Genomic DNA, 57,671 nt, shown 5'->3' with positions numbered 1-57,671 from the left:
GGAGCATCAAAACCGCATCCCTGATCTGAAATGATCCACCAATACTCATCAGCGACCATTGAAAACTGAATTAGAACTTTTTTGCCAGGATCAAGGCAATTCCCGTGTTTTGCGGCATTGACAAGAGCTTCTTGGAGTCCTAACCGCACCTCAGCCCGCCAGCGGCTAGGAACTTTTGAGAGGAGAAGATCCAAAATCGGAATCAGATACAGCGTCGATGGGAAGCTGACTGTGTTCCAATTGCGCCCAACCGGACGAGGAGACATCGCAATCACTCAGAAAACCCCGTTGCTTTCAAATGGATCAACATACCGATCATTCAGCAATCGCACCTGGGAACGTTTGGTTACTTCTAAAAACCGAGTCAGAAATGATTGAAGAACCGTGAAGTTTTTATCTACCTTTACTGCCAATCTGTTAAATGTGAAAGTCTTGGCAACGAGTTATATAAAGTCGAAAATTTATATGAAACTACGCAGAGCAAGCTTGCTCAATGTAGCCTTCTACATTCATCCTATACCAAAATACGCGCCTCGGAGTACGTTTTTTGGCTGAATTGCAGCTAGCGCCGTCGATAAATTTTTTCTTCAAGACGACGAAAGTCTTGTTCGATTTCTGCCCAAAGTCTGCGATTGTGGGGATCAGTACGGAGCGCCTTTTTCAAATAATTCCGGGCTTTTTCATAATCGCGATCTTGAATCAGATGTTGTCCCCAACGGTGATAAGTGATCGCTTGCCATTGTCGAACATCGGGGTGATCAGGAAAGCGTTGCGCTAATCCTTCTGCTAAAGCAATTGCGCGCGGGAATTTCTTTTGTTTGAATAAGTCTTGCAGTTGCTCATAGGACGACTGTAGAAGATGGCGATCGACCAATGAGAGTTCTGGCGCATCGGGATTCTGTGCGACTTTATGAACTTTGACTTTGATTTCTGCGGGTTCTGCTGCAACAGGGGGATCTTGGGATGACACTTCAGCAGGCAGAATGCTCAGCAAAAATTGATATGCCTCAGTGATGCGGATGAAGCGTTCTTTTGCGCGATCGTCATTTGGATTCAGATCAGGATGCAGTTGACGGGCGAGCCGACGATAAGCAGTTTTGATGTCTTCGTAGGTCGCTCCTGCCCTCAATCCTAAGAGTCGATAAGAATCAGCAATGTTCATGAATACAAAAAAGGGCAGAACTATTTGCATTCTGCCACTTGTTTTTGAATTTGGTGTATCGCAGATTTGACGAATCGTGCTGAATCATTCACTCTAGCGAACAAAATTTGCTAGAGCACACTGCAAATCATCATTAAACGGTTTCGATCACGCGATCGATTAATCCATATTCTTTTGCTTCAGCAGCAGACATGAAATAATCGCGATCGGTATCCCGCTCAATCTTCTCCAGCGGTTGACCTGTACGCTCAGCCAGCATTTCATTCAGTTGCCGACGCATCCGAATGATTTCTCTCGCTTCGATTTCGATGTCGGTTGCCTGCTGACGACCGGTTCCCCCTAACGGCTGGTGAATCATGATCCGGGTGTGCGGCAATGCAACCCGTTTGCCTTTGCTGCCAGCGGCAAGTAAGAATGCACCCATTGAGGCTGCTAGACCCACACAAATGGTGATCACTTCAGATTTGATGTGCTGCATGGTGTCGTAGATCGCCATCCCTGCTGTGACAGAGCCACCGGGGGAATTGATATACAACTGAATCGGTTTCGTCGGATCTTCAGAGTCGAGGTAGAGCATGATCGCCACGATTTGGTTAGCGATATTGTCATCTACGTCTTGGCTCAAGAAAATGATGCGCTCTAAGCTTAAGCGCTGATAGATATCGATCCATTGCTCATAGGAGCTACCTGGCAAACGATACGGGACTTTGGGAGTTCCAATTGGCATAGGACAGTCTCTTTTGTTAATTAAACTAAAGCGGGAATTTGCTTGGGTAACTCTTTGGGGCTTTCCAGAACTCGATCGATGAGTCCGTAGTCTTTTGCTTCTTGAGCAGTGAGATAGAATCTGCGATCGAGATCTTTGGTCAGTTTCTCAACTGATTGCCCCGTATTCATCGAGAGAATTTCGAGGAACGTTGCGCGATCGGCAAGTACCTTTTTCGCATCCACTTGAATGTCTGTGGCTTGACCGCGCGATCGCCCGTATTGCGGAGACAGCACAATTTCAGCGTTCGGCAAACTCAGCCTTGAGCCTTTTGTACCGGACGACAATAACAAGACGGCGCTACTCGCTGCCATTCCCATACAAATCGTATGAACGGGTGCTTTGATGTATTGCATCGTGTCGTAGATTGCCATACTCGCCGCGAGCGACGAGACTCCTCCAAAGGCTTCACCAGGAGAGTTGATGTAGAGATAAATGGGTTTGGTTGCGTCTTCTGAATTGAGATACAGCAAGAGTGCAACGATCCCATTGGCGTTGTTGTCGTCGATTTCGTCATCGAGGAAAATGATTCGCTCGAATGCCATGCGGGTGTAAATGTCCACCCACTGCACCATTTGACTGCCGGGGAGGCGGTAAGGAACTTGCATAGGGCAAAAGAAGTAGAAGGTGGGAGTGGGGAGTGGGGGAGTGGGGAATCCGTTTAAATTCTCCCCATTCCCCTATTCCTCGAATTATGTCAAGGCAGCAACAGGTTTGGGTAATTCCTTGGTGCTTTCGAGAACCCGATCGATTAGCCCATATCCTTTTGCTTCTTGCGGAGTTAGATAGAAGGTGCGATCGGTGTCTTTGATGATTTTCTCGATCGACTGTCCGGTGTTCTTAGAAAGAATGTCCAGGATTGCCGCGCGGTTGTCGAGGACTTCTTTTGCTCGAATTTGAATATCTGTCGCTTGTCCGCGTGTGCCCGATTTGGGTTGATTGAGCACGATCGTGGCATGAGGAAGACTAGCTCGGAAGCCTTTGGTTCCGGCAGAGAGAATCATTGCCGCCGTTCCGACTGCTTGACCGATGCAGATCGTGTGAACGGGAGGTTTGATGTAATTAATCGTGTCACAGACTGCAAACGCTTCGGTTTCAAACCCAATCGTTTCTCCTTGCCACGAGGTTCCGGTGGAATTGATATAGAAGAAGATCGGTTTTTCGGGATCGTCGAATTGCAGATATAAGAGCTGTGCGATGATCAGACGAGTGTAGTCTTGGTTGGGGTTTCTGCGATATTCATCGATCGAGTGCAGAGGTCCACCGAGATATACAATGCGCTCTTTCAGCATCAAAGATGCGAGGTCTGGAGGGGGCGTGCGATAAGACGCATCGCCATAGTAAGTCGAGGACTGAACAGCCTTAATCGGTGATTCCATAGCAGCTTGCCTGAAACAATTGCCTAAAGTGGCGGTTTATTCATGGTAGCGCGTGAGACGAGGAATAATGCAGTCACCGGAGGATGGGAATCCCGAAATCGCTGAAAGTTCCCGAAATTGCTGAAAGTTAACGAGACGAAGAGACGCTAAGTGTAAAACAGGTTTGCGCCCGTAGTTTGTTCGAGCATAGAAGATTCAGAATCATTCTGCAAAAAATTCCCTCTACTTTTTCTGGCAAATTCTGCGACAGAGAAAGTAGAGGGAATGCCATTAGATTTCTAACATTAGATTTCTAAGGAGTCTAAGCTGAGAGAAGCAGTTTTCTCTTGATACAGGCTGACGATCGTATTCAGCACATCCGCTACACTCATTGCATCGGATTGAATCTCGATCGCATCTGATGCCTTTCTCAAAGGTGAAATTGTGCGAGTGCTATCTTTGCGATCGCGCTCAAAAATCGCCTGCTCTAAATCTGCGAGATTCGCCGCAGGTTGACCCATACTTTTGAGATCAAGCTGTCTGCGTCGCGCCCGTTCCTGAATTGAAGCTGTCAGATAAATTTTGACTTCTGCATCTGGAAAAACATGCGTTCCGATGTCACGCCCATCTACTACGATGCCGCCGCGCCGACCATAACTTTGCTGCTGTTTGACCAACGCCTCACGCACGGCTGCCTGCGCCGCGATCGTCGAAACATGCGCCGTCACTTCCGGAGTCCGAATTGCTTGGGTTACATCCTGTCCATTCACCAATACAACTGGAATTGCCGTATCGGTTTGAAAATCGATCTCACACTGATGCGCCAACTCAGCAACGGCTGGCTCATCGCGCAAATCGACTCCAGCTTCGAGTACAAACCAGGTTAACGCCCGATACATTGCGCCTGTATCGAGATAAAACAGTCCCAATTGTTTCGCTACGCTGCGTGCTACGGTCGATTTGCCTGCACCTGCTGGTCCATCGATCGCAATAATAGGACGACGATCGCGCAAGATTGTGTTGTCGATCAGGCGGGTCGAACCCAGGCGCGCCGCCAATGCAAGCAAGCCCTCATCAGTTACGGTGTCTAAAGATTTCAGCGTCATCGGATCTACAAGTTCGATATACTCCGGTTGCAGTGACGGGACTTTTTCGAGTTCCTGTTTAACTGCCTGCACTAAGGTAGCACTTACACGCTCCCCAGATCGAAATAGTTTTTCAGCTTGTGACAATCCTCGATAAAGCGCGCTTGCCTTTATTCTTTCTTCATCACTAAGATATTGGTTCCGGGAACTCAGCGCTAAACCGCTTGGTTCGCGGACAATCGGGCAAGGCACGATCGTAACGGGCAGATTCAAATCTCGAACGACTTGTTGAAGAATGGCAAGCTGTTGGGCATCTTTCTGACCAAAATAAGCGCGATCGGGTTGGACTAAATTAAAGAATTTTGTCACAATTGTCGCTACCCCTTCAAAGTGTCCAGGACGCACGACCCCACATAAACCGGACATCATTTCAGCGGGAGGTTGAACCCGAGTTTGGATCGGGGGAACTGTCGCCATTTCAGCGACGGTGGGCGCAAATATGACATCGACTCCGGCTTGTTCGCACAAGGCACGATCTCGCTCCAGAGTTCGAGGATACCGTCCAAAGTCTTCGTTCACGCCAAACTGCAATGGATTGACGAAAATGCTGACAACAACGATTTGATTTTCTTGACGTGCGCGCTCAATTAAGCTCAGATGCCCGGTGTGGAGTGCACCCATTGTGGGGACGAACCCGATCGTCGATTCTGCTGAATCCGTCGCCACGGGCTGTTTTTTCTGTACCGATTTTAGATAGCACCGCAATCCCGCAACGGTCGTGAACAAGCGCACAAGTCCTCCTGAACTCTGTCGATGACAAATCTATTTAAGTTTAGTGAATCTCCGCACTTTTTCGCGAGCTTCTAAAAGTTTGCAAACACAAGGAGGAGAGCGACTTAAAATTTGCTAAAGTGTAAACCTTTCTTAGAATAGACCCCTCTATGTTATTGAACGAGAAGCAACAGCGAATCTTGTCGATTATTGATGCCGGACATACAACAGGCGAGGGGATTGCAGATGAGATCGGGTCTTCGATGCAGATGATTCGCTATTACTTGGATACGCTGGCTGAAGATGGCTATCTCAAGGTGGCGAAGGTTTACGATAATGCGACACGCGAGTTTCAAGTGGTACGCGCGTATTTGACCGACAAAGGCAAGGCGGCACTGGTCAAGGTGGCTCCAGATGCAGTAGTGCAGACGATCGAGCAGACCGTAGCTCCGACCGCATCGAATGAGATGGAGTTGATTATTCAGGCGTTAGACCGAGTTCAGCCGATTGTGGAGGCGTTGCCGAGCGATCGTGCGGAGATTGCTTGTGTGTATCTAGAAGATTTGCAGAATGAGATGAAAGTGGCATACCGTCGAAAGCCACAGCGGATTAAGGCGTATTTTTTAGCGTTGTTGGGGACGGCATTGCCTGCGATTCAGCAAACGGGAAGGGCTGATGCCTTTGTTGAGGATGCACGATTTTTAGCAGATAAGTTCGGGGTAACGGTGAAGTTACCAGAGAATGTTGGAGATTTGAGTTGAGCGCGTTACGGTTGGCGATTGCAGCGAATTTCTAACATAAATCCATCGGGATCGTAAAAATAAATTCCGCGTCCGGTTGGGCGAGAAACAGGTCCGTGATCGATGAGCACGTTGTAATGATGGAGCACTTCAACGGCTCGATCGAATAATTCGGGCGCAATATCAAATGCAAAATGATTCATTCGAGTAAATTGCTGTTTCGGGTCAGAATCGGGTGGCGATAGTTCTGGCTCCCAAAATAAATCGATAATCGTTCCGTCGGGGGTTTTGAAATTGGCAATTTTTCCTGCTTCCACTTCCGCCTTTAACGTCTCAGGCACTTCTGCCCCGGTCAGTTCGTGCAGTCCTAAAACCGTGCCATAAAAATGCCGCGCGACTTGTAAATCTTTGACGTTCAACGCGAGATGATGCACTTCCCGCAGACAGCCCGCGAGTGAAACAGTGGAAGGTTGAGGAGTAGAGAGCATAGTGAATTCCATTGCTTTTACTTTCGCTCTGATTCTATCAAACTCACATTAAGGGCGCTTTTTCGCTTGCAGCCATAAAGTGCTGCTTTTCCACTTCACCGTTTGATTGAGCAAGCGAGTTGAGAAAAGCTGTTGAATCTGCGCTACTTCCGCAGGCTTCAAGGATTGCGCTAAGTGTTCAGCATAGGTGAGTTGATCAGAACCGGATGTGAACCAGCGATCGAAAAGCGATCGCGATAAATACACTTCAGTTTGGGTCTGCTCAGTCTGCACTTTAACCTCAAACCCTGCTTGCTCAAAATTAGCTTGCAACGTTTCAATTGACCAATTCAGTTTTGGATCGTCTGGATTCAGATAAATTGCTTCTTCGGCTTGTTGCCAGCGATCGTATAGTTTCGGCTTCAACCAGAGTGGATCAGCAAGTTGATACAACCGTTGGGCAGCCCTTGGCATCGATTCTGCTAAAACAATTTGACCATGAGATTCAAGTAATGCAGACAAAGCTGCAATCGCGCTAACTTTATCCGATTCCGCATAGAGTACATTGCGCCCGATGATGCGATCGAACTTCAGAGGTTGAGGTAACGCTTGAACAAGAATCGGGCGAGAGAGTTCGGGTAAGGATTGTATTTGTTCATTAAGAGCTGCGAACTCTTTTTCGGTTCCTACATGGCCATATACTCCTCCTTCAGGAACTTGGCGAACTGCTTCCCAAAGTAATAATCCACTGCCTGCATTCAAATCGAGAACGAGATGATGACGTTGAAGATGTGCTAGTGCAAAAATGCGATCGCGTACAGTTCCCAATCTTTCTCCAACTTGGCTCAGCGATCGAGCTAGCCATCGATCTAAGCTCGAATTCTTCGGACTCGTCGTCAGTCTTTCCCCAATTCCTTCGACAAAAGCTGCCAGTTGTGCTTCGCGATCGCGCTGGACTTTATCTCGAATCGTTGCTTCAAAGCCTTGATCTGAAGGTTGATAAAAGACTTGCCCTTGCAGGCTACTGGGTAAGTATTGCTGTGCGACCCAATGTTCGCGATATGAGTGTGGGTAGAGATAGTTCGCACCATGTCCAAAGCCTTCTTTATCTCGATTCGGATCTCTCAAATGCAGAGGGACATCTGATTCGCGTTCTCGTTCTACTGCTGACAGTGCATCAAAGAAACCCATGACGCTATTCGATTTTGGCGCGTTTGCTAGATAGAGCGCTGCTTGAGCTAGGGGATAACGTCCTTCGGGCATTCCCACTCGATCGAATGCCTCTGCACAAGCATTGACTGTGACAACTGCATTCGGATCTGCTAAGCCCACATCTTCACTCGCTAAAATCAACATACGGCGCAAGATAAATCGCGGATCTTCTCCGGCATAAATCATTCGAGCTAACCAATACAGCGCAGCATCCGGATCAGAACCGCGCAAGCTTTTAATGAAAGCACTAATCGTATCGAAATGGGCATCGCCTTCTTTGTCGTAAAGCACGGCTCGTTGCTGAATGGATTCTTCAGCAATGGCAACCGTGATGTGAATGATACCTTGCTGATTCGGTGGGGTAGTTTCAACTGCAAGCTCTAAAGCATTGAGCAATGATCGAGCATCGCCATTCGCAATGTTAACCAGATGAGCGATCGCATCGGCATCTATCTGAATCTTCAAGTTTCCATATCCTCGCTCGGAATCGTGAAGAGTCTGTTCAACGACTTGCTTTAGATCTTCTGAAGCAAGCGGTTTCAGTTGAAAAAGACGCGATCGACTAACTAAAGCTTTATTCACCTCAAAATAGGGATTTTCGGTTGTTGCACCGATGAGGATAACTGTTCCATTTTCAACCCAAGGCAGCAATGCATCTTGCTGAGCTTTGTTGAATCGATGAACTTCATCAACGAATAAAATTGTGCGTTGATTGAAGGTTTTGCGCCGTTCTTGCGCAGTTGCGATCGCATCGCGAATATCTTTAATCCCGGCAAGAACAGCATTAATCGCAATAAAGTAAGCTTGCGTTGTGTTCGCAATAATTTGAGCAAGCGTCGTCTTTCCAGTGCCAGGAGGCCCGTAGAAAATCAGAGATGACAATTGATCAGCTTGAATCGCGCGACGGAGTAGGCGTCCTTGACCGACGATCGCAGTTTGTCCAACAAATTCATCGATCGTTCTTGGACGCATTCTTGCAGCAAGCGGTGCGGCGGAATCACGCTGATCAAATAAGTTCACGAGTTCAAAGCCCTCACTACATTTTTTAACCAATGCAAACACAGGTTCTCTCAAGATTCAGTCTTGCAAACCCTGATCATAACGACATCAAGAGCGTTTGAAGTCGAAAACACAACATCAGCGAACAAATTCAAATTGTTCCCTGAGATACAATTAAACCCTTTAAAAGCAGATTTACTTTAGTAGGGTTTATATTCAAGGAAAATATACTTGTACTAAGTTCCTAAGCTCGACTTTATCCATTAGTCGCCAGGCTTTCGTGCGTAGTGATTGAGTTTTGCCTATTCTCTTAGACTTTTTGCCAGATCACTTTCGGCAATTCCAGAACCAGCAATCCGGCTTCATTCAACAGATAGTACGAAAGCATTGCTGTTTGATGATCCCGAGAATCAGCCCAGCAGTGAGACTTGCAATCACAGGTGTACCCTTGGCTTCCTGTTTTGAAGACGAAAGCATTGTTTGACCTCTTTCGCATTGGGCTAGAAATCGAGCAGTTGACAACTGACTAAGTTCAAGTTAGCCGATCGATTCCGTAGTAAATTGGAGGAAATAATGATGTTATGATCCTTCCACGACAACCAAATTGTAGAGTAGAGAGCAGTTGAAGACTAGATTCATGGCTCAAACCCTTATAGATTGTGACGCTCAACAGTCTATTCGTCAGGAAGGCTTGACGAGCCTATCAAGTTCAGATCCTTCTCTCAGTTTGTCGTGAACTTTCAAGACAAAGCTTCTCTGATGATTTCTAAATACTTTAACCGCTCCGTCCAGTCGCCTGTTTTTCCGAACATTCTGGCAGGGCTAATTTCTGGGTTAGTGTGTGTTACGTATAGTCTATCCTTCGCAGCGCTGATTTTCTCTGGTAGTCTGAGCACTCATCTGTCTGCTGGCATTTATAGTGCTCTGATTAGTGCCACGATCGTTGGGATTGCGGTTGCGCTGAAGAGTTCTTTTACCTGCGCGATCGCAGGTCCAGATTCTAATACCTCTGCCATTCTCGCCCTGATGGCAAGCGCAATTGCATCTCAGTTAAGCAATGCACCCAGTCTTTTACCAACTGTCTGGACAATGCTGGTGATCAGTTCTATTGTGTCTGGTATTTTCTTAATCGGACTGAACTATTTACAGCTAGGACAATTTGTTCGCTTTATTCCTTACCCTGTGATTGGGGGATTCCTCGCTGGAGCGGGTTGGCTGATCATTCGCGGTGGATTTGTTGTCACGACTGGGATAGCTTTAGAATTTGAAAATTTTAGCGCCTTATTTCACTTGAGCCATTTGCTTCATTGGCTATCTGCTGCGGGATTTGCGCTGCTGCTCAAACTCGTTCTTAGTCGGTATAACCACTATCTTGTCGTTCCTGCATTTTTGCTTGCAGGGTTTGTGCTGACCTATCTCGTGCTGGGAAGTATGGGAATTTCTTTAGAACAAGCAAGAGCTGAAGATTGGTTATTTTCAGCGTCCAGCATCAACCAGCAGGAGTCTTTTACTGGATTGCCAAGTGTGTTGCAGATTGATTGGCGGGTTTTGTGGAAGGAGATTCCCAGCCTGCTCGCAATGATGTGCGTCCTGGCACTTTCAACACTGCTGAATGCTACAGGATTAGAACTCATCAGCCAACAAGACATTGATATCAATCGAGAACTGAAAACCTGTGGCGTTGCGAACTTAGCAGCCGGAATTGGAGGCGGAATGGTCGGCTTTCTGTCTTTTAATCGCAGTGTTTTGAATCGTTCTGCCGGGGCGACTGGTCGATTATCAGGCATCGTTGCTAGCCTGTTTTGCGCTGCATTTCTGTTTTTAGGAACTGAGGTGATTGCCTTTGTTCCGAAGCCACTGTTGGGAGGACTCCTGTTCTATATTGGTCTCAACTCCTTGATTGAATGGCTCTACAACGCTCGGAAGAGATTACCGACGATCGAGTACACGCTGATTATCTTGATTTTGGTGATTATTGCTGGATCAGGTTTTCTGCAAGGAGTCGGGGCTGGACTTGTGATTGCTTGTCTCATCTTTGCTGTGAACTATAGCCGTACGCCTTTAATCCATTCTGAGATGTTTGGCAACAATCGCCCTAGTAATTTTGAGAGATCGTTTCAACAACAGCGAATTCTGCGTCAGCAAGGGCAGCAAATTTATATCTTATGTCTTCGCGGATATATCTTTTTTGGCACATCGAATACATTCCTCAACCACGTGCGAGATGTCTTGGCACGCGCGAAAACGCCCATTCGTTATCTCGTCTTTGATTTTCACCTGATTAATGGATTGGATTCATCTGCTGTTTCTAGCTTTGTCAAACTCCGCCGCTTTGCCCAGCAACAAGATTTACATTTAGTCTTTACGCATCTTCCGCCTGAACTTGAGCGGCAATTCATTCAGAATGATTGTTTGAAAGTCGAAGATGATCCGATCTGTCGTCGATTTCCTGACCTCGATCGAGGAATTGAGTGGTGCGAAGAACAGATTCTCAAAGCAATTCAATTGAGAAGAAGGCGATTTCTGCCTCTGACTCTGCAAATCCCAGAGCTTTTGATGCTTTCAAAGGAAGAGACTCGGCAATTTATGAGCTATCTTGAGCCACTTCAGATCCCAGAAAATCACATCTTATTTACCCCAGGAGCAGCAGCAGACACGCTGTATTTTTTAGAGAATGGTCAGATGAGCCTCTTGAGCCAGTCTACCTCTGGAGAACCTAAACGGGTGCGGACTTTGAGTTCTGGTACGGTGCTAGGAGAAGTTGAGTTTTATCAAGATAGTGTTCGCTTGGTGAGCGCGATCGCAGATAAAGGAAGCAGTCTATATTGTCTTTCCAAACAAAACTTACAAGCGATGCAGAAAAATCATCCTCAGCTAGCGGCTGCATTCCACCAATTCATTGCTCATCTTTTGGCAGAGCGTCTATTTTCATCGACCCATTCCAATGTTGAGCAACAGTAGCGATTCAATCTTACCCATGGACTCTTCACCATCACAATCAATGCTTTCCTCGCTTCAATCCTTTCTCACAACTCCGCTGAGCGATCGGCTTCGCTCGACTCCAGGCGAAGCAGAAACAGAGGTTATTCGGCTGTTTCAGACGGTTGCAGCTCATGTCCCGGCTTATCGATCGTTTTTGCAAGAACACAACATCGATCCAGCATCGATTCAAACTTTTGCTGATTTTCAGACCCTTCCACTCACAACTAAATCTTCTTACCTCAAACGTTATTCACTGGCTCAACTTTGCCGCAATGGCAAGTTAGAAGCTTGTGATATGATTGCAGTCTCTTCTGGCTCAACTGGACAGCCGAGCTTTTTTCCTCGATCGCTCTCAGATGAATTTCAAATTGCTACTCGATTTGAACAGATTTTTCACGATAGCTTTCAAGCCGATCAGAAACGTACACTCGCGATCGTATGTTTTGCGCTAGGAACTTGGGTCGGAGGAATGTTTACTGCAAGCTGCTGTCGGCATGTTGCAAGTAAAGGCTATCCAATCACCGTGATTACTCCTGGCAATCAAAAGGCTGAGATTTTTCGAGTGCTAGAAGCATTAGCACCAGAATTTGAGCAAGTTGTTTTACTCGGATATCCGCCCTTTCTCAAAGATGTGATTGATAGTGGCATTGCTCAGGGAGTTCCCTGGCAGAACTATCACATCAAATGGGTATCGGCGGGAGAAGTGTTTAGTGAAGCTTGGCGATCGCTGGTTGGGCAACGGATTGGCTCGACGAATATTAACTATGATTCTGCGAGCTTGTATGGAACTGCGGATGCAGGTGTGCTAGGAAATGAAACGCCTTTGAGTATTTGTATTCGTCGCTGGCTAGCAGAGCATCCCGATGCTGCTCGTGAATTGTTTGGGGAATCTCGTTTACCGACTTTAGTTCAGTATGATCCGTTGAGCCGATTCTTTGAAGTCCAAGATGGAACATTGTTGTTTTCTGGCGATAGTGGACTGCCGCTGATTCGCTACCACATTGCAGATAATGGAGGAGTGCTCACATACGAGCAAATGATCGGGTTTCTCGCAGCACAAGGATTTGATCCGATTCAGGAACTTCAAGGCGATCGAGGCATACATCCCCTGCCATTTGTCTATGTTTTTGGTCGATCGGCATTTACTGTGTCTTACTTTGGAGCAAATGTCTATCCGGAAAATGTCAGTGTCGGACTCGAACAATCTCCGATTTGTGATTGGGTCACCGGTAAGTTTGTCATGCAAGTGAAAGAGGATGACGATCGTAATTCTATTTTCTCGATCGTCGTAGAGCTAGCACCGAATGTCACGGCAAGTGAAGAGAAACAGCAAGCGATCGCGATCGCAATTTTGCAGCAGTTACAACGGCTGAATAGTGAATTTGCGAACTATGTTCCTCAAGCCTATCAACTTCCTCAAATCACCCTAAAAACAACAGGTGATCCAGAGTATTTTCCTCCCGGTGTGAAGCATCGTTATACACGCCCATCGAATGCTTGAACCACGGTTTCTTGAATGCGTTGATCGTTCATCATAAACGTGTGATACACCGGGAAAGTAATCACGCGATCGCGGCTCGACAGATAGGTTTCATTCAATGCCACAATGCCATCGTTCACATCTGTTCCAAAGGGACTCCATGCTCCTCTAAGACCGCTGGTTCCGGCAATGATGGTATAGGACGACGTGAGCGGAGGCAATTTGTCAAAAAAGGCTGGATCTGCGAGATTTGCGCCACACTGACCTGTCCACCATTGAAACAGAGGAATCTGATTCGCGAAGGTTGCAAGCCGAGGCTGACGATTGGGAGTTCCGAGCATCACAATCTGTTTGGGCAAGGCTGAGCGGATTTTTCCCAATGCCGATCGCGTTAACAATCCACCGAGCGAGTGCGCGACAATTCCGTAAGGTTCTCGATCTGCGATCGCATCTAACCGCGATCTCAGACGTTCAACGATTTGATCATAGGATTCTAGAACAGCCGCGTAAGCAAACTGTTCTGTTGTCCATCCCGCTTGTTGTAACCGCCGTTCCAAAGTGAGTAGAGAAAACGGACTGCGAGACAGCCCATGAATCAAAAGTAGTTTCATCCCAATTGAGGTTTCAATTTCTTACAAGCGACCTAATGGTTTATCCTGCTCTCTAGGATTATATTTGCTTCTCAACCCGTCGTAATCAGCAACATGGTTTTACAGTCCCATTCGTCTAGGGAACCCGGATGGTCATTAGATCTCCGCAATCCACAAGTCATTCAATCGCTCGTCCCGATATTTGGATGGTTCTACGAGCATTACTTTCGGGTGCAGACGAGCGGCTGGGAACAGATTCCTACTGAAGAACCTGTTTTGATTGTCGGTTCACACAATGGCGGCATGGCAGCACCGGACATGATCATGATGATGTATGACTGGTTTCACCGATTTGGCTACGATCGCCGAATTTATGGATTGATGCACCCGCAAATGTGGAACGTATTACCGCCACCTTTGACAAAATTAGCGGCTGAAGTGGGTGCGGTTCAGGCTCATCCTAAGATGGCGATCGCGGCTTTGCGGAGTGGTGCGAATGTGTTGGTCTATCCGGGTGGCCCGTATGATGTTTTTCGTCCACATCGATTACGCGATCGCATTTGTTTAGAGGAGAACCGAGCATTTATTAAGCTTGCTTTGCGGGAGAAGGTGGCGATCGTTCCTGCGATTTCTTGGGGTGCTCACGATACGCTAATTGTTCTCGAAGATTACTATGCGCTTGTGAAGCAACTGCATCGTTGGGGAATGCCTTGGCTGTTTGGGATTGATCCGATCGTGTTTCCGATTTATCTGGGATTGCCTTGGGGTTTAGCGATCGGCCCACTGCCGAACATTCCTTTTCCAATACAGATTCATACTCAAGTTTGCGCTCCGATTCGATTTGAACGATATGGACGAGATGCTGCAAACGATCACGCTTATGTGGAAGCGTGTTATCAGCAGGTGCGTCTGCAAATGCAAAAGGATCTCGATCGTTTAATCGAATCGACGACTTCAACACATCGTTGAGGCAACTTATCTATTGGTTACTTTCCTCTTGCTCATCATTGATCAGCAATCTTAGGGGGGAATTACTTGCGATCGCTTGATGATGAGGTTCACGATCGCGCTGTTTCGATCCTAAGTTGAATGATTCTCTGTTTTGGTGGCTTCGTTCAGTCAAAATGATGCACCATTCTGTCTCAGAGATGGAATGTTTTGATTTTGAGGCGGAACGTTTTATGTTTTTGGATGAACGATCGCACTTCTTGTAAGAGTGTTCTATCTTTTTCTAACAATATTCACCAGTAAAGATAGAACGATCACACTTTAAGATGAAATTTTTAGCAAAAAAGATAGAACTTCCACACTTTTTGGATGACAATTCATTACGCAAGATAGAACGATCACACTTTAAGATGAAATTTTCATACTTTTTGGTAGAACGATCGTAGTTCAGATAGGAATGTTCTTACTTGAAAGCGAAATCAAGGAGAGTCGGAAGAGTTCAATCGCATTTTCTGCTGCAACAATTCAAGATTTCGGATGTAAATTTGCGTGTCGGGGTGGTCGATTCCTAAAGCTTTCTTGGCAATTTCTACTGCTTGTACCAACAGCGATTCTGCTTCATCAAATCGTGCTTGAACTTTATAGATTTCTGCCAGATTACTTAGAGTGTTAGCTGTATAAGGATGCTCTTTTCCTAACAATTGCATCCGAACCTTTAGGGAATGCGTTAAGAGCGCCTCTGCTTCATCAAATCGTCCGTGAACTTTATAGATAGTTGCTAAATTATTCAGACTCTGTGCTGTGTCGGGATGGTGCTTACCTAATTGTTGTTCTCGAATTGCCAGTGCTCTTAGATAAAGTGGTTCTGCTTCGCTATATCGCTTTTGTGATTCATAGAGTAATGCCAAATTATTTAAAGTAATGGCTGTATCAAGATGGTGCTTACCTAGTTGCTGCTCTCGAATCGAAAGCGCTCTTAGATAGAGTGGTTCTGCTTCGCTGTATCGCTTTTGTGATTCATAGAGTAATGCCAAATTATTCAAACTATTTGCTGTATCAGGATGCTGTTCTCCCAGATATTGTTCTCGAACTGCCAGCGCCTTCAGAGAAAGCGGTTCTGCTTCGCTGTATCGTCCTTGCTCTTTGTACAGTACTGCTAGATTATTCAAACTGATTGCTGTATCAGGATGCGTCTTCCCTAATTGTTGCTCTCGAATCGAAAGCGATCTCACCCAGAGCGGTTCCACTTTGCCATATTCACCCTTCTGATAAAGGATAAGCCCAATCTCATTTAACCGAAAAGCTCTTGCAACTGTATTTTCAAATTCTCCAGCCTGAATACTCATATTGTGGCGCTGTGCGAACCTCTCTGCCGCATCATACTTTCCTGCCTTCCGACAAACCGCCCCCAAAAATCGCAAGAAGTTCAGCACTTGCGGATGATCCATTCCCAAAACTTCCTCACCCAACTCCAACGCAGCACTCAATTCTTCATAAGCCGCCTGAAGCTTCCGCTCACCCATCCGCAAATACACAAACCCCAACATCCCCCGACTGACAATCACCTCCGGGTGTCGTTCTCCCAATGCCTCTATTCCCAGTTTGATCGTCTCCTGACACAACCGCAACGCCTCATCCAACCGATCCTGACGCAACATCAAATTCGCCTGCGTCTGCATCAGCTTGATTAACCGCAACGTCGATCGCTCCTCCAACCCCGAATAGAGCCACAACGCCTGCCGATTCAGTTCGATCGCTTTCGGTAACTCATTTCGTCGATCGAATACCTGCGCCAACAGATCCAACGTCTCCACAACCTCCAACGATTCCTCACCAAACAGCGCCATTCTCAATCGTTTCGATCGTTCTGCCGCATTCCCCGCATCAAACACCCGCTCACTCTGCAAATACGCCCGTCCCAGATAAAACTCTACCGTCGCACTCTCAGCAGATTCCGCTTTTTGCAACAATGCCCAACTCGATCGCGCCTGTTCCAAAGTCTCGATCGCTTTCTCAGTCTGTCCCAATTCCACCTGAGACATTCCCAACCGCATCAATGCGATCGCGCCCAACTCTGCCGATAATTGCGACCCCATCTGTGCTATTTGCTGAATCAAAGCGATCGCTTCCGTATGCCGAGACTCCGCCTGTAATACAACAATTTGCTCCAGCGTCCAAGCTGCTACAACTTCAGGATCAATCCCTCGCAAGCCGTGATAAACCCCCTCAACCAATCGCCCTAAATCTGCTTGTTTAGAGTGTTGCGATCGCCCAAATTCATACAACCACTGATGAATCAATTTCTGCTCTGGCAATGTCGATCGCGCCTGTAAATGTTGGCTCATCAAAGGATACAATCGCCAAAGCTGATCTTCTAGCTCCTCGACAAACGGCAATGCCAAAATCTGCTTCAACCTCGTTTCAACCTCACCCAACTGCCGATTCTGCACGATCGCACTCACCAATTCCACATCCCAAGTCCGCGCAAACGCCAACACTTTAAGAATTTCTGCCTCCCCTGCATCCCACCCCTGCGCCAACTGCTGCAACACTTCTTCTCGCGATCTCGCCTGACTCTGCGGAAACTGCCGATACATCTCAACCCGCAATTTGAGATCCGCTGGAATTCCTTTTGATGTAATCGCAATCTGCCCTGCAATCACCTCATCTTCGATTCCAAATTCTTCCAGCCATTTCAAACTCTCTTCATACGTCAACGGCTCGATTTTTACCTGTTGAGCAGCCATGAATCCTGAGATCTCCTGCTTCGCAAATAGCACCCAAAGCACCGCAGGATTCTCAACTGCCAGCATTTCCTCCAACCACAGACAGCGTCCATTCTGATCCAGCAAATCCTCATAGCCATCGATCAGAATTGCAACTTTTCGCCCCTGATCTTCAAGCTGCGATCGCAACGTCTGCATCAAAAACTTAGGCAACAGTTCCAAAAATTCGTAAGGTTCTGCACAATCATTCAACTGCTGCAAAATTTCCTTCTGCCGCCCCGGATTTTCCATAAACCGCAGCGCAAACCAAGCCAACTTACTCATCGTTCCAGCGAATGGAACCTGTTTCTCTAAATCTTGTGCAACTGCTCCAAACAAATCTCCGAGCGTGCTGATAATATCTCCGGCATCTCCTCGCCCTTGTCGATCGCTGGGATCATACGCCTGTCCCGGATGCGCCCAATTCAAGTAATAGGCATACGACCATCCAAAATCTCTCAACTCAAGTCCATCTCGCGCCAACTCGCAAAACAGCAACTCTAGCGATCGTTCCATACTCAAATCATTGTGTCGCTTCATTGCACTGCCATTCAGTACAACACACTGATCCCGATTCGCTTTTTCCAGCGATTTCATCAACTCGGTCTTGCCAAGTCCATCTTCGCCATGAAACACTAAAATATTTTGTGCCGCTGCTCCTAGCTGCTCAAACGATCGTGCAAACTGCTGCTCATACTTTTTTCGAGCGAATCTCACAGCCAAACCTGTCTGCATCTCCAACTCCCCCAAAACCGCAATCAATCCATGCCGTACCAACTTCCTTCTTCGAGGGTATAAAATCTTTTTCCTGATTAATCCAATGCTTTCTTAAAATTTGTTATCGATCGCTCAAACTCACTCTTCCAATTGTCCAAAAATTGCCTCAATATCCCGCCGCCCATCAATTACTCTGGCAATCTCAATCCCATCCGGCAGTGGGTAATAAAACACACAATAGCTATCTACAACAAATCCTCGAAGGTCTGGCGCAAGCTCCTCATAACGCTTTCCCATATTTGGAAAACCTGCCACCAACTTACATTTTTGTCGAATGCGATCAAAAAGCCGAGAAGCCACAGCAGCATTAACCAGAGTCAGCCCATCACAAATCTCTTCAAGATCTCGAATTGCATCAGGTGAAAACGTATAGTGACTCATGATTCCGAAGAGGACTGTTGCTGGATTCTAGCTTGCAGTCGCTCAAAAACCGCTTCCCCATCAACTCCCTCACCATTTCTCAATTGCTCAGTTCCAGATTGAATCTTCTGACGCAGATCAGTCAATCGCTTTTCTCGTTCAGCAAAAACTTCCAGGGCAGCGTTGATGACCTCTTCAGCACTCGCAAACCTGCCTGTTTGAATTTGCGTCTGAATAAATCTTTCATTATCAGGGTTGAGAGTCATATTCATGGCTTGAATTCTCACGATAGTCTAATGATAAGTTCTCGATGATCATTGAACTCTTCGCACCATTGAACAACATCTATTTCATGCTGGATCTCTTTGACTTAATCCACAATATCGAAAAACGTCCCGCCATGTATCTCGGACAGCTGGACATTACCCATCTCAGCGCCTTTCTTTCAGGCTATTTCTTCGCCCGTCGCCAATCTGGAATCCCCGAAACTCTGCAAGAACAGCAGTTTGCCGAATTCCAAGCCTGGGTCGAACAAAAATTTAACGTTACTTACAGCCAGCCCTGGGAAAAAATCATTCGCTTCTTCTCCCCAGACGAAACCGCTTCGCTCCAACAATTCTTTATCCTATTCAACGAATTCACCGAATCTCAAACCGCAAAGTCGATCGCTTCCTAAAGTCGTTCTATGCTGGATTGAAGCGTTTAATACAATCCAGGTGAATCACATGGATACTTCAGAGCGAATCGAATGGCTAAAATCGAGAACAGAATTCGCAAGATTGAGTGAAAAAGCGCTTTTAGCGATCGCACAATCGATCCAAGAACAAGAAATCCAAGAAAATCGCCGCATCGGACTTGAAGACACTCAGCCCGCCGCCCTTTACATTCTTTACAACGGGCATCTAGAGAGCTATCGCACTAGTAAAACCAGTGCTGCCAAAGCAACTAGCCTGCTTCCAGGCGCGATCGTCTATCTCAAAGAATTACTCTTAGATGAAGTCGCAGAAGAAACCGTCATTACACTGGACGATTGCACGATTTGGACAATTCCACGCGAGGCATTTATCGCGATCGCTCAACAATTTCCCGAACTAGGGCAAGCCATTTCGCGACAATTGGCAACCCAACTCGAACAAGCCGAAGCAGAACTCGCATACGAGCGAGAAAAACAGATCGCATTGCGACCTTACCTTGTGCCGAAAGTAAAACGCGGCATTGTTGGCACAAGCCGATATGCAACCCGACTGCGACAGGAAATTAAAAAGGCATCCAGCGATCGCGGTTCGGTGCTGATTTTCGGAGAGCCGGGACTGGAAAAAGATAATTCCGCCGCATTGATTCATTTTGGTTCGAGCGATCGTAAAGAACCTTTGATCAAAATCAATTGCAACACCATGCAACCGAATGGGGCTGAGCTTTTTGGACGAGTGGGCAAACCTGGATTGCTCGATTGGATTGGGCGCGGCACACTCATGCTGAACAATCTCGAAGACATCTCACCCGAATTTGAAGAAAAGCTCGTACAACTGCTCAAAACCGGGCAATTTACCCCGATCGCGCGCGAAGGAGAACCCGAACCCGAACCGCGATCGTATGAAGCGCGGTTGATCATGACTTCAGAAAAAGTCCTGCCGCAACTTGAGAAATGCAAACTGATTACGCATGTGATCAAAGTTCCACCCTTGCGCGTCAGAAAATCAGACATTGCACTGCAAGCAGACTACTACCTGAGTTTACTAGCAAAATCGCGAGGCATTACAAAACCCAAAATTACTCCAGAAGCATTGCGCCGACTTCAAGGTTATGACTTTCCAGGCAATTATGTAGAGTTAGAAAACTTACTCAACCGAGCCATTACCCAAGCCGAAGGCAGAGAACTTACCGAAGAAGTCTTCTGGTCAGCCGGAGATAAAAATCGACGCTTTCGAGTCAACCTACTCAACGCTTATCCAAAGCTCCGCCAGTTTCTCAGAAGTTCTTGGTGGCCAGATCGGATTAACTATGGGTTTACTTTGGGAGTGTTTGCAGTCGTAGTTGTTGTGCTATTTGCTGCTCCGCAAACGCGCGATCGCAACTTTGCTTTAAATCTGTTTTGGGCATGGTGGTGGATGCTGATTCTCATCTCCTTCCCATTTGTCGGCAGGCTTTGGTGTGCAATCTGTCCATTTATGATTTATGGAGAACTCGCACAAAAAATCTCGCTCTGGCTCTTTCCCCGTAAGCTTCAACCTTGGGCAAGACAATCTGCCGAAAAGTGGGGGGGATGGTTTTTGTTCGGACTGTTCACCCTGATTTTGCTATGGGAAGAACTCTGGAACTTAGAAAACACAGCTTACTTATCTGGATGTCTATTACTTTTGATCACAGCCGGAGCCGTGATCTTTTCAGTGCTATTTGAGCGGCGATTTTGGTGTCGATATCTTTGCCCGATCGGTGGCATGAATGGTCTATTTGCAAAGCTTTCTATGATTGAACTCAGAGCGCAACAAGGCATCTGTTCCGCAACTTGCACAACTTACCAATGCTACAAAGGCGGTCCTCAAAAAGGCGAAGGCATGGAAACTGGAGGCTGTCCGATCTATTCACACCCCGCTCAACTGCAAGACAACAAAGACTGTGTATTGTGTATGACTTGCCTCAAAGCCTGTCCGCATCGATCTGTCGAACTTAACCTTCGTCCACCTGGAATCGAGCTATGGACAACACATCATCCGTCTTATTCGGAAGTGTGCTTACTATTTCTTCTCTTTGGAGCCGTTTTTTTACATCGCCTGCCTCAAGTTGAACAACTTTTCGGCATCAATCTACACTTAGACCACTTTGGGATTCATACGCTCGTTTCAATGCTTGCTCTGATGTTTCCCGCAGCAATTTCACTGCTCTTTCACCAAATTCTGCGATTGTTAAATCGGCGATCGCGTCCGTTTCTCGAACTTGCTTATGGCTATCTGCCACTGGTTCTGGGCGTGAGTCTAGCGCATTACTTACATCTAGGCTTAACCGAAGCTGGACAAATTTTACCCGTCACCGCAGCAACTTTTGGAGGAAACGCAGAACTGATTGCAACATTACCGATCGCAGTTGCTCATCCTGCTGTGATTGAATTTTTACAAGCAGTAACACTCATTGGATCATTTTGGTGCAGCGTATTTTTAACCCAAAAGATTGCGCGACAACCCATTCAAAACTTACTGCCTCAACATTTTGCACTGGTGATTCTTGGTTCGGGATTGTGGAAGTTAATTATTGTTTCCTAGATCATTCTGACGGGATCATCTCTGATCGAATAAGACTATACAGTTTATGTCTTTAGATGGGTTGCGCGCGATCGCTGAATCGGGCATTATTAGTCAAATAAAGAAATTTTCTGTAGTACAATTTCAAACCGACTGTTGACGTTGAACGCAAGATACTCAATATGGGCAATCCATCCAACACCCTGAAATCTGTCACCCGCCCACACCCTGTGAGACAATCTGCACGTCAAAAAGCTGTGAAGCCGCCATCTACTGCAAAACGATCGACTTCTCGCTTCTTGCTGCACTTTGCCCAACGCCATCCCTTCATCTGCTTATTTGCAACTTGGGGTGCAATTCTGTACTTTGGCTGGCTCGCTGCTCGGGGACTGACCTACACCAATTCCGCTCCGCTTGAAACACCCAAACCTCAAGCCACTGCCAAAGCTCCACAAGCCAATTCGCACATCCCGACTCCTGCCAGCTCATTTGGACTATTAGCGATCGTCGCGGGCAGTTGCGCCTTGACTTCCGTCGTGCTGGCGAAGCAGTTGCGACCTGTGAAATCAAGCCCTAAAACCCCGGCAAGGTCTGTCGTCATTCAACCGAAACCTGTAAAATCGCGCGAAATGACCAGTTCACGCCGACCTCGAATGCCGATTCCGCAAGCGAATCTCCCAACGCCTCCAACTCGACAAGCCGCAGCAACTGCGAAAGCAACGTTCAAGCGATCGACTCCTCCGCCTGTCCCTATTTCTGAACAAGAGAATGCATTGGAAATGCAAGATCCTAGCTTGGCAGAAATGTTGGATATCCGTCGGCAAGCGTAATGCAGTTTGGATTGAGAAAACCGAACAACAGAAAGTTTTGCTGTTTTATTTCACAGCAATCAATGCTTTCCAGTCGGCGATCGCAGCTTCACTCCAGAGCCAGTTCTTACTCAAGCCACTGATTTGAAAGTCCTGCCCTGCTTCTCGCAGTAAACGATCGCGGGTTGCTACTGCTTGCTGTCTCAGCTGATTGCGCTGATTTCCCGTCTGAGACTGCGCTGTTTTATTGGCAACTAATGCTAACCCAGCCAACGCCGTACGTCGATCCAGTTTGCCTGCATCTCCTGCCTGTGCTGCCAGCTTCTCAGCATTGAGCCAAGTTCTTCCGGCACGACCAAAATTACCTTGAGCGTAGTAAACAAACCCCAAAGCATTTAGCGTCTGAGGTGTACGATTCCCTGCCAGCGAGGTTTCAAAAAATCGCTGAGCATCATCTAATTTGTAATTGCTCTTCCTCGCCTGCACCGATTGCCAAGCAATTCGTCCCAATAGGAAATTCGCGGTTGGATTATCGCGTCGCTTGTCGGCAGGAACATTTTGAATCGCCGTCTCCGCAGCCACTAATTCACCATTATTCAGCAACTCTTCGATCGCATCTTGTCCCTGACGCAGATTTCCCTGAGCCAGTGCAGTCGTCGCAGTCGCAACCAGATTGTTCGATCGACTGACATTTGCGCCTGGAGATTGATTGATCTGGCTGATATTATCAATCAACTCACTCGGAGAAGGAGTCGTCGAAGCGCGCCAAGTCGAAAAGCCCCAAACTCCCAAAACAGCCGCCACAGCCGTTCCTAAAATACCAGCCACAATCCAAGGACGACGAGGACGCGGAGCAGAGGGCGCTTTCATCTCCCCGAAAATCCGATTCGGCATCGGCTCCTCGAAGGTCACATCCTCGACATGCAGTTCAGGCACAACGGGATTAGGTGACGGTTGTACTGCGCCGCCATTGCTCCCACTGCCCAAATTGTGCGCGGTTTCCAGTCGTTGCAGGTTGCGACGGGCATCGCTCAAACTCGGCTCATGCTGAAGTGCCATCTTGTAAGCCACGATCGCTTCTGTTGGACTGCCTAATTTTTCTAAGACGACGCCCATTTCACTGAAGGCTTCAGCGCATTGCGGATCAAGCTCGATCGCGCGACCATACGCAATGATCGCCCCCGTCAAATTCTCAGCTTGGGCGCGCATTCGACCGACTGCGAGGCAATCCTCGGGATTTTGCAGCGTTGATTCGTCAGTCGTCACTGAGAGTGGTTCAAAGAATGGTTCTGCGGCTCTAGCTTGAGAAAAAGGATTCTCGGTTGGCTCATGCAGTTCTTGCAGTAATTCGAGCACCGCTTGACGATCGCTATCTTCAGGATCAGCAAATTCTAAATCGTCAAACAACATTTCCGCCTCGTCTAAATCAGCGGGATCATTTGCGATCGCGAGGGGATCAAATGCAAAATTTGCGGGTTGCGGCTCTTGTCCTGCATTCGTCATTGAAGGCAGCGCAGTCGGTTGCAGATAGCCATCAAAATCAGGATGCAGATAAAGGATCGGCAATGCCCAATACAACTGATTTGAGCCATAAGATGACAGCAATCCTTGACGCGCTCGGCTGAGACTTAAATCGATCGGATAGCGCTGCTTCAAATTGCGATAAAACAAGCGGCTAAGCGTCAATGCCACATCGTCTGGAATGCGTTCTGCCATTGCCAAAACCGCCGGAATTCCCCGCTTCAGCAAGGCATCGGTTAAATTGCTCGACTCCGTTTCATTCGTTGGATCAGCGGTCGCCGTATAAACCCCTCGGCAAGAATTAAACACTGCCATACGAATGCCATTATTCACAAGCAATCCAGCCAGATCATCGCCGCTGAGAACCTCAGTCAGTCCAGTACGATCGCTGACGAGATATAAATCTCCGCCTGCCAAACCTAAATTGCTGTGACCCGCATAATGCAAGACCTGATAATGCCCTTGCTCCAACGCTTGCGTCAATTGCTCACGTCCAGGCTGATCCAAAATCGTCAGGTCAATTTTGCCATTTGCCTCTTCTTTCAATTCATCGCGCAAATGATTCGCTTCTCGGCGGAGTTCCAAGACTTCTTGATCCGTCGGAGCCGCCAAAACCATGAGAATTCTCAGCGGCTGATTGGCATCGATTACCGTCGCAGATCGATGCGGCTGCAAAATTGTCCCCATCGGCGCAAACGCTGCCTGATAGCGCGAAAACACAACATCAGTTCCCGTAGCTAAAGGACGTGCCCCCGCATGCAGCACTTCCCAAGGCAAACGCGGCAAGCGATCGCCTTTCAGTCCTAATCGTAATCTCAAGCCTTCGCGGCGATTCTGCGCGATCCCCTGCGCTGTGACCCAGCTATCCCGAATCGTCCCTTGAAATAGTGCATTGTAGAGTTTCTGACCTAATTCAACGAGATTGGGAGAGAGCGCATCACTGCCCGTTGCCGATGGACTGAGCGATCCCATTCTGCCCCGCAGAATTCCCAACAGCGGATCGTGCATCAATTGACGTGCCTGTTCGAGCCACTCTTCGACTTGCCAAGTGACGAGTTCCTCCGCCAAAGGAACGCCCGGTGAGACGCGCTCTGTTCTCACCAAATATTCATCGCCCCGAACTGGCGTAACAGAAATGTAGAACTCCTGATTCACTCGACACCCTCCGTCAACCTGACTGGTTTCGACTTGCCCCCACCTGAAGACAATTCGATCCTAATTTCTAATAACCGCACATGATCGTCATCGGTCAGGGAAAATTCTGAATTTACACGATCACACCTATTAGCATTGCAAATTTTGACGCGATCGATAGCAAAGTCATGGGCATCCTGACGAACAACTCCACGAGTAGACTGAACGTTTACTTAAACGTTACTGAAAGTTCAAGAAAACTTTGTCTCATCTTTAAGTATTCCCACCCAGAGTCTCCGGAGAACAAGCGTAAATTCTAGGAAGAAGGAATGGTAGATGCACCCTGATTTATTGCCCTCGTCCATGCCTAGTGGACAGGGCTTTTTTGGTTTTCGGTGTGATTCTAACCTTGCCCCCTCGCTTTTGAGATAGAATTTTCAGGGTTAAGTAATGTTTCTGCCCCGCAATCGACGGCAGATTTTAGATCTAGAGAGGAACTGGACACATGGCATTCACACAACCCCCTTTACCGTTTCCAAAAGATGCACTTGAGCCATATGGCATGAAGGCAGAAACATTTGATTATCACTACGGCAAGCATCATGCAGCTTACGTTACCAACTTGAATAAGTTGGTAGAAGGAACGCCGATGGAAAGCCTATCGCTAGAAGATGTGATCAAACAGTCGTTTGGGGATTCCTCGAAAGTGGGCGTATTTAACAATGCGGCTCAAGTTTGGAACCACACCTTCTTCTGGAATTGCCTGAAAGCAGGCGGCGGTGGCGCACCGACAGGTGAACTGGCAGCCAAAATCGATGCTGCATTCGGTAGCCTTGACAAGTTCAAAGAAGAGTTTAGCAATGCGGCTGCAACTCAATTTGGCAGTGGTTGGGCATGGTTGGTAGACGATGGCGGTACGCTAAAAGTGACCAAAACTCCGAATGCAGAGAATCCTCTGGTGCATGGTCAAAAGCCTTTGTTGACGTTGGATGTTTGGGAACACGCTTACTACTTGGATTTCCAAAATGCACGTCCTGCCTTCATCAAGAACTTCTTGGATAATTTGGTCAACTGGGATTTTGTCGCTCAGAACTTAGCTGCTTAAAAACAGATTGGTCAGAATTGTGATGAAGAGTGAGGTGAGTTTTCTGCCTCACTCTTTTTTTTAGGGAAGCAAGACGAGGCTGAGGATTTCTGTTAGTCATATCGTCAGGGTTTGAATTTTCCTTTGATCCCCGTAAGCCCGTAAAATACGGAATGAAGTGTCAAACAACTAACCCGTGAAAGCAATCACCCTCCTTGGTTCAACCGGATCGATCGGGACACAAACGCTGGATATCGTATCCGAGCATCCTGATCAGTTTCGCATTGTCGGAATGGCGGCCGGGCGGAATGTCGAACTCTTTGCCCAACAAATTCGCACTTTTCGTCCCGAAATTGTTGCGATTTGTGATGAGAGCAAATTGACGGAATTGAAAGACGCGATCGCGGACTTGACTCCACAGCCGATTATCTTATCTGGCGAATCTGGAGTGGTGGATGTGGCGCGCTACGGCGATGCAGAATCAGTTGTGAGCGGGATTGTGGGATGTGCGGGATTGTTGCCGACTCTAGCCGCGATCGCAGCCGGGAAAAACATTGCCTTAGCCAACAAAGAAACCATCATTGCAGGCGCGCCTGTGGTGCTGCCCTTGATGAAAAAACATGGCGTGAAGATGCTGCCTGCGGATTCAGAACATTCTGCAATCTTCCAATGTTTGCAAGGTGTGCCTGAGGGAGGTCTGAGAAAAATTATTCTCACCGCTTCAGGTGGTTCGTTCCGCGATCTGCCCGTGGAAAAGCTCGCATCGGTCACGGTTGCAGATGCACTCAAACACCCGAATTGGTCAATGGGACGCAAAATCACGATCGATTCTGCCACGCTGATGAACAAAGGCTTAGAAGTGATCGAAGCTCATTATCTATTCGGCGTGGACTATGACGATATCGAAATTGTGATTCATCCACAGAGCATTATTCACTCTTTGATTGAGTTGCAAGATACTTCGGTGTTAGCTCAACTGGGGTGGGCAGATATGCGCTTGCCTTTGTTGTATTCCTTGTCTTATCCCGATCGCGTTCCGACGAACTGGGAACGCTTAGACCTTGTGAAGCTCGGAACCTTAACCTTCCGTGCGCCGGATCACGCGAAGTATCCTTGCATGAAGCTTGCTTATGCAGCAGGTCGAGCAGGTGGCTGTATGCCTGCGGTCTTGAATGCAGCCAATGAACAAGCAGTCGCACTCTTTTTAGAAGAAAAAATTGGCTTCTTGGACATTCCGCGATTGATTGAAACAACCTGCGATCGTTACACCACTCAAAACCGCTCAACCCCAACGCTTGAAGAGATTCTAGCTGCGGACGCATGGGCACGTGAAACAGTTGTAGCAACTAGCCAACTTGTCCAAGTTTAGCGATCGTAACTTTACTATGGTAAGCGAGAATTCGTGCAATCAAAATCTGCTTAAGAAAGCAATAAAACCCTGACATCTTAACGCTTTCTTTTAGTCAAACAATATTTTGAGGTGCCATACTGGGGAGCAGTTTCTCAATCTCATCCCTTGGATAGGTGACTGTCCGATTTTCTGCCCCCTCGCTTACTCACACATCGCATGAATTCCTTCAACCATTTCCCCTGGTGGGACTATCTCAATCAACATTTATTCGATTCCGAGCGCCCGTTTATTTGGAGCTTTGAGAAGTTCCGGCATGTGAATCGAGTGCAGAAACTTGAACGCTGTTGGGAACACTCAGAAGTTCGTCTATTAGAACGCTGTTGGCAACAAGAAACAGACGAAAAAAACTTCTAGCAGCCAAAGATTAATCCTTGCCAGTTCTATCGTTTGGCAAGGATTCTTTGTTTCAATGACTGATGACGATCGCGCTGGCTCTTGAGTAATTCACCCTAGTACTGCGGGTAGATTCTATGGCTGCCTCCACCGTCTAGCAAACTCATCCAAGGTCGATTTCGGAATTTGACTCTGTAACCATCTCAAAGATGAATCTTGATGAGCTGCACCTCGGTAGGATTTACAGACATTGATTAAATCAATGGGCAGCGGTGCAGGAGGAACGCTTGGGCTAGTTTTTTGCAGCGCACTCCAAGTCGCCGCTCCAACAATGCCATCAGTGAGTAAGCTCTTTGCTTTCTGAAAAGCAACAACTTGCGCTTTCGTTTTGGGTCCAAAATCTCCATCTGGTGTGCCTAGGTCAAAGCCTTGAGCTTTCAGTAAAGATTGCATTTCTTGAACGACATTGCCTTCACAGCCTTGTCTTAACGGAATGCGACCTTTCAACAGCTTTTGCAGTCCATCTAAATCCCCATTAAATTGATTGAGATCGACATTTCCAACAATGCCGCGTAGAGTTCCAGATTCCGAATATTGATGAAATACCCAAAGCTTCCAAGCTGAGGGAATATACGGTCTTCCAGGTGTCCCAAAGTTTGCGATCCACAGTGGGTATTCCGAGAATCTGGCGGTATTGCCAAGTTTATCTTCCCAGAACGAAGGATAAGTGTAGAGAATCGGTTTGCGTCCTGTTTTCGCTTCAATGATTTCTAACCATTTCAACGCTCGATCGATGACCACACTTGCACTCTGTCCATCATTGATCTCTAGATCGAGGACTGGAGGTAAATCGAAATCTTCGATCGTTTGCACTGTTTTCAAAAAGTTATCGGCTTGCTGAGCGGGATCTCGACCCGGACGAAAGAAGTGATATGCTCCGCGGACAATTCCGACCGATCGCATTCCTGCCCAATTTCGGGCAAACTTCTCATCGCGACTAGTGACACCTTCTGTCGCTTTCGCAAATCCGTAAAAGACGCTTTGGCTCGCAACCGTTGCCCAGTTGACATCTTCTTGATAAGCCGAAATATCAATCCCTAATAGAGCCATTCTTCAAACCTCTGAAACCTTGCTGTACTAAATTCACGATCGATCAAGAACATTCCTCAAGCTTGCCGAAGATCATCGAAAAGATCGATTAAATTGCTTGAAGTAGCCATTCACTGACGATCTGATTCCCACCTTGACTTAAATGAATGTGATCTCGATAAAGTGTTTCTGGGGGAGCTGATTTTGCTGCGCCTGCAAAGATCGTTAGGAAATCAATGTACTTAATTTGCTCAGTTTGAGTCATATCCATTAATCGTTTTCGGGCAACAATTTCATAATCTCGCGAACCTGGCGGTGTTAATTCTCTCAACAACGGGGTCATTGCTAAGACGAATTTTGCATTGTTGCGATGTGCAAGGTCGCGAATTCCTCGAATCGCATCTAAGATTAAGCCGACACGATCGCCGCCTTCAGCCTGGATTTTTTTGAATGCTTCGGGCATGGCGGGCGCAGGTAAAAGGTATCGATCGAGGACTTCTTGAATTGCACTCATCGGTTTGCGATCGGGATAGTTGCGATCGCGTCCGACTCCTAAAGAGGTGGGCTGCGTTCCAAATAAATCGTCGGTATTGATGACTAAAATAATTACTTCTGCATTGAAAGTTCCGAATCGTTTGAGATACGCTAATTCATTCCGAGGCGACCAGGAATTTGCGGAAGCGTTTAGAACTTCAAGTTTGCCATTCGCAGCCGACGATCGCTGCATGAGTTCGGAAATGACATCTTTTTGATCTGTCCACCAGCCGCCGTTAATGATCGAATCTCCAAGCAGTAAAATTCGTTTCGCTTCGGGTTTCAGGGCGAAGTTTGGCGATCGCATGGAAAATTGATTGGTTTCGATCCGGTTGCCAAACCGCTTGACCGACTGATTCGGAGCGAGCAGATAGCCAATCTCAGGATCAGCGACATAAAGCAGCGGATCGCCAAAACCAAAGAAAAGTCTCAGGGCGATTTCGAGCAGGATGAGAACGGTGGTCAGAAGCGCGATCGTGATGCTGAGCCAAGTCATTCCGGGGCAGGGTGTGATTTGCCCTACCATCTTGACCGCTGAGTGCAAAATTGATGCAAAAATTCGGTTAAGATTCGGAGATTATTTAAACTTATTTGAGCAGAAAGATAAAATAATGCTTGAGAAAGAAGGGTACAGAAAAATCTGTGAATTACCCTAAAGGAAAATCATCGACCTTTTACTAAACGTTACGGAGTGTTGCACTCATGTCAGACCTAAATCGTGGGATTATGAAGTTCGAGGGCGCAGACAGTCCGCTTGTGATTGCTATTTCTGCGGCTCTTATTCTCGGCAGTATCGGCGTGCTAATTTTATGGGCACTTCGCTCTGCCTACCTGTTAGGTTAGTTAGCTTGATTTCGTTTACTCAAAGATTAGAGAGCTTGCAGTCTGTAGGCTCTTTTTTATTTCTTATTTAGGGCGATCGCAAAGTTCTCGATGTTTCGGAATCAGCATTCGGATGTGCTCTATCGAGCATTTGGCTATTGCAGTCTTAAATCGGTTGGGGGAATAGGGGAATGGGGAAGTATTTTCCCTATTCCCCCAAATTGCAAGATCTTACAAATCAAACAGGATTGCTATAGATCGATATCGCTTGAAATTCACGAACCAAGCTTTTGGTCTAAGAGCTATTTGCCTCGTATCGGATTCGATCGACGAACTAATGCATCCGCTGTCACTGCTAGAACTAGCACAATTCCCTGAACAATATTCTTTACACTCTGATCTTGGTTAAGCAAATCTAGTCCATTGTCCAAGCTCCCAATCACAAGCGCGCCTAAAATGACCGCCCAGACTGAGCCGCGACCGCCGAATAAACTAACCCCACCAATGACTGCTGCTGCGATCGCATTTAACAATAACGTTGCACTAATCTGAGTCGCGACTGCTGTACTCCGTGAAGTCAGCATAATTCCGGCGACTGCTGCTAGCATCGATGCCAATGTAAAGACTGCCATCTTTATGCCAATGACATTAATGCCCGCCCGTCTTGCCGCTTCTTCATTCCCACCGACCGCATAAAGATGCCGACCAAACAGCGTTTTTCTCAGAACTAGCCAGAGCGCAACAACAATCCCAAGCGAAATCATCACCGATTGCGGCACACCTTGATAAGTCTGGAACAAGAACACGATCAGAAATACGATCGCGAAAATTGCCGCAACTTGAGCCAAAAGGGTTGGAGATCGTTTCACAGGCAATCCTGCTTGCAGCCGTTTCCGCCGTTCATACCAGACCCCGATCGCATAAAGTGCCGCGAGCACAATCGGAATTCCCCAACCTAAAACCGGATTTAAGTAAGTGGGAGCCAGCGATCGGATCACAGGATCACGAACAATCAGCGTGGTTTGTCGCCCTAGAACTAATAGCAAGAATCCAGCATATCCAATCGATCCTGCTAGGGTCACAATAAACGACGGGACGCGCAGAATTGCAATAAAAAAGCCGTTGACTAACCCAATGATTGCGCCTGCGACTAACGCGGCTAAAATCGACGGAATTGCGCCCCAGTTTTGATAGACCGAAAGCGTCGCCATGATGGCTGCACAAGCTTGTGCGACGGCTGCTAGGCTCAAATCAATCTCGCCGAGCAAAAGCACTAAAACAGCAGCAGTACTGAGAATACTAATTACAACAATCTGCTGAGTCAGATTCGTCAGATTCCGAGCTTGGAGAAAGATGCCACTCGTTGTAAGTTGAAAATATAGCGTGATCAATGCAAGCGTAACGAGAACGGGGATAAATCCCAGATCACCCCGCATCAGAGAACTTAAAGTAAATTTCGATCGAGAACTTTGTGGATCGCTCATTTCAGCATTCGCTGAAGCTCGATCGTTCGCATCTGTTTTCATAATATTTCGGGTTGAGGATCGCGATATTCTGCGCCTGTGATGGCAGCAACAACTTGTTCTGATGTAGAACTCTGAATGTCAAACGTTGCACTTCGTTGTCCTAACCGCATGACAATCACGCGATCGCAGACTTCAAAGACATCATGTAAGTTATGCGAAATAACGACGACTGCTAAGCCTTGTTGTTTGAGCCGTTGGATCAAGTTGAGGACTTGGCGAGTCTGAGCCACACCTAAAGCTGCGGTCGGTTCGTCGAGAAGAACAACTTTCGGCGATCGCAGAATCGTTTTCGCGACTGCAATACATTGCCGTTGTCCACCTGACAGGGCAGCAACCGGACGGCGAACCGATGGAATTTTCACATCCAGGAGTTTGAGAACTTCGATCGTGCGGCGCTCCATTTCAGTCTCATCGAGAACCTTGAGAACGCCTGGAATCAACCAGCGATAGGCTTCTCGCCCTAACCAGAGATTGCCAACCACATCGAGATTGTCACAGAGCGCGAGGTCTTGATAAACCGTTTCAATGCCGAGACGGGTCGCATCTTGAGGTGAAGCGATCGAGACTCGCTCTCCGTTGAGAAAAATTTCACCCGAATCCGGCACATAAGCGCCTGACATGGTTTTCACGAGCGTAGACTTTCCTGCCCCGTTATCGCCAACTAAACCCACGACTTCGCCCGCATAGACTTCAAAATCGACATTCTTGAGAGCTTGTACCCCTCCAAAAGATTTGCAGATGTTGCGGAGTTCTAGCGTCGGTCGAGTTGAGCTTGAAGACGCTTCTGATTGTGTTGATAAAACTGAGTTACTCATAGAGATGTTGTAGTTGCAAGAATTCTATGTAAACGAGAAGTTGGAGTTTTTTCAGAACTCCAACTTCCGAGGATCTCAGCTTTTAACTTCTACAAAGTCCAGTTGTATCCCCATTTAGCCCATTGCAGACCTGCTCCTTCTTCAAGAATCCATCTGCAAAAACTGTCTGCTGAACATTCGTCTTATCGACTGCGATCGGAGCAAGCAAGACTGATTTCACTTGTCCTCCGCCCTGCTGCAAATTCGTCTGTCCGTTCACCAAACTTCCTGGATCAGTGCCATTGCTCAAAGCTGCAACTAATTGCGCCGTTGCCTCCGCTTCTTTTGCGATCGGCTTATAAACCGTCATCGCCTGATCGCCTGTCAGAATATTCTGAATGCCCGTCAAAGTTGCATCCTGACCTGTGACTAGCACTTTTCCATCTAGCTTCTGCGCTCTCAATGCTGCAATGACCGTATTGGCTAAACCATCATTGGCAACATAAGCCGCTTGAACATTGTTCTTTTGCTGCGTCAACACTCCTTCCATCAATGATTGTGCTCTCGCACTATCCCAGTTCGGCGTATATTGATCAAACACCAAATTTAAGTCTTTACTATCAACTAATGGCTGCAAAGCTTTCAATGCTCCTTCTCGGAACTGCAACGCATTGCTATCCGTTTGTGAGCCATTGATCATGACTAGATTCGCGCCGCGCTTTAAGCCGTACGCTCCCTTGCGATACTGATCAGCAATGTACTGCCCTTGCAGCTCACCGACTCGTACATTGTCGAATGAGACATAGTAAGCCACATCTGGATCTTGAATCAAGCGATCGTATGCAATCACTGGAACCTGACTTGCTTTTGCTTTTTGCACGATCGCAGATGCTTTCTCACTGTCATTGGGATCAACAACGAGAATACAAGCGCCTTTGGTCAAAGCTGCATCCGCTTGATTTTGTTGAGTATCTGCATTGTTATTCGCATTGGCATATTGAATGGTTGCGTCAGGCAAGACCTTCTTGATTTCCCGCTCTAACAAAGGACGATCGTATGCTTCATAGCGCGCTGAAGAATCTGATTCAGGCAAAAGAATTCCAATGTTTTTACAGCCTTTCGCAGCAGTGAAGCTGGCTGAAGTTGCGGGCGCATTATTTGCAGTGGGTGTATTTGAATTGCTGCAAGCTGAAAAAAACAACAGACCGAGTAAAGGAAGAAATTTAGAAGTTGCTTTGAGAATTGAGTTCATAGCTGTGTGTCCTAAAGGTCAAAACTAGGAGCACTCTCTGCTCCTAGTTTGAGATCTACTAAAAAGAGAAAACTGTCCGAACAACACCAATCACCGCATCGTTATTGTTCTCGTTGTAGTCTGGATTCGTCACCCAGATCACACCGGGTGTGATCGAAATGTTGTCATTGATGCGATAGCGGTAGAACGCTTCCAAGTGCAGAGAAGTATCGCGATCGCGAAATCCTAAATCACTCCGCGTCAATTTTGGCTCTTGTCCAACCAATAAGCCTCCCAAATTGCCCTGCTTAAACAAGTCAGGGAACGCCAAAGTCACCGCCCAATTCCAAACATCTCCACGCCCGCGCCCAATATAATTATGATTGGCATAGCCAACCCATCCACCTAGCGCAAACTTCGGTGACACCTGGAAGTTTCCAGAAATTCCATAGGCGTTGATACTCACCGCACTATCGAAGTTACTATTTGCGAGATTACTTCCCGTTGCACTCAGGTTAAACGGATCATCCGGCTGAAGATTCGCACCAAATGGAGCATACGCATTGATGTAAGTAAACCCAATCCGTGAACTTGGACTCAAGTTAAGGATCAACTGCGCCAGCGCCCCATATTGACCATTAAACAAGCCGTTTTTATCAGTGGGAATCGAAGCATTCGGAACGAGATAGCCTAAGTTGACCTCAGCCGCTGTCCCAATCCTTTGACGTACACCAATGCCTGCTCCGCCCGAATAGTTGTAGATCGGATTCCGCAAGCCAAACAGGGAGACTGCACCGCCATCAAAGTAAGGATTAAGCTGTGAAGACGCATCCAAGTCTACAAAGCCATTTCCGGTTGCTGCTAAATAAACATCGGTGCTCTCTGTCAATGGGAAGCGGTAGCGGAGGAGTGCAATACTCGCTGATCCACCACTATCTCCATCAAACTCTAGTCGCCCCATGTTCGTACCGAGTACTCCTAAGCCGCGCACTCCGGTCGGACTTGTGGCATCTTGAGTCGTCTGCCCCAAAGGCGTAATGTTGTTTGCCTGAATTCGAGTCGTGAGCAAATCTCGCCCAGAAAAGCTGGTATTGAGATTCAACCGCACTCGATAACCAAGCGTTGGATTTCGCTCGGCTTCGGTTCCATTGGCATTGTCTCCACTGACTACACTGGAAGCGGCAATGATCACTTCACCTTGAAGTTTTGTGGTCGTTGAGAATTGTTGCCTTTCTAACGTTCCAGTGCGAGCTTCCAATGCATCGACTCGTCCGCGCAAGGTTGCAAGTTCAGTTGCAAATTCTTGCTGAAGCCTTTGCAGCGTTGCGAGGTCTTCTTTCTTGACTAAATCTGCCGTTGAAGCTGCGATTAGCTCGTTAACGCGATCGAGACAAGCATTCAATCCTGCCGCGAACTCAAATCGGGTCAAAGCCCGATTGCCGCGATACGTGCGATCGGGATATCCCGCAATACAGCCATAGCGCTCGACTAGAGACTGCAAAGCCTGAAAAGCCCAATCCGTCGGTCGAACATCCGATAACTGCGAAACCGAGGTCACTTGTCCTGCATTATTTTCAAGCGGTTGAGGATTTGCAGGAACGATTGGGGGAATTTGAGCAACAAGATTAGGGGTTTCCGCAGCACGAACACTAATGGCTGAAACAAGAAGTGAACTAACAGTAACAGCACAGGTTAATAAATGAAGTTTCACAAGTCATCCTCACAGTAAAAAATTGACCCCGCAGCAAAGTGCAGCACCAAAAATAAGCTGAATTTCAACCGAATAAAATTCCAGAATGACGATCACCAACTCTGTTGCTTTATGAGAAGTATGAGAGTGATCCTGATAGGTTTGAGATTAATTTCTTTTGGCAAACGATTTCGTCTATCTGGAGACTGAACAGTCGAATTTACAGTGATATTTGAATTCAAATTTCTTTACAGTTTTCAGTAGGGGAAAACCGCTTCAGAATCGCGATTGAAAATATAATCATGATCAAATACGACTGCATCCGGATGTCGAATAACAGAGAAGCCAAACTGGATAATTGCTTCAGTTGTAAACGTTGCGATCGCGAGTTCTATCAACTTTTTATCTGATATACTGGGTCGCTCGACAAAGTAGTCACGGCGGGCAAAAAAGAGCTTTTCGTCTCTTGGCACAATGATCTGATTAAGCCGATGAGTGCGCTGAATTGGTTTTAAATACAGTGTGATAAATTCTTCTTGATTATGTTGCAATCTGTAAAGTCTTTCGTGTTGTAACCAGCTCATCCGAAACAATAATTTAACCAATTCAAAGCCTAGAACATAGTTAAAAATATTATTTCTTTCTTCAGTACTGACGACGACACGGAGTGCTGATTCTAAAATTAATTCCGGTTGCCTTCTCGCATCTTGAGCGGAATGAATATAGAACTGTCGAATATATCCTCTTAATAAGCGTTCAGATAGCTCAGTGGTAATGTGAAAGCGATCGAGATTATTTTTGACTTTCTGCCGAATCTCATGATTTTCGATCAGCTTAGAAATCAGTCCATTTGCCGTATATTCATCTAAAAATTCAGCTTGCACCTCTGGCGAAGCTGCACACAGCAAGTGACAGAGCGAAAGCACATAGCGTCGCTGATTCCACGGCAAACTTTCCGCCCACTGTTTTGCTTCGGGCGGTAGCTTGTCGAGAACATTTTCGATCGCATCAGCATTTGCAGGATGAGTCATTCGACGATCGGAGAAAGCAGGAAACATTCAATCAGTGTGCCCAAAAAAAGCAGCGACATCATGTCGCTGCTGTAAAGAGGTATTTTCTTGATTTGTGTACAGATCACTGTACGAGCAGTTGTCGTGCAATGACGAACAGTCTTTACGATTTCCAGGAGGCTCTTAGCCCTTGCTTCGGGGCAGTCCTTCTCGATTCACTATAAAAAGTTTCGCGATCTAGGACTTCACCTGATCGGATTACCTGACCGGGCGAGTTCGCGTAACTTCCCGGATCTTGGTATTGTGGATCAAGATAAATATCCGAAATTTCAATGCCTTCTACGATCGACTCCCAAGTGACTGCTTTTCCTCTTGCTGCCGTTGTCGGGCAGGAAGCGATCAAATTAGCGCTGCTGCTGGCAGCGGTTGATCCAGGCTTAGGTGGCGTGGTGATTGCTGGACGACGCGGCACAGCAAAATCCGTCATGGCACGCGCGATTCATGCCTTATTGCCCCCGATCGAAGTGGTTCAAGATTCGATTAGTAACTGTGAACCTAATGCGATCTCTGAGTGGGATGATCTTACGCTGGAGAAATACGGCAGCCCTGAAGAAGTGCCGACTGAAATTATTCGCGCGCCCTTTGTGCAGATTCCTTTGGGGGTCACTGAAGATCGGTTGCTCGGTTCAGTTGATGTCAGCCAATCGATTAAGCAAGGTGAAACGGTTTTTCAGCCTGGGTTGTTGGCTGAAGCAAATCGAGGCGTATTGTACGTCGATGAAATTAATTTATTAGATGATCAAATCTCTAATTTATTGCTCTCTGTTCTGACCGATGGGCGCAATCAGATTGAGCGCGAAGGCATTAGCTTTCAACATCCTTGCCGACCTTTGTTGATTGCAACCTACAACCCGGAAGAAGGAAATTTAAGAGAGCATTTACTCGATCGCATTGCCATTTCACTCTCAGCCGACATGGTATTGGGATTAGACGATCGCATTCAAGCCGTCGAACAAGCCACCCGCTATTCTGATTCGCCTCAGGCTTTCTTAACGCAGTACACCGAAGACATTGACGCACTGAAAACGCAGATTATTTTGGCTCGCGAATGGCTGAAAGATGTGCAGATTAGTGCAGAGCAAATTGAATATTTAGTCACTGAAGCCGTGCGAGGCGGTGTGCAAGGGCATCGAGCCGAATTGTTTGCTCTAAGAGTGGCAAAAGCTCATGCCGCTTTAGACGGGCGCACTGCTGTAAATGCTGAAGATTTGAGAAAAGCAGTTGAATTAGTGATCATTCCGCGATCGACGATCGTTCAACAGGCGCCCCCTGAAGAAGCGCCACCGCCACCTCCCCCGCCTCAAGATCAGTCGGATCAAGAGCAAGACCAGCAAGAAGACCAAGACGATCCAGAAGACGAATCGGAAGATCAACCTGAACAAGACACACCGAACATTCCCGAAGAGTTCGTGTTTGATCCTGAAGGAGTAATTCTCGATCCTGAAGTGCTCTATTTTGCTCAAATGGCAACGCGGCAAGGAAAATCGGGAAGTCGCACGATCGTATTCTCAGAAGATCGAGGCAGATATATCAAACCGATGTTGCCCAAAGGCAAAGTGCGTCGGATTGCTGTCGATGCGACTTTGAGAACAGCGGCTCCTTATCAGCGATCGAGAAGACAACGCGCGGATCAAGTCCTACCCGGTCGTAAGCGAGTCTTCGTTGAAGAAAGTGACATTCGGGCGAAACGGCTGGCTCGAAAGGCTGGAGCCTTGATTGTATTCGTGGTCGATGCGTCTGGCTCAATGGCACTGAATCGGATGAATGCTGCTAAAGGTGCAGTGTTGCGCTTACTCACCGAGGCATATCAGAACCGAGATCAAATTTCGCTGATTCCTTTCCGAGGTGAGCAAGCTGAGGTCTTATTACCGCCAACGCGATCGATCGAAGCCGCAAAACGCAGACTCGATCGCTTACCGTGCGGCGGCGGTTCTCCCTTAGCACATGGCTTGACCCAAGCAGTTCGAGTCGGATTGAATGCAAAACAGTCCGGCGATATTGGACAAGTCGTGATTGTGGCAATTACCGATGGTCGAGGCAATATTCCGCTGGCGCGATCGCTCGGTGAAACTTTGCCCGAAGGTGAAAAGCCGGATATCAAAGGTGAACTGTTAGAGCTTGCCGCAAAAATTCGCGCCTTGGGAATTCAGTTGCTCGTCATTGACACCGAGAATAAATTTATCTCAACTGGATTCGCGAAAGAGTTGGCGAAGCAAGCAGGCGGAAAATATCACCATTTGCCGAAAGCCTCAGATGCCGCGATCGCAGGAGTTGCGCGCAATGCTATCTCAGATATTAAGACTCGTTAGTACGGAGTCCTGTCGTGCTAGTCGATTAAAACATCTTGGGTGATCGCTTCTCATGTTGGTGAAGCTCCAGCCTGAGAGAATGTTTTAAAAGTAATCTATGAAAAAGCCCTGGGGAGATGGGGAGAATCCAGACGCGGATCACTCTCTACCAGCTTTATTTGTAGTGAACAGCTAGAAACGCGCGAAGCCGAACTGCGGTAAACATGTCAAAGGGTCTGGCAAGTCGCCAAACCCTGAAAAAATGGTGGTCACTTAAGTTGTCAAGGTGTATCGAACAAACAACAAATAAGGTGGACAAAATCGCAAACAGTCTAATCAACAATCTCCCCGAATCAGCCGAACCAGGCTGTAGTTTTCGCTAGTTCAAATTTGCGACTCAAATAAAGCGGAATTGAAGTGAGAATCTTGAGTGCAGTTGAGACTAAGGTGAAGTTCGATCGGTGAAATATCTTTCAGGATTTGCGAGGGATTAAAGCGGGAGACACGGGCTTTAATCGGCTTGGGAGAAGGGTTTGAACTTCTCTTGTGTCTTGAATATAAAGTAGCATCCTCATCCTCGAGTCGCGCACCTGTTTTACTAAAGTTCACTCCATGTTACCGATCGCAATATTTCTCTCAACCTACCGCAAAATCGCTGCCCAAGTTGCGCCGCCGACAATACCATCCGCTTCGAGTCCAAACTTCTGCTGTGCCGCTTTTACCGCTTCCTCGGTTCCGGCTCCAAAGACCCCATCGACTTCACCGTCATAAACGCCGATCGCTCTTAATCGACTCTGCAGTCCCCGCACACTTTCACCCGTGGCTCCGCGTCTTAAAATTGGAAACTCGGTGGAAGCGGGTGCAGTAGTTTCAACCCGACGTGGCGCAGTGGGATCAGGATTCGCTGGGGGCGCGACAGGTTCATTGGAGGGAAATAAGCGATTCCAGGTCGCAGCGCCAACAATGCCATCTGCATCCAGTCCAGCGACTTGTTGAAAGCGTCGGACGGCTTGAGCAGTGCTTTCATCAAATACACCATTGACCGAGCCGCCATAATAGCCCAATAGCTTTAAGGTACTTTGTAATTCGGTAACATCTGCCCCTTGGCTTCCTAGGCGGATAATGTTGCGGGCTGGAGTCTGGCTCAATCCAGGATGGATAATCGTAGCCGTAAGAGCGATCGCGAGTGTGAAGAGAAACAGCGATTTGATAAATCGGGTTGGCATCATAGAAAGAAGTTGAAGACGAATCATGGGACGCATGGCGAGGAGCTAAAGTTGCAGAATAAAAACGGTGAGAAATGAACCAAATCAGCGAGAATTCTACACTAGGTTTCGGAAAATAATCATGCAATCTGCACTTCTCTATCGATTTCAAGCAACAATGATGGGCGCGATTATGGGAGAGATGATCGGCATTCAGGCATCGGGTCGCCTGCCGTCGCGTCACTATTCTCTAGAAGATCTAATGGAGTTTTATGCAGAATCTTTGATTGATCCCAGTCGTATCGAGAATTCTAGCGATCCGATTTTCCGAGAACCCCTGACGAATGCGGAAGCAGCGATCGCGCTTCTCCCCGTATTTTTGTATTTCCATGATGACTTTACAAAACTGCGGCAGAATCTCCAAACTGTTCTGAAAGTTTGGCAAAATTTGCTGATCTCAGAGTTAGATCTCTTAGCGATCGGATACACGATCGCTCAAGCCTTGAAAGGCGATCTCAATCCGCGCCGTTTAGTTTCTCCCATGTTTGAAGCATTGCTAGCTCCACCCGAAGGAATTCCCAGACTTCAGCGATTGCAGCAAGTGGAAACGATGGTGCAACAGAAAGTGGGATTAGAAGATGCGGTGCAGTTAATTCTGACCTTGAGTGAAGCGACGACTGGAGATGCCGCGATCGCACTTGCACTCTATTGTTTTCTCAGCACGGCAGGAGATTTTAGATTATCGATTTTGCGGGCGGCTCAGACGCGATATCAGGTTCCTGGAGTCACTGCTTTAACAGGTGCGCTATCGGGAGCATTGAATAGCACGATCGGTCTGCCTGCAGATTGGCGAATGACCTTGAATCAAGAGGAGCATATTCGCCAAATTTGTACGCGATTGTTAGCAAGCTGGTCGGGGATGTATCACTTGAATGATGAGAATATGCGATCGCCCAGTGCTCAGAGTATTACGGCTCCACGTTAGTGGGGAAATGGGGAGTGGGGAGTGGGGTGAACAATTAACCCAATGCCACATCCAAAAACAACATCAACACAAATCCAATCATCACGCCCACCGTCGCCTGCTTCTCTGTTCCCAATCGATGTGACTCAGGGATAATTTCATCACTGATCACAAATAGCATCGCGCCCGCTGCAAATGCCATTCCCCAGGGCAAAACTATTGCAGCGATCGACACGACTGCTGCACCGATTACGCCACCGATTGGCTCTGCCAATCCCGTTAACAACGCTACTCCAAACACACTGCGGCGACGATATCCTTCTCCTAAAAGCGCGATCGCCACAACCAATCCTTCTGGAAAATTCTGCAATCCGATTCCCAAAGTCAGCGCAATTCCATTCGCAACATCGCCGCCGCCAAATCCGACGCCAACCGCCAATCCCTCTGGAAAGTTGTGCAGCGTAATGGCAATGATAAATAGCCAGACCTGCCGCAATCGATTCGCTTGGGCTGAACCTTCCGATCCTTTAATAAAATGCTCATGCGGAAAGTAGCGATTTGCGAACCAGAGAAACCCACCACCCAATAAGATTCCAGCAACGACGATCGCGGCTGCGCTCAAGTGATTTGCACCCAGTTTCTCAGCCGCTTCTATTCCCGGAATCACCAAGGAAAACGAAGTCGCGGCTAACATCACTCCCGCCCCAAACCCCAGAAGTGCACCTTGAGTTTGAGGCGTAATTTCTTTGATGAAAAAGATCGGCAATGCCCCTGCCCCAGTTGCGAGTCCCGCAACAAGACTGCCAGCCAAACCTAGGAGCGTTACATTATCCCCCATAGGTTCGACCTCGCCAGCTTTTTGGCTTGCGAGTAGACGAGAGGAAAATTCTAAACACAGCGGCTGGATCAGCGAACGGAGACAGCCAGAACAATCCTGCTCCTTTCGCTTGAGCGCGATCGTAAGATTGCAAGATCGCCGCATTCAATCCCAATCGCATCGCAATCAAGGCTCCATTCAATCCCAACGTGATCAAAGCAGGCAAGGTTGTATTTCCAGAAGCAACGATCGCAGCGGTTAAAATCAGCAATGGAATCGGCAATGCTTGGACTAATGTGAGAAATGCTAGATCCCCCCAGATTTGCGCCGAGGTTGAAGCATCCTTGAGATCGAGCGATCGACCCCATTCTTCCCACGTCTCTTTCATGCCCTCATACATGCGGACTTTCAAAACGTTGGCACCATCTAAGAAAGCGACCTTTGCGCCCGTTGCTGCAATATTTCGCACTAAGGTGACATCATCGCAGAAAGACCCTTTGGCGCTGGTATAGCCGCCGACTTTTTCTAACAGCGATCGCCGACAAAAGAAGCATTGCCCATTCGCCATAACTCGCTCCGGAGAACTTCCGACTTCTCCTGCTGCTCCAAATCGATACACCAAGGTCATCAATAAAGCAGGCTGTAACCAAAGCTCGCCGGGATACTTGAGAATGAACCGGGGCGAGAGGGTAATCAGGTCGAATCCTTCCCGATTCGCCATTTCGAGCAAGCTACAGACCAAACTCGGATGCGGAATCGTATCAGCATCAATCCCCAAAATCCATTCGCTATGAGAAGAACTTGCCAAGAATCCGTTGTGCAATGCCCAAGGACGACCCACCCAGTCTGAAGGCAGCGGAGGATCATTAATCAATCGAAATCGCGGATCAGTCGCTTGTGCGGCTCGGACTAAATCCGGAGTTTTGTCGGTCGATCGACTATCCACGATCGTAATTTCGCGCACCTCATACGTTTGGCGAGTCAACCCTTCTAGACAAGGCGCAATACGATCGGCTTCATTCAGCGTCGGCACAACGACACTCACCGCTCCGAAAAAGTTTGGATTCGGCAGTTGAGGTTGAAGCGGAGGACGACGCACAGCCCCTTTGAGCAATCGCGAGAGTAAAATTGCTGCCGCCGGAATTTGAATTGCTAACAGTACGAGGAAAAACACATCCTGAAATACAAAAGCCTGGGAATCAATTAATCCCAGGCAATAGATTCCGGTCTGTCCGATGAAGTTCGTCAACCTTCCAACCCCTTAAAAATCAAATGCTGTTCATTATTGCAGGAAAGGTCGAGAGAAGGAGAGAGGGAGTGACTTTACTTTTCCCCTATCTCCCCATCTCCCTATCTCCCCATCTCCGCTACTTCTGCCCGACACCCACCGAAACCGTCGGCACGTCGCGTGTCAAATTTCCAGACAACGCAGACTCAACCCCTTGAGCAGGCTTCGTCATCCACCAAAGCGCGATCGCTGGAACGACACCCAACACAATACTCATCGAAGTCGGAATTAAATAGCGCGAATCCAACTCAGTAACGGTGATGATTGCTCCGAAGGCAAAGTTAATCAAGTAGACAATCAGCGGCACAGACAACTGAGCGCGATTCAAATTCAACGGCTTTGCACCCCAAAACAGCGATGCCACAAACATAAAGATTGCACCCGTTCCCAACCAGCCTGTGACATTTCGGTAAGGCATCCCGAAGAATTCACCGACTTCACCAAATTCCCAGAAAGGATAAGGCGCTTGACTCATTGCCGGGTCGAGAACGAAATCCCAGGCAGTTAATAATACAGAACCGAGCGCGATCGAGCCGACCAATTTCGCCCAAAGCGGCAGTCCAATGCTTTCTAAGCCCGATCGTGCCAGCACATAGCAACACAATCCGACATAGAACCAAGACAAGGGAATAGTGAAGGGCACAAGACCTGCGATCTTATAGCCCAACCCATTCAAATAACCATACGCACCAAACGGGAATCCCGTACTGGTTCCCAGCAATTCACTACCCAAAGAAAGAATCACTGCAGGTAGCATAAATGTCAGCCAGTGCCGTATTCCGAGCGTCCGGTAAGCATAGATTGCTACCGTCACAGCCCCGAGTAGGATATACCCGACTCCGCCATTCGCCATGCTCCACCCAAACGCGGTTTGCCCAACCGTCGGAAGAGATGCAATAAATTCTGGATTGGGCAGCACCAGCAATAATCCCGCTAATCCAAAAGCCAGCGCCAACGAATGTCCTGCCAAACACAGGCGCTCAACTGTAACCAGATGCTTCATACCGTTTCCTCAGAAAATATGGCACTAACTTTGCCTGACTATTTAGTTTACAAATCTTCAGGTATTTTCAGTCGTTTCTTCCGATGCTTTTTTCTAGATTTCCGAAAAAGCATCTGATTTTGGGATGAAATTCTGGATTGAGGAGGCTTATCAAGGATGACCCACTGCGACCCATCGGAATCGTCTTTTTTCAATTGACCTCATAAATTCATGTGCTCTGAGATAGAAATGTCCTCACCGCCATATCGCAGCAGATTACGCCTAAATCCAAAATTGCTTCGTTCCCTTAGTTAGGATAAGTCTTTTATACTTACGAATATCCTTCTACTTTCTCCGTTTCGTCATGAATTCTGTCACTTGTCCAGTTCCCGACGAACAGCAACCGCTCAATGAATATCAAGAACTGAAGGAATCTTGGTTTTTCCGCTGGGCAACGCTCGATCGCATTTCCTATCTCAAGCCCGTTGTCATTCTCTGGGCACTGAGCTGGCTCGTCGCTGCGCCTGTCGCTGCGGTGAGTTTTCCGCCTGCAAAGCATTTACCCCAATTTCTCTTATTTGCATCGGCTGGAGCGTTTGTGATTCCGGGTTTGGCGCTGGTGCGGCTCTATCTGGGTTGGGCGTATGTGCAACGGCGGTTAAGTGATACGGCGATCTTTTACGAGGAATCGGGCTGGTATGACGGGCAGATGTGGGAAAAGCCACCGGAAATTCTCGCGCAAGATCGATTAGTAGTGAGCTATCAAGTTCAGCCGATTTTGCAGCGACTGAAAAAGACATTCATTACGATCGGTGTAAGTTTCGCGATCGGGATTCTACTCTGGATCATTCTCTAGAGTTTTGGACTTTGGCACTGAATGCGAAATCGGCGCTACAATCAGGAATGCTCTTTTATGCTTGTTTAGTATGGATACCGTTGAATTAAAGCGGAATGTCGAATTGCTCACTTCGCGCCTGGGAACTACCCAGGACTATCTTTGACGTTCCTGCTCTGACTGCAAAAATTCAAGATCTTGAGCAAATTGCGTCTCAACCGAATTTCTGGGACGACCAAACCCAGGCACAACGCATCCTTCAAGAATTAAACGACTACAAATCTCACCTCGAACAGTTCGATCGCTGGAAATCTGATCTCGCTGACGCTGAAGCGACTTTAGAATTGCTCGAACTCGAAATGGATCAGTCTCTACTCGAAGAAGCTGAAGCGAAAACACAGCAGCTTCAACGGGATCTCGACCAGTGGGAACTGCAACAAATGCTGTCTGGCACTTACGATGCCAAAGGCGCGATTCTGACCATTAATGCAGGTGCAGGTGGAACAGATGCCCAAGACTGGGCGGAGATGTTGTTACGCATGTATACCCGCTGGGGCGAAGCTCATGGGTATAAAGTTCATTTGATGGAAATTTCCGAAGGAGACGAAGCGGGGATTAAGTCTGCCACGCTTGAGATCGATGGGCGCTATGCCTATGGTTATCTCAAAGTCGAGAAAGGGACGCATCGCTTAGTTCGGATTTCGCCGTTTAATGCGAATGACAAGCGACAGACGAGCTTTGCTGGCGTGGAAGTGATGCCGATGATTGATTTATCGGTGCAGTTAGATATTCCTGAGAAGGATTTAGAAATCACGACTTCTCGCGCGGGCGGTAAAGGTGGGCAGAACGTTAACAAAGTTGAGACGGCTGTGCGAGTTGTCCATAAGCCAACAGGGATTGCAGTGCGCTGTACAGAGGAGCGATCGCAGCTTCAAAACAAAGAGAAAGCACTGGCATATCTAAAAGCCAAACTGCTGATCATCGCAGAAGAACAACGCGCCAAAGAGATCGCGGAGATTCGAGGCGATATGGTTGAGGCGGCTTGGGGAATGCAGATTCGCAACTATGTCTTCCATCCCTATCAGATGGTGAAAGATCTCAGAACGAATGTAGAGACAACTGCCGTTCAGGACGTAATGAATGGGGAACTTGATCCATTCATTGAGGCTTGTTTGAGACAAGAGAATCAACTGGTGGAAGCTTAGAAACCCTAAAAGGGTGTTTTAAAAGTATCAAATGTTTCCTCGCTGCGTTCTATCTCGCCCCGGAATGAATTCGGGGCTAACAGTGCGAAGTCCTTTGAAAAGGACTGAAGACCCCATTCTGATTGAATTTTAGTCCCTTCAGTGGACTTCGTTCAACTAGCCCCGACTTTCAGTCCGGGGGCGGGTGAATGTGTCTGAAAGATTACCTTTTAAACACTTTCTAAGAGTTTATCGTCCGGGTCTTGTGTCCGTAGCCAGTTGGGAAATCGGGAGAATCCAGGCTTAAATTTCTCCCTATCTCTCAATTCTGTTTTTCACGCGTCAAATACGGGAGTGCAACAATCTCACCGAGATCAGTCTGTAATCCTGCTCCACCTGCTTTGGTGCGAATATAGGCAAGTCCGATCGCATCGACAACGCTAGTAATTTTTCCAACTTTTTCATCCGCGATCGTCACAACTGTTCCAGGCTCAACCACTTGATTGAGCTTGATGCCCCAGAGGTTTTGCTTCACGCCGTTATAGGCATCTAAACGGGCAATGGTTTCTTGTCCGATATAGCACCCTTTATTCCATGAAATCGTGTGCCACAATCCGGCTTCTAAAGGATTGTAATCATCGGTCAATTCCTCTCCTGGCATCGGACGACCTTGTTCAACCCGCAACTGATTCCAAGTTTGATCATCGATTTCAGTTGCGCCCAATTCTTTGAGCTTTGCATTGAGATCAATTGAGCGATCGCTGATTAAGGTATATCCTTCCGTCGCAAGTCCACTGCCAACTGCAATCCGAACTCCATCGACAAGGCAGTGCGTTCCGTAAGGCTGAGCGATCAACTCGGCGGCACCCAGTTCTTTGACAATGTCATGGCTCTTTGAACCCAAGACTGAGACTGTTTGAGTCTCGGCAGTGATATCAGCAAGTTTCACTTTATCTGCGAAGAATATATAGCGATCGAGAAACTTCATCAGCTTTTCAGTCAAACCAGGCGAAACGAGCAGAATGACTGAATTTTCTAAAATATACGCCGTCGCGAGATCGATCGTTCTAGCCGTTGAAGTGACGAAGACAGTATCGCAACCTTCGCCGGGTTTTCTGAGATTAAATGTATTGGTGCTTTGATTGTGGAGAAAATTGAGGCGATCAGCATCTGAGACTTGGATGCGTCCCCAGGATGAGCGATCGTAAAAAACAGCACCTTCAACTTGAGTCATAGCAATTTCAAATAAGCGTGAATCAAATTACCTTCTCACTTTATTCTTCATCATTTCGGTCTTCTTGCTGGGATTCCATCCCACCCGTCAATGAAAATCCGGGGCGAGATGGAATCGCAGCGAGACAGAATCAAACCAGAGTGAAATTGACAAACTATTTCACAACTGCGGGACGAGTAGCAGAAGGCTTACGATCGATGACTTGATCCACCAATCCATAGTCCTTCGCTTCTGTGGCAGACATAAAGAAGTCGCGCTCTGTATCCTGTTCGATTCGCTCAAGCGGTTGACCTGTGTGATCCGCGAGAATCGTATTCAAGCGCTTCTTGAGATACAGAATTTCTTTCGCTTGAATTTCGATATCCGTCGCTTGTCCTTGAGCACCACCGAGCGGTTGGTGAATCATAATCCGCGAGTGAGGCAGGCTCATCCGTTTGCCTTTTGTGCCAGAACTTAGGAGAAATGCGCCCATCGAAGCCGCAAAACCGACACAAATCGTCGAGACATCAGGGCCGATCTGCTTAATCGTGTCATAAATACCCATCCCGGCTGACACCGAGCCACCCGGAGAATTGATGTAGAGATAGATATCTTTTTCGGGATCTTCGGCTTCGAGAAACAGCAGTTGAGCTACGACCAAATTGGCGACATCGGAATCGATCGCGCTACCGAGGAACACAATTCGCTCCCGTAAGAGTCGAGAGTAGATATCAAAGGCGCGTTCGCCGCGTCCGGAGGTTTCAATAACGGTAGGAATCATGAATCCAGTCCAGTGAATTTTCTACATTTTAGCGACCTAAGCGCGATCGTGTTGCATAGGTCGTATCAGTGCACTATCTGAACAAGTGATTGATTAACTCGAATTTACATAATAGATTGACTGAAGATCCTACAAGATTGACTTGAGGTAGCTGTGAAGAAATCTGGTGTTTTATTTCTATTGATCACGACGGGAATTGTGCTTGGAACTGCGTCAGGAATTTATTATTTCTGGAGACAGTTGACACAATTACCCGAATGGTATGCGCAGGGAGAAAAGAATCCCAAAACTTATGCCCAAATTCAAAAGTCTGGGGCAGCTGTTGAAAAAAAGATTGAGGAGAAAGCTCAATCAATTCCACAACCCAATCGGGTTTCTCCTGATACAAAGATTGTTGCTAATGCTTTGCCTGACAAGCCTTCCAGCCCAAATCCAAATGTACAAGTTGCCCTAAATTCTCAGGAATTGAATGATCTTTTGGTAACAAAGATCACTGAAAAAAGTGGCGGTCAACCCTTACCAAACTCTGTGAAAGGATTTCATACTTCGCTGAAAGATGACAAGCTAAAAACAGGAGCGGTTGTAGATGTTCAGGAGTTAAAAAATAGCGGACTGGGATCAAAACAGCAAAACTTGTTATCTGAAATTACGCAAAAAATTCCGATGAGCGATCGCAAAGTTTACATCGGCGTTGAAGGCAAACCAGAAATGCAAAATGGCAAGTTACGGTTTGATCAAAATGCAAAAATCCAGATTGGGAATATGAGTTTTACGATCGCAGAAGTTGCCAATCGCTTGGGCATCCCTGCTGCCAAAGTGCAGGAACAACTCAATATCGAGATGAAGCTGCGCGGTCTGGATATCAAGGATATTGACTTCAAAGACGGCAATGCGATTTTGCGGGGAGAAGCAAAATAAGCTCAAATTAGCTCAGAGGGGTGAAGAATTTGCGGATTTCAAGCACAATTTTGAAATCGTGTTCTTCACCCCTCTATGCCGAATCGCTTACTCCATGCCCAAAGCCTTTATCTACGCAAACATGCTCACAATCCGATCAACTGGTGGGCTTGGAGCGAAGATGCGATCGAGACGGCGCGCCGAGAAAACAAAATCATCTTTCTCTCGATCGGGTACTCTTCTTGTCACTGGTGTACGGTGATGGAGGGTGAAGCGTTTTCAGATGAGACGATCGCTGACTATCTCAATGAGAATTTCTTACCGATCAAGGTCGATCGCGAGGAACGCCCAGATCTCGACAGCATTTATATGCAAGCGCTGCAAATGCTTACGGGACAAGGAGGATGGCCCTTAAATATTTTTCTAACTCCAGACGATTTAGTCCCGTTCTATGGCGGAACGTATTTCCCAATCGATCCCAAATATGGTCGTCCTGGTTTTTTGCAAATCTTGCAGACGTTGCGGCGCTTGTATGACAGCGATCGTGCCAAGATCGATGGAGTCAAATCAGAAATTCTCACAAATCTCCAAAACTCAGTTCTGCTTCCCACTCAGACTTTAAGCGACGAACTCTTAAAACTGGGGTTGGAATATAGTACCGGGATTCTATCGGCACAAATGCCTGGTACAAGATTTCCGATGATTCCCTATGCGGATGCAGTCCTGCACGCAGTTCGGTTCGACTTCGATCGGTATGACGCGCGCGAAGCAGTGACTCAACGCGGCTTAGATTTAGCTTTAGGTGGCATCTTTGACCATGTCGCAGGCGGATTTCATCGCTATACCGTGGACGCGACTTGGACAGTTCCGCACTTTGAGAAAATGCTGTACGACAATGGGCAGATTGTCGAATATTTAGCAAATCTCTGGGCATTGGGCGTGCAAGAACCTGCGTTTGAAAGAGCGATCGCGAAAACCGCTCAATGGCTCAAACGCGAAATGACTGCACCCGAAGGCTACTTTTATGCCGCACAAGATGCCGATAGTTTTGTTACTCCAGAAGATGCAGAACCCGAAGAAGGAGCTTTCTATGTATGGAGCTATTCAGAACTGCAAGCGTTACTAACTTCGGAAGAATTCACAGAGCTATCGGAACAGTTCTCAATTGTTCCTGCTGGAAATTTTGAAGGCAAAATCGTACTACAACGCCAGAACTCTAACCAACTTTCACAGACTGCTGAAACTGCCCTCAGCAAGTTGTTTGAAGTTCGATATGGAGCTTGTGTGAGTGATCCGTTTCCGCCTGCTCGGAATGCAGAAGAAGCAAAATCTATTGCTTGGTCAGGACGAATTCCAGCCGTTACCGACACAAAAATGATTGTTGCTTGGAATAGTTTAATGATTTCGGGACTCGCTCGATCGTATGCGGTGTTTCGAGAGTTAGAATACTTAGAACTTGCCAGCCAAGCCGCAGATTTCATTCTGCAAAATCAATGGATCAATCAGCGCTTCCATCGCCTAAATTATGGCGGCAAAGTTGAGCTACTTGCTCAAGCTGAAGACTTTGCTCTCTTCATTAAAGCTCTACTCGATTTACATCAAGCCACACGGAGCATTCGATCCGATGCGCCAGAGAACCAGACAGATTGGCTAGCAGCAGCCATTCGGATTCAAGATGAATTTGACGAGTATCTTTGGAGCATCGAACAAGGTGGATATTACAACACAGCGAAAGATGCGAGTCGAGATTTACTGATTCGGGAGCGGAGCTATGCCGATAATGCGACACCTGCGGCAAATGGCATTGCGATCGCGAATTTAGTTCGTTTGTCATTACTAACTGAGAACTTAGATTACTTCGATCGAGCAGAGCAAGCCTTACAAGCGTTTGCAAGCGTGATGGAACAATCACCTTCTGCTTGTCCGAGTTTGTTTGGTGCACTCGATTGGTTTCGCAATCAAACACTGGTTCGGAGTTCGATCGAGCAAATTACTGCGCTCGAAACCCAATACTTGCCCACAACTGCGCTAATTGTCATTGATGCTTTACCAGAAAACGCTGTGGCGCTAGTGTGCCAGGGGTTAAGTTGCAAAGAGCCAGCATTGACGCAAGAACAAATGATGCAGCAACTCCAACAGAGCCAGATTAGAAGCCGATAAATTTTGAAAAATGGCTTTTCACATTCTGAGTATCTTGTCTCAGAATGTGACAATTTCCGTTTTTTGCTAATAAATATTGCAGGTGTTCAATTGCTTCGTGAGGGTATGGTTGCCGAATTTTCCTTTTGTTTTTCGCAACATTTAAGTCCTTACTGGTATTCTCGTTTCTAATTCAGTTTGTACTTGCTAGGCAGCGTAGCCAAAAGAGACAGGTAACTCACCCCATGAAGCCTGAACTTTCTGACCCTCAACGGACAGTCAACTCCCGCACAGCAAAAAAAGCACATTACATCACGTTTTATCAGGATTAGGCAATGAGGGGAGATGGCTTACAGATGACTCACGATCGACTACTGACGGGAATTTCAGGACTCAACGAAGTGCTTCATGGTGGATATGTACCCGGTCGTGCTTATCTGGTTCGAGGCGGACCGGGTACAGGTAAAACAACGTTAGGAATGCACTTTTTAGCGTCGGGAACCGCAAACGGCGAAACCGTTCTCTTCATTACATTGGCAGAAACAGTTGCCCAACTGCAAAAAACAGCTGAAGGATTGAACTTCAACACTCAGGGCATCGCGTTTCTTGACCTTAGCCCCACCTCCGACTTTTTTGCTCAAGTACAAACCTACGATATTTTCTCAGCCGCTGAAGTCGAGCGCGAGCCAACAACCCAACGCATTGTAGAACAAGTTGAAAGCCTAAAGCCGCAGCGAATTTTCATCGACTCAATGACCCAATTTCGCTACCTGGCAACCAATACCTTTCAGTTCCGTAAGCAGGTATTGTCGTTTCTGCGATTTCTGACAGAGAAAGATATTACGGTGCTGTTTACCTCAGAACACAGCGTCGAAGCCCCCGACGATGATTTACAGTTCATGAGCGACGGGGTGCTTGACTTGAACTTTAATGAGGACAATCGCACCCTGTCGGTTTCCAAGTTTCGAGGAAGCGATTTTCGCAGCGGCAATCATAGCTTTCGCCTCACGAGTGAAGGAATGCAGCTTTTTCCGAAACTATTACCCAGAGTATCGGAAAAAGCGCTGACCGTAGAAACGATTTCCTCGGGAATTCCAGAAATTGATGCACTGTTGCATGGCGGTCTTGAACGCAGCACGATTACCATCATCAGTGGCCCGAGTGGGGTAGGCAAGAGTACGTTAGGGCTTCAGTTTATGAAAGAGGCAGCCGGACGGGGAGAGCGATCCGTGATTTACACCTTTGAGGAAAACAAGGAAACGCTGTTGCATCGGGCTGAAGGAGTCAATATTCCGGTTCACGCCATGCAGGAGCGCGGCACTTTATCGATCGTGCAAATCGAACCGCTCCACTATACCCCTGATGAATTTGCCAACCTCGTGCGACAGGAAGTCGAAGAACATCAGGCACGGATTGTCATGATCGATAGTGTATCGGGGTATCGGCTCTCAGTTCGAGGCGAAGACTTAACCCCTCACATTCATTCCCTCTGTAAGTATTTGCAAAACCTGGGGGTTGCTGTTCTGCTAGTGAATGAAGTTGAATCGATTACCGGAGAATTTCAGGCAACCGAAATTGGGATTAGCTATTTAGCAGACAATATTATCTTTCTGCGCTATCTGGAAATACACGGTGAATTGAGACGTGTGATCGGCGTACTGAAGAAGCGGATCAGCGATTTTGAGAAAACCCTGCGTGAATTTCAAATTAGTCGGGATGGGATTAAAGTTGGCAATCCGCTCAATCGACTTCGAGGTATCCTCACAGGTATCCCCGAATTGCTAGAGGGTGAGTAAGCGATGAACCGAATTGTGATCTTTGTTGAGCAAACGGAGAATCGCCGCCTCCTGACAGAGTGGCTAGGACGATATTACGATGTCACCGTCGGAGAGTCTGTGGTATAGGCAAAGCATGCTGTCCCACTGCTCAACGAACCGTTTGACCTGTGCATTTTGGATGGACCAGCCTTACACCATTTGTGGGAATGGGTACAGGCGAGGAAAAACGCAGAGCAACCTGTATTTTTGCCTGTTTTGCTGATTACGCTCCAACCGGATATCAGACTGGTGACGCGACATCTCTGGCAAACTGTTGATGAACTGATTAGCAAACCAATCGAAAAGTTAGAGTTACAGGCACGAGTGGAAATCTTACTGCGATCGCGACGACTTTCCCTTCAACTTCAAGCTGCCCTAGAACAAGAACGCGAACTCAAACAGATCAAAACGCGCTTTGTCTCAATGGTGTCCCATGAATTTCGCAATCCTCTCAATATCATTTTTGGGTTCTCTCGACTGCTAGAGAAAAGCGACTTATCACCAGAACGGCGAGCCGACTTTGCTCAACGCATCCATATCGCCGTCAGAACAATGACTGCTCTACTCGATGATGTCTTGGCATTGGGCAAAGCAGAAGCGATCGGGGCGACGGCAAATATGACATTGATTGTTATTGAGCCGTTCTGCCGCAAATTAGTGGAAGAGATCAAGTTTGGTATGGGAGCTAACCATACAATTCAGTTTGACTGTGCAGCAGAATGCCTGAGCGTTCATGTGAATGAGGTATTGCTGCGCCAAGTTCTCACCAATCTGCTCTCCAATGCCATCAAATATTCTCCCCCTCAAAGCACTGTTCGGCTTCGATTGCAGTGTGAATCAGCAGCAGTGATCATCCAGGTACAGGATGAAGGGATTGGTATTTCTCCCACTGATCAAGCACACCTGTTTGAATCCTTTTTTCGTGCAAGCAATGTCGGCAATATTTCAGGAACAGGGTTAGGGCTAGCCATTGTGAAACAGGTCATTGAGCAATCGGGTGGAACAATTTCCGTCGCAAGTGAGGTGAATGTTGGCACGACATTTACAGTAACTTTGCCGATCAATCAATAACTAATCCAGGAACATCACTCCTCTCTTACTGACAAAACCCCGTTCGATTTTCTGAATATCTCTCGTAGGCTAGAATCGCTAACTTCGTCAAGCCAGTAAAATCGGAGCGAAATTGCTCAGCTATAAAAATGACGAAAGAGTTTACGCGCCGGAAATTCATTGCTACTGCTACTCTCGCAACAGGGTTTGCCCTAGCGGTACAACCTATTTCAGCCAAAACAATCACGACTGACGCGAAGGGATTGATTGTAGGTGCCGTCAAAATTCCCGTTGCAGATGGCGAGCTTCCTGCTTACAGAGCGCAGCCAGCGACAGGTTCTAATTTTCCAATTGTTTTGGTGATTCAAGAAATCTTTGGGGTGCATGAGCATATCCAAGATGTTTGCCGCCGATTTGCCAAGTTAGGTTATGTCGCGATCGCACCTGAATTATTTATCCGGCAAGGCGATGTCTCAAAGTTAAGCAGCATTGATCAAATTCGTCCGATTGTTGCCAAGGTTCCAGATGCCCAAGTCATGTCTGATCTAGATGCAACCGTGAATTGGGCGGTGCGCTCAGCCAAGGGAAATGCTGAACGGTTAGGAATCACAGGCTTTTGTTGGGGAGGACGAATGACCTGGCTCTATGCAGCACATCGTCCCCAAGTCAAAGCAGGAGTGGCATGGTACGGGCGCCTCATCGGTGATGCAACACCAGTCACCCCTAAGCATCCAATCGATATTGCAGCATCGCTCAAGGTTCCAGTTCTAGGACTGTACGGCGGCAAAGATACAGGCATTCCGCTTGAAACAGTACAACAGATGCAAGCTCGACTCAAAACCGGGCAGAGCCAGTCTGAAATCATTGTTTATCCAGATGCACCTCATGCTTTCTTTGCGGATTATCGTCCCTCTTATCGGGAGAGAGAAGCGATCGAAGGATGGCAACGGCTTCAAGCATGGTTTAAGCGGCAGGGAGTTTAGTCCGCGATCGCAACAGTGCTGCTCACAATTTCACTGCCTCCAAATACTTCCTCGCTGAGCAAATCGCTCTCCATGCTTCCTCACCATTGGACACGCCAAGCACTGAATCGGAATCCCTATCCGCTTAGCTCATCCCTCATGTTTGACGAACTCCCTCAGCCTGATAAACCCAGTAGAATTCACTGAGCAATTTCATCAAACTAGAAGAACTGATTGCTCGTATTCAGGAGCAAAATTATGAGAAAGCCTATTTATGCTGCTTTGACTTATGCCTGTATCATCATCAATACATCTTGCAATACCAAGCACGCATTTGCTTCACCGGGTTCGCAGCAGAACAACAGCAAGTTAACGATGTGCTCAAACAGATGATTGCCGAAAATGCAAATTCTAAATCCCGTCTCGCGAACCGAGTTGACACAACCAAACTAGGACTATTAGGGCACTCGCTCGGTGGTTATGTCGGATTAGGCGCGATTCAGAATCAGTGCTTTCCGGGGATATGCACAGGCAATTTTACAAGCACATTCAAACGCCGCCAAAGGCACTCATTATCATCAAGGGGGCAAATCACTACAGCATGACCAATCAAGATAATCCCCGTGATCCAAGCCGACCCACTCTAAAGCAACCTCAAGCAATTGCAACGATCGCCCGATGGAGCGCATTGCTTTTACGAGCGCACCTACTGAATGATTCAGTCGCTTTTAATCGTGTATACAAGAGGGGAACCGCCCACGATCGTGCTACTACTGTGACCAGTGAGCCTCCTCAATCCATTCGCTCTCAACCATAGATGAATCTACTTCACCTTTCACACTCACTGAGTTACTCTTAAACTCTACTTCTGCAAGTCGCATCTGCACAAAACCAAGATAAAAACAAAACAGGGATGAAATTAAGCGCATGAATTCAAAGCCCCCCTTTCGAGAACTCGGGCGGAAATCCCAAAAGCACAAGCTCAAATCTGGAATCAAACAACGATTCAATGGAGCCTGTGCCTACTGTGGACGTACTCCCCAAGTTCTCACCTTGGATCACATCGTGGCTGAATCCAAAGGGGGCAGGAATGTCATGTCAAATTTAGTCGCAGTCTGTAACCGCTGCAATCTCAGTAAAGGCAGTCTTCCCCTCTGGCAATGGTGGCAAGCCTCTCCCTGGTGGAATGAAGAAAGAGCGATCGCGGTTGCTGCAACGGTATTGATCTGTGCGCTTAAGTCGCCAGCATCCGCAACGCTACCGCTTCCGCCGTCTTAATGCCGTCAATTCCTGCTGAAAGAATTCCGCCTGCATAGCCTGCGCCTTCTCCCGCTGGAAACAAACCCTGAGTATTCACACTCTGCCCATCTTCCCCACGCTTGATCCGAATCGGGGAAGAGGTTCGAGTTTCTACACCCGTCAGAACCGCATCGGGCATCGCAAACCCTGCAATTTGTTTTTCAAAGGCGGGGAGAGCTTCGCGGATTGCCGCGATCGCGTACTCTGGTAAGCTCGATCCCAAATCTCCTAACCGCACACCCGGCGCATAGGACGGCAACACACTGCCAAATTCGCGCGACGGACGATCGGCAATAAAGTCTCCGACTAACTGCCCTGGAGCCTCATAGGTTCTGCCCCCTAACTCAAACGCCCGCTTTTCTAACTGTCGCTGCAAGGCAATCCCTCCTAAAGGCCCCTCTGGATAATCTTCGGGCGAAATGCCAACGACAATCCCACTATTAGCATTACGTTCATTGCGAGAATACTGGCTCATACCATTTGTGACAACATGCCCTGGCTCTGAAGTCGCAGCAACGACTAATCCACCGGGACACATACAGAAGCTATACACCGATCGCCCATTTTTGGCATGATGCACTAACTTATAATCTGCTGCCCCCAATCGTCGATCGCCTGCATATTGTCCATATCGGGCGCGATCAATCACGGGCTGCGGATGCTCAACCCGGAAGCCGATCGAGAACGGTTTCGGCTCAATATAAACACCTTGATCGAACAACATTTGGAACGTATCGCGAGCGCTGTGTCCAATCGCGAGCACCACATACCGACTTTCGAGGATTTCTCCACTCTCTAAGCGAACGCCCTGCACTTGCCGATTTTCAATCAAGACCTCTTCGACTCGGCTTTGGAAGCGAATCTCACCGCCCAAGGATTCGATCGTTGCTCTCATCTTCTCAACGATTCCCACCAGCTTAAATGTCCCAATGTGCGGACGATTTACATACAGGATCTCCGGTGAAGCGCCCGCATTGACTAATTCTGTCAACACTTTCCGCCCATAGTGTTGCGGATCGCGAACTTGGCTGTAGAGTTTGCCATCGGAGAAAGTTCCTGCTCCGCCTTCGCCAAACTGGGCATTCGATTCTGGATTAAAGTCAGCTCTCTTTTTCCAAAAGCCAAACGTATCGGCCGTGCGATCGCGGACTTGTTTTCCCCGCTCCAGCAGAATCGGGCGAAATCCCATCCGCGCCAGCATCAG

The 57,671-nt window shown here is 47.4% G+C and carries 50 protein-coding genes (2 of these 50 running past the window's edge); 23 read left to right on the top strand and 27 right to left on the bottom strand.

Annotated elements, in window-relative coordinates:
- The 6 genes from J0L70_RS07155 to J0L70_RS07130 form a co-directional block, all read right to left on the bottom strand.
- Positions 1-266 carry the 5' portion of an ATP-binding protein gene (locus tag J0L70_RS07155; RefSeq protein WP_017289605.1) on the bottom strand. The gene continues 178 nt to the left of window position 1, outside the view, so only the first 266 of its 444 coding nucleotides appear in the window; its start codon is at positions 264-266; the stop codon falls past the left edge of the window.
- A gap of 296 nt (positions 267-562) precedes the next feature.
- Positions 563-1,162: a J domain-containing protein gene (locus J0L70_RS07150; RefSeq protein ID WP_287453783.1), complete on the bottom strand. Its 600-nt coding sequence runs from the start codon at positions 1,160-1,162 to the stop codon at positions 563-565.
- Between the two features lie 133 nt (positions 1,163-1,295).
- The gene (locus J0L70_RS07145) at positions 1,296-1,889 is read right to left on the bottom strand and encodes an ATP-dependent Clp protease proteolytic subunit (RefSeq protein ID WP_017289602.1); all 594 of its coding nucleotides are present in this window, start codon (positions 1,887-1,889) and stop codon (positions 1,296-1,298) included.
- Between the two features lie 20 nt (positions 1,890-1,909).
- The gene (locus J0L70_RS07140; protein WP_036044782.1) at positions 1,910-2,536 is read right to left on the bottom strand and encodes an ATP-dependent Clp protease proteolytic subunit; all 627 of its coding nucleotides are present in this window, start codon (positions 2,534-2,536) and stop codon (positions 1,910-1,912) included.
- An 84-nt stretch (positions 2,537-2,620) separates the two neighbouring features.
- On the bottom strand, positions 2,621-3,307 hold the full coding sequence (locus tag J0L70_RS07135) for an ATP-dependent Clp protease proteolytic subunit (RefSeq protein ID WP_287453781.1): 687 nt from the start codon (positions 3,305-3,307) through the stop codon (positions 2,621-2,623).
- 284 nt (positions 3,308-3,591) lie between these two features.
- Positions 3,592-5,163 carry a bifunctional pantoate--beta-alanine ligase/(d)CMP kinase gene (locus J0L70_RS07130; protein ID WP_017289599.1) on the bottom strand — a complete coding sequence of 524 codons (1,572 nt, stop codon included), beginning with the start codon at positions 5,161-5,163 and terminating at the stop codon, positions 3,592-3,594.
- A gap of 149 nt (positions 5,164-5,312) precedes the next feature.
- Between J0L70_RS07130 and J0L70_RS07125 the strand changes: the two genes are divergently transcribed.
- Positions 5,313-5,903 carry a winged helix DNA-binding protein gene (locus tag J0L70_RS07125; RefSeq protein WP_017289598.1) on the top strand — a complete coding sequence of 197 codons (591 nt, stop codon included), beginning with the start codon at positions 5,313-5,315 and terminating at the stop codon, positions 5,901-5,903.
- Between the two features lie 5 nt (positions 5,904-5,908).
- Here the strand turns inward: J0L70_RS07125 and J0L70_RS07120 are convergent, their stop codons facing one another.
- Together J0L70_RS07120 and J0L70_RS07115 are read right to left on the bottom strand one after the other, a co-directional pair.
- Positions 5,909-6,370 (bottom strand): VOC family protein, encoded by a 462-nt coding sequence (locus tag J0L70_RS07120; RefSeq protein WP_017289597.1) that lies wholly within the window; start codon positions 6,368-6,370, stop codon positions 5,909-5,911.
- A gap of 48 nt (positions 6,371-6,418) precedes the next feature.
- Positions 6,419-8,581, bottom strand: a complete 2,163-nt coding sequence (locus J0L70_RS07115) for an AAA family ATPase (protein ID WP_287453778.1) — start codon at positions 8,579-8,581, stop codon at positions 6,419-6,421.
- Between the two features lie 711 nt (positions 8,582-9,292).
- Between J0L70_RS07115 and J0L70_RS07110 the strand changes: the two genes are divergently transcribed.
- Together J0L70_RS07110 and J0L70_RS07105 are read left to right on the top strand one after the other, a co-directional pair.
- Positions 9,293-11,521, top strand: coding sequence for a SulP family inorganic anion transporter (locus J0L70_RS07110; RefSeq protein WP_017289594.1), 2,229 nt, complete (start codon positions 9,293-9,295; stop codon positions 11,519-11,521).
- 40 nt (positions 11,522-11,561) lie between these two features.
- A complete protein-coding gene (locus J0L70_RS07105; protein ID WP_287453777.1) occupies positions 11,562-13,043 on the top strand; it encodes a phenylacetate--CoA ligase family protein in 1,482 nt (493 codons plus the stop codon).
- Here J0L70_RS07105 and J0L70_RS07100 read toward each other — a convergent pair.
- Complete coding sequence (locus J0L70_RS07100; RefSeq protein ID WP_287453775.1) at positions 13,019-13,633, bottom strand: esterase/lipase family protein; 615 nt, start codon at positions 13,631-13,633, stop codon at positions 13,019-13,021. The two genes, J0L70_RS07105 and J0L70_RS07100, sit on opposite strands and share 25 nt — an antisense overlap.
- Positions 13,634-13,726: 93 nt before the next feature.
- On the opposite strand from J0L70_RS07100, the gene J0L70_RS07095 reads away from it, so the two are divergent.
- Positions 13,727-14,581 carry a lysophospholipid acyltransferase family protein gene (locus J0L70_RS07095; protein WP_287453774.1) on the top strand — a complete coding sequence of 285 codons (855 nt, stop codon included), beginning with the start codon at positions 13,727-13,729 and terminating at the stop codon, positions 14,579-14,581.
- Between the two features lie 458 nt (positions 14,582-15,039).
- On the opposite strand, the gene J0L70_RS07090 is transcribed toward J0L70_RS07095, so the two are convergent.
- The 3 genes from J0L70_RS07090 to J0L70_RS07080 form a co-directional block, all read right to left on the bottom strand.
- The gene (locus J0L70_RS07090) at positions 15,040-18,060 is read right to left on the bottom strand and encodes a tetratricopeptide repeat protein (protein WP_287453773.1); all 3,021 of its coding nucleotides are present in this window, start codon (positions 18,058-18,060) and stop codon (positions 15,040-15,042) included.
- 120 nt (positions 18,061-18,180) lie between these two features.
- On the bottom strand, positions 18,181-18,483 hold the full coding sequence (locus J0L70_RS07085; RefSeq protein WP_190650549.1) for a type II toxin-antitoxin system RelE/ParE family toxin: 303 nt from the start codon (positions 18,481-18,483) through the stop codon (positions 18,181-18,183).
- Positions 18,480-18,734: a type II toxin-antitoxin system ParD family antitoxin gene (locus J0L70_RS07080; RefSeq protein ID WP_190650552.1), complete on the bottom strand. Its 255-nt coding sequence runs from the start codon at positions 18,732-18,734 to the stop codon at positions 18,480-18,482. Before J0L70_RS07080 ends, J0L70_RS07085 begins: the two co-directional genes overlap by 4 nt.
- 38 nt (positions 18,735-18,772) lie before the next feature.
- Here J0L70_RS07080 and J0L70_RS07075 point away from each other — a divergent pair, with 38 nt between their 5' ends.
- The 3 genes from J0L70_RS07075 to J0L70_RS07065 all read left to right on the top strand — a co-directional run bounded on the left by J0L70_RS07075 (position 18,773) and on the right by J0L70_RS07065 (position 22,528).
- Positions 18,773-19,138: a hypothetical protein gene (locus J0L70_RS07075; RefSeq protein ID WP_287453772.1), complete on the top strand. Its 366-nt coding sequence runs from the start codon at positions 18,773-18,775 to the stop codon at positions 19,136-19,138.
- Between the two features lie 49 nt (positions 19,139-19,187).
- Positions 19,188-21,719, top strand: coding sequence for a sigma 54-interacting transcriptional regulator (locus J0L70_RS07070; protein ID WP_287453771.1), 2,532 nt, complete (start codon positions 19,188-19,190; stop codon positions 21,717-21,719).
- A 161-nt stretch (positions 21,720-21,880) separates the two neighbouring features.
- Positions 21,881-22,528 (top strand): hypothetical protein, encoded by a 648-nt coding sequence (locus J0L70_RS07065; protein ID WP_190650556.1) that lies wholly within the window; start codon positions 21,881-21,883, stop codon positions 22,526-22,528.
- Positions 22,529-22,573: 45 nt separating this feature from the next.
- On the opposite strand, the gene J0L70_RS07060 is transcribed toward J0L70_RS07065, so the two are convergent.
- Positions 22,574-25,183: a CHAT domain-containing protein gene (locus J0L70_RS07060; RefSeq protein WP_287453770.1), complete on the bottom strand. Its 2,610-nt coding sequence runs from the start codon at positions 25,181-25,183 to the stop codon at positions 22,574-22,576.
- Positions 25,184-25,667: 484 nt separating this feature from the next.
- Between J0L70_RS07060 and sodB the strand changes: the two genes are divergently transcribed.
- From sodB to J0L70_RS07045, 3 genes are all read left to right on the top strand, one after another.
- On the top strand, positions 25,668-26,267 hold the full coding sequence (gene sodB / locus J0L70_RS07055) for a superoxide dismutase [Fe] (RefSeq protein ID WP_017289583.1): 600 nt from the start codon (positions 25,668-25,670) through the stop codon (positions 26,265-26,267).
- Between the two features lie 175 nt (positions 26,268-26,442).
- Positions 26,443-27,615 (top strand): 1-deoxy-D-xylulose-5-phosphate reductoisomerase, encoded by a 1,173-nt coding sequence (gene dxr / locus J0L70_RS07050; RefSeq protein WP_017289582.1) that lies wholly within the window; start codon positions 26,443-26,445, stop codon positions 27,613-27,615.
- A 198-nt stretch (positions 27,616-27,813) separates the two neighbouring features.
- A complete protein-coding gene (locus J0L70_RS07045; protein WP_287453769.1) occupies positions 27,814-28,011 on the top strand; it encodes a hypothetical protein in 198 nt (65 codons plus the stop codon).
- Positions 28,012-28,125: 114 nt separating this feature from the next.
- Here the strand turns inward: J0L70_RS07045 and J0L70_RS07040 are convergent, their stop codons facing one another.
- Positions 28,126-29,100, bottom strand: coding sequence for a GH25 family lysozyme (locus tag J0L70_RS07040; RefSeq protein ID WP_017289580.1), 975 nt, complete (start codon positions 29,098-29,100; stop codon positions 28,126-28,128).
- 88 nt (positions 29,101-29,188) lie between these two features.
- Positions 29,189-30,139 carry an SGNH/GDSL hydrolase family protein gene (locus tag J0L70_RS07035; RefSeq protein WP_287453768.1) on the bottom strand — a complete coding sequence of 317 codons (951 nt, stop codon included), beginning with the start codon at positions 30,137-30,139 and terminating at the stop codon, positions 29,189-29,191.
- Positions 30,140-30,315: 176 nt separating this feature from the next.
- Between J0L70_RS07035 and J0L70_RS07030 the strand changes: the two genes are divergently transcribed.
- On the top strand, positions 30,316-30,456 hold the full coding sequence (locus J0L70_RS07030; RefSeq protein ID WP_026148803.1) for a hypothetical protein: 141 nt from the start codon (positions 30,316-30,318) through the stop codon (positions 30,454-30,456).
- 281 nt (positions 30,457-30,737) lie between these two features.
- Here the strand turns inward: J0L70_RS07030 and J0L70_RS07025 are convergent, their stop codons facing one another.
- The 5 genes from J0L70_RS07025 to J0L70_RS07005 all read right to left on the bottom strand — a co-directional run bounded on the left by J0L70_RS07025 (position 30,738) and on the right by J0L70_RS07005 (position 36,734).
- Entirely contained in the window at positions 30,738-31,961 is a 1,224-nt protein-coding gene (locus J0L70_RS07025) for a sugar ABC transporter permease (protein ID WP_287453767.1), read from the bottom strand.
- Positions 31,958-32,776, bottom strand: coding sequence for an ATP-binding cassette domain-containing protein (locus tag J0L70_RS07020; protein ID WP_017289575.1), 819 nt, complete (start codon positions 32,774-32,776; stop codon positions 31,958-31,960). The genes J0L70_RS07025 and J0L70_RS07020 overlap by 4 nt, the downstream gene beginning before the upstream one ends.
- An 82-nt stretch (positions 32,777-32,858) precedes the next feature.
- Entirely contained in the window at positions 32,859-34,007 is a 1,149-nt protein-coding gene (locus tag J0L70_RS07015; RefSeq protein ID WP_017289574.1) for a sugar ABC transporter substrate-binding protein, read from the bottom strand.
- A gap of 58 nt (positions 34,008-34,065) precedes the next feature.
- A complete protein-coding gene (locus tag J0L70_RS07010) occupies positions 34,066-35,697 on the bottom strand; it encodes an iron uptake porin (protein WP_287453765.1) in 1,632 nt (543 codons plus the stop codon).
- A 236-nt stretch (positions 35,698-35,933) separates the two neighbouring features.
- Positions 35,934-36,734 (bottom strand): cobyrinic acid a,c-diamide synthase, encoded by an 801-nt coding sequence (locus J0L70_RS07005; RefSeq protein ID WP_239741197.1) that lies wholly within the window; start codon positions 36,732-36,734, stop codon positions 35,934-35,936.
- A 284-nt stretch (positions 36,735-37,018) separates the two neighbouring features.
- Between J0L70_RS07005 and bchD the strand changes: the two genes are divergently transcribed.
- Positions 37,019-39,055, top strand: a complete 2,037-nt coding sequence (bchD, locus tag J0L70_RS07000) for a magnesium chelatase ATPase subunit D (RefSeq protein WP_287453763.1) — start codon at positions 37,019-37,021, stop codon at positions 39,053-39,055.
- 620 nt (positions 39,056-39,675) lie between these two features.
- Here bchD and J0L70_RS06995 read toward each other — a convergent pair.
- A complete protein-coding gene (locus J0L70_RS06995; protein ID WP_081614760.1) occupies positions 39,676-40,296 on the bottom strand; it encodes a peptidoglycan-binding domain-containing protein in 621 nt (206 codons plus the stop codon).
- 85 nt (positions 40,297-40,381) lie between these two features.
- Here J0L70_RS06995 and J0L70_RS06990 point away from each other — a divergent pair, with 85 nt between their 5' ends.
- Positions 40,382-41,224, top strand: coding sequence for an ADP-ribosylglycohydrolase family protein (locus J0L70_RS06990; protein ID WP_017289569.1), 843 nt, complete (start codon positions 40,382-40,384; stop codon positions 41,222-41,224).
- A 34-nt stretch (positions 41,225-41,258) separates the two neighbouring features.
- Here the strand turns inward: J0L70_RS06990 and J0L70_RS06985 are convergent, their stop codons facing one another.
- The 3 genes from J0L70_RS06985 to cruF all read right to left on the bottom strand — a co-directional run bounded on the left by J0L70_RS06985 (position 41,259) and on the right by cruF (position 44,311).
- Positions 41,259-42,041, bottom strand: a complete 783-nt coding sequence (locus J0L70_RS06985; protein WP_268181639.1) for a ZIP family metal transporter — start codon at positions 42,039-42,041, stop codon at positions 41,259-41,261.
- A complete protein-coding gene (gene cruG / locus J0L70_RS06980; RefSeq protein ID WP_268181641.1) occupies positions 42,031-43,269 on the bottom strand; it encodes a 2'-O-glycosyltransferase CruG in 1,239 nt (412 codons plus the stop codon). Before cruG ends, J0L70_RS06985 begins: the two co-directional genes overlap by 11 nt.
- A gap of 118 nt (positions 43,270-43,387) precedes the next feature.
- Positions 43,388-44,311 (bottom strand): gamma-carotene 1'-hydroxylase CruF, encoded by a 924-nt coding sequence (gene cruF, locus J0L70_RS06975; RefSeq protein WP_268181643.1) that lies wholly within the window; start codon positions 44,309-44,311, stop codon positions 43,388-43,390.
- A gap of 343 nt (positions 44,312-44,654) precedes the next feature.
- Between cruF and J0L70_RS06970 the strand changes: the two genes are divergently transcribed.
- The gene (locus J0L70_RS06970) at positions 44,655-45,146 is read left to right on the top strand and encodes a CGLD27 family protein (RefSeq protein WP_287453758.1); all 492 of its coding nucleotides are present in this window, start codon (positions 44,655-44,657) and stop codon (positions 45,144-45,146) included.
- A gap of 70 nt (positions 45,147-45,216) precedes the next feature.
- Positions 45,217-46,330 (top strand): peptide chain release factor 2 gene (gene prfB / locus J0L70_RS06965; RefSeq protein ID WP_287453756.1). Its coding sequence is split into 2 segments (ribosomal slippage): positions 45,217-45,288 and positions 45,290-46,330, totalling 1,113 coding nucleotides; the frame shifts between segments, so codons are not numbered across the junction.
- 301 nt (positions 46,331-46,631) lie between these two features.
- Here prfB and ygfZ read toward each other — a convergent pair.
- Together ygfZ and clpP are read right to left on the bottom strand one after the other, a co-directional pair.
- Positions 46,632-47,543: a CAF17-like 4Fe-4S cluster assembly/insertion protein YgfZ gene (gene ygfZ, locus J0L70_RS06960; RefSeq protein ID WP_287453755.1), complete on the bottom strand. Its 912-nt coding sequence runs from the start codon at positions 47,541-47,543 to the stop codon at positions 46,632-46,634.
- Between the two features lie 154 nt (positions 47,544-47,697).
- Positions 47,698-48,303 (bottom strand): ATP-dependent Clp endopeptidase proteolytic subunit ClpP, encoded by a 606-nt coding sequence (gene clpP, locus J0L70_RS06955; protein ID WP_190650579.1) that lies wholly within the window; start codon positions 48,301-48,303, stop codon positions 47,698-47,700.
- Positions 48,304-48,456: 153 nt separating this feature from the next.
- On the opposite strand from clpP, the gene J0L70_RS06950 reads away from it, so the two are divergent.
- From J0L70_RS06950 to J0L70_RS06920, 8 genes are all read left to right on the top strand, one after another.
- Positions 48,457-49,221: a hypothetical protein gene (locus tag J0L70_RS06950; RefSeq protein ID WP_287453753.1), complete on the top strand. Its 765-nt coding sequence runs from the start codon at positions 48,457-48,459 to the stop codon at positions 49,219-49,221.
- A gap of 75 nt (positions 49,222-49,296) precedes the next feature.
- Positions 49,297-51,360, top strand: coding sequence for a thioredoxin domain-containing protein (locus J0L70_RS06945; protein WP_287453751.1), 2,064 nt, complete (start codon positions 49,297-49,299; stop codon positions 51,358-51,360).
- 335 nt (positions 51,361-51,695) lie between these two features.
- Positions 51,696-53,135, top strand: coding sequence for an ATPase domain-containing protein (locus J0L70_RS06940; RefSeq protein ID WP_287453749.1), 1,440 nt, complete (start codon positions 51,696-51,698; stop codon positions 53,133-53,135).
- Between the two features lie 156 nt (positions 53,136-53,291).
- Positions 53,292-54,227: an ATP-binding response regulator gene (locus tag J0L70_RS06935; protein ID WP_287453747.1), complete on the top strand. Its 936-nt coding sequence runs from the start codon at positions 53,292-53,294 to the stop codon at positions 54,225-54,227.
- A gap of 128 nt (positions 54,228-54,355) precedes the next feature.
- Entirely contained in the window at positions 54,356-55,189 is an 834-nt protein-coding gene (locus tag J0L70_RS06930) for a dienelactone hydrolase family protein (RefSeq protein WP_287453746.1), read from the top strand.
- A gap of 293 nt (positions 55,190-55,482) precedes the next feature.
- Positions 55,483-55,773, top strand: coding sequence for a poly(ethylene terephthalate) hydrolase family protein (locus J0L70_RS32125; RefSeq protein WP_502711023.1), 291 nt, complete (start codon positions 55,483-55,485; stop codon positions 55,771-55,773).
- Entirely contained in the window at positions 55,692-55,985 is a 294-nt protein-coding gene (locus J0L70_RS06925) for a hypothetical protein (protein WP_287453745.1), read from the top strand. Before J0L70_RS32125 ends, J0L70_RS06925 begins: the two co-directional genes overlap by 82 nt.
- A gap of 110 nt (positions 55,986-56,095) precedes the next feature.
- Positions 56,096-56,446, top strand: a complete 351-nt coding sequence (locus tag J0L70_RS06920) for an HNH endonuclease (protein WP_268181656.1) — start codon at positions 56,096-56,098, stop codon at positions 56,444-56,446.
- Here the strand turns inward: J0L70_RS06920 and J0L70_RS06915 are convergent.
- A protein-coding gene (locus J0L70_RS06915) for an NAD(P)/FAD-dependent oxidoreductase (protein ID WP_287453744.1) crosses the window boundary here: on the bottom strand, positions 56,403-57,671 show its 3' portion. Its footprint extends 339 nt past the window's final position; the window shows 1,269 of its 1,608 coding nt (coding positions 340-1,608); its start codon lies off the right edge, out of view — the gene reads right to left on this strand; it ends in the stop codon at positions 56,403-56,405. The two genes, J0L70_RS06920 and J0L70_RS06915, sit on opposite strands and share 44 nt — an antisense overlap.

The organism is Leptolyngbya sp. UWPOB_LEPTO1 (assembly GCF_017302695.1).
GTDB classification, from domain to species: Bacteria; Cyanobacteriota; Cyanobacteriia; order Leptolyngbyales; family Leptolyngbyaceae; genus Leptolyngbya; species Leptolyngbya boryana.
This window is presented reverse-complemented; position numbering and strand designations above follow the sequence as displayed.

What these genes read in the sequence shown, in the direction of transcription:
- J0L70_RS07140 (WP_036044782.1), bottom strand. Translation starts at nt 2,536, where the DNA reads ATGCAAGTTCCTTACCGCCTCCCCGGCAGTCAAATGGTGCAGTGGGTG.
- J0L70_RS07150 (WP_287453783.1), bottom strand. Translation starts at nt 1,162, where the DNA reads ATGAACATTGCTGATTCTTATCGACTCTTAGGATTGAGGGCAGGAGCG.
- J0L70_RS07125 (WP_017289598.1), top strand. Translation starts at nt 5,313, where the DNA reads ATGTTATTGAACGAGAAGCAACAGCGAATCTTGTCGATTATTGATGCC.
- J0L70_RS06920 (WP_268181656.1), top strand. Translation starts at nt 56,096, where the DNA reads ATGAATTCAAAGCCCCCCTTTCGAGAACTCGGGCGGAAATCCCAAAAG.
- J0L70_RS07065 (WP_190650556.1), top strand. Translation starts at nt 21,881, where the DNA reads ATGGGCAATCCATCCAACACCCTGAAATCTGTCACCCGCCCACACCCT.
- J0L70_RS07120 (WP_017289597.1), bottom strand. Translation starts at nt 6,370, where the DNA reads ATGCTCTCTACTCCTCAACCTTCCACTGTTTCACTCGCGGGCTGTCTG.
- J0L70_RS07020 (WP_017289575.1), bottom strand. Translation starts at nt 32,776, where the DNA reads ATGAGTAACTCAGTTTTATCAACACAATCAGAAGCGTCTTCAAGCTCA.
- J0L70_RS06940 (WP_287453749.1), top strand. Translation starts at nt 51,696, where the DNA reads ATGACTCACGATCGACTACTGACGGGAATTTCAGGACTCAACGAAGTG.
- J0L70_RS06970 (WP_287453758.1), top strand. Translation starts at nt 44,655, where the DNA reads ATGAATTCTGTCACTTGTCCAGTTCCCGACGAACAGCAACCGCTCAAT.
- J0L70_RS07070 (WP_287453771.1), top strand. Translation starts at nt 19,188, where the DNA reads ATGGATACTTCAGAGCGAATCGAATGGCTAAAATCGAGAACAGAATTC.
- J0L70_RS07095 (WP_287453774.1), top strand. Translation starts at nt 13,727, where the DNA reads ATGGTTTTACAGTCCCATTCGTCTAGGGAACCCGGATGGTCATTAGAT.
- J0L70_RS07025 (WP_287453767.1), bottom strand. Translation starts at nt 31,961, where the DNA reads ATGAAAACAGATGCGAACGATCGAGCTTCAGCGAATGCTGAAATGAGC.
- J0L70_RS07030 (WP_026148803.1), top strand. Translation starts at nt 30,316, where the DNA reads ATGTCAGACCTAAATCGTGGGATTATGAAGTTCGAGGGCGCAGACAGT.
- J0L70_RS07045 (WP_287453769.1), top strand. Translation starts at nt 27,814, where the DNA reads ATGAATTCCTTCAACCATTTCCCCTGGTGGGACTATCTCAATCAACAT.
- J0L70_RS07005 (WP_239741197.1), bottom strand. Translation starts at nt 36,734, where the DNA reads ATGTTTCCTGCTTTCTCCGATCGTCGAATGACTCATCCTGCAAATGCT.
- ygfZ (WP_287453755.1), bottom strand. Translation starts at nt 47,543, where the DNA reads ATGACTCAAGTTGAAGGTGCTGTTTTTTACGATCGCTCATCCTGGGGA.
- J0L70_RS07135 (WP_287453781.1), bottom strand. Translation starts at nt 3,307, where the DNA reads ATGGAATCACCGATTAAGGCTGTTCAGTCCTCGACTTACTATGGCGAT.
- bchD (WP_287453763.1), top strand. Translation starts at nt 37,019, where the DNA reads ATGCCTTCTACGATCGACTCCCAAGTGACTGCTTTTCCTCTTGCTGCC.
- J0L70_RS07080 (WP_190650552.1), bottom strand. Translation starts at nt 18,734, where the DNA reads ATGAATATGACTCTCAACCCTGATAATGAAAGATTTATTCAGACGCAA.
- clpP (WP_190650579.1), bottom strand. Translation starts at nt 48,303, where the DNA reads ATGATTCCTACCGTTATTGAAACCTCCGGACGCGGCGAACGCGCCTTT.
- J0L70_RS07145 (WP_017289602.1), bottom strand. Translation starts at nt 1,889, where the DNA reads ATGCCAATTGGAACTCCCAAAGTCCCGTATCGTTTGCCAGGTAGCTCC.
- J0L70_RS06930 (WP_287453746.1), top strand. Translation starts at nt 54,356, where the DNA reads ATGACGAAAGAGTTTACGCGCCGGAAATTCATTGCTACTGCTACTCTC.
- J0L70_RS07100 (WP_287453775.1), bottom strand. Translation starts at nt 13,633, where the DNA reads ATGAAACTACTTTTGATTCATGGGCTGTCTCGCAGTCCGTTTTCTCTA.
- cruF (WP_268181643.1), bottom strand. Translation starts at nt 44,311, where the DNA reads ATGAAGCATCTGGTTACAGTTGAGCGCCTGTGTTTGGCAGGACATTCG.
- J0L70_RS06945 (WP_287453751.1), top strand. Translation starts at nt 49,297, where the DNA reads ATGCCGAATCGCTTACTCCATGCCCAAAGCCTTTATCTACGCAAACAT.
- J0L70_RS07105 (WP_287453777.1), top strand. Translation starts at nt 11,562, where the DNA reads ATGCTTTCCTCGCTTCAATCCTTTCTCACAACTCCGCTGAGCGATCGG.
- J0L70_RS06995 (WP_081614760.1), bottom strand. Translation starts at nt 40,296, where the DNA reads ATGCGTCCCATGATTCGTCTTCAACTTCTTTCTATGATGCCAACCCGA.
- J0L70_RS07035 (WP_287453768.1), bottom strand. Translation starts at nt 30,139, where the DNA reads ATGGTAGGGCAAATCACACCCTGCCCCGGAATGACTTGGCTCAGCATC.
- J0L70_RS07090 (WP_287453773.1), bottom strand. Translation starts at nt 18,060, where the DNA reads ATGCAGACAGGTTTGGCTGTGAGATTCGCTCGAAAAAAGTATGAGCAG.
- J0L70_RS07075 (WP_287453772.1), top strand. Translation starts at nt 18,773, where the DNA reads ATGATCATTGAACTCTTCGCACCATTGAACAACATCTATTTCATGCTG.
- J0L70_RS07085 (WP_190650549.1), bottom strand. Translation starts at nt 18,483, where the DNA reads ATGAGTCACTATACGTTTTCACCTGATGCAATTCGAGATCTTGAAGAG.
- sodB (WP_017289583.1), top strand. Translation starts at nt 25,668, where the DNA reads ATGGCATTCACACAACCCCCTTTACCGTTTCCAAAAGATGCACTTGAG.
- J0L70_RS06985 (WP_268181639.1), bottom strand. Translation starts at nt 42,041, where the DNA reads ATGGGGGATAATGTAACGCTCCTAGGTTTGGCTGGCAGTCTTGTTGCG.
- J0L70_RS07040 (WP_017289580.1), bottom strand. Translation starts at nt 29,100, where the DNA reads ATGGCTCTATTAGGGATTGATATTTCGGCTTATCAAGAAGATGTCAAC.
- J0L70_RS06990 (WP_017289569.1), top strand. Translation starts at nt 40,382, where the DNA reads ATGCAATCTGCACTTCTCTATCGATTTCAAGCAACAATGATGGGCGCG.
- J0L70_RS06925 (WP_287453745.1), top strand. Translation starts at nt 55,692, where the DNA reads ATGCACAGGCAATTTTACAAGCACATTCAAACGCCGCCAAAGGCACTC.
- J0L70_RS07015 (WP_017289574.1), bottom strand. Translation starts at nt 34,007, where the DNA reads ATGAACTCAATTCTCAAAGCAACTTCTAAATTTCTTCCTTTACTCGGT.